The organism is Neochlamydia sp. AcF65, assembly GCF_018342435.1.
Taxonomy (GTDB): Bacteria; Chlamydiota; Chlamydiia; order Chlamydiales; family Parachlamydiaceae; genus Neochlamydia.
In genome coordinates, this window is record NZ_JAEMUE010000068.1 from 1 (window position 1) to 54,680 (window position 54,680).

42 protein-coding genes, 2 tRNA genes, 3 pseudogenes and 1 riboswitch are annotated in these 54,680 nt (G+C 37.8%); of the genes and pseudogenes, 26 read left to right on the forward strand and 21 right to left on the reverse strand.

Translation table 11 applies throughout. The features are described 5' to 3' along the window. Positions 1–413: 413 nt before the first annotated feature. Positions 414–1,342: pseudogene (locus tag NEOC65_RS08195) on the reverse strand (IS982 family transposase). 212 nt (positions 1,343–1,554) lie between these two features. Continuing rightward, the gene (locus NEOC65_RS08200) at positions 1,555–2,457 is read right to left on the reverse strand and encodes a hypothetical protein (protein WP_213156230.1); all 903 of its coding nucleotides are present in this window, start codon (positions 2,455–2,457) and stop codon (positions 1,555–1,557) included. Between the two features lie 667 nt (positions 2,458–3,124). Here NEOC65_RS08200 and NEOC65_RS08205 point away from each other — a divergent pair. From NEOC65_RS08205 to NEOC65_RS08215, 3 genes and pseudogenes are all read left to right on the forward strand, one after another. Further along, positions 3,125–3,950: pseudogene (locus tag NEOC65_RS08205) on the forward strand (IS5 family transposase). Between the two features lie 207 nt (positions 3,951–4,157). Beyond that, positions 4,158–4,352 carry a hypothetical protein gene (locus tag NEOC65_RS08210; protein WP_213156231.1) on the forward strand — a complete coding sequence of 65 codons (195 nt, stop codon included), beginning with the start codon at positions 4,158–4,160 and terminating at the stop codon, positions 4,350–4,352. Between the two features lie 22 nt (positions 4,353–4,374). Beyond that, entirely contained in the window at positions 4,375–4,521 is a 147-nt protein-coding gene (locus NEOC65_RS08215) for a hypothetical protein (RefSeq protein WP_166154499.1), read from the forward strand. Between the two features lie 326 nt (positions 4,522–4,847). Here NEOC65_RS08215 and NEOC65_RS08220 read toward each other — a convergent pair whose 3' ends face one another. Beyond that, positions 4,848–5,870 carry an IS66 family transposase gene (locus NEOC65_RS08220; RefSeq protein WP_213156232.1) on the reverse strand — a complete coding sequence of 341 codons (1,023 nt, stop codon included), beginning with the start codon at positions 5,868–5,870 and terminating at the stop codon, positions 4,848–4,850. Between the two features lie 33 nt (positions 5,871–5,903). Further along, a pseudogene (locus NEOC65_RS08225) lies at positions 5,904–6,197 on the reverse strand (DUF6444 domain-containing protein); the annotation flags it as partial. Positions 6,198–6,590: 393 nt separating this feature from the next. On the opposite strand from NEOC65_RS08225, the gene NEOC65_RS08230 reads away from it, so the two are divergent. Further along, positions 6,591–6,678: transfer RNA gene (locus tag NEOC65_RS08230), tRNA-Ser, on the forward strand. Between the two features lie 56 nt (positions 6,679–6,734). On the opposite strand, the gene NEOC65_RS08235 is transcribed toward NEOC65_RS08230, so the two are convergent. The 3 genes from NEOC65_RS08235 to NEOC65_RS08245 form a co-directional block, all read right to left on the reverse strand. Further along, a complete protein-coding gene (locus NEOC65_RS08235; protein WP_166154507.1) occupies positions 6,735–7,610 on the reverse strand; it encodes a metal ABC transporter permease in 876 nt (291 codons plus the stop codon). Then, complete coding sequence (locus NEOC65_RS08240) at positions 7,607–8,335, reverse strand: metal ABC transporter ATP-binding protein (protein WP_213156233.1); 729 nt, start codon at positions 8,333–8,335, stop codon at positions 7,607–7,609. The genes NEOC65_RS08235 and NEOC65_RS08240 overlap by 4 nt, the downstream gene beginning before the upstream one ends. A 495-nt stretch (positions 8,336–8,830) precedes the next feature. Continuing rightward, complete coding sequence (locus tag NEOC65_RS08245; RefSeq protein ID WP_166154511.1) at positions 8,831–9,607, reverse strand: metal ABC transporter solute-binding protein, Zn/Mn family; 777 nt, start codon at positions 9,605–9,607, stop codon at positions 8,831–8,833. Between the two features lie 345 nt (positions 9,608–9,952). On the opposite strand from NEOC65_RS08245, the gene NEOC65_RS08250 reads away from it, so the two are divergent. Further along, positions 9,953–10,041 (forward strand) — tRNA-Ser (locus NEOC65_RS08250). A gap of 526 nt (positions 10,042–10,567) precedes the next feature. Here NEOC65_RS08250 and NEOC65_RS08255 read toward each other — a convergent pair. The 3 genes from NEOC65_RS08255 to NEOC65_RS08265 all read right to left on the reverse strand — a co-directional run bounded on the left by NEOC65_RS08255 (position 10,568) and on the right by NEOC65_RS08265 (position 12,879). Continuing rightward, entirely contained in the window at positions 10,568–11,083 is a 516-nt protein-coding gene (locus NEOC65_RS08255; RefSeq protein WP_213156234.1) for a GyrI-like domain-containing protein, read from the reverse strand. 307 nt (positions 11,084–11,390) lie between these two features. Beyond that, positions 11,391–11,822 carry a hypothetical protein gene (locus NEOC65_RS08260; RefSeq protein ID WP_166154515.1) on the reverse strand — a complete coding sequence of 144 codons (432 nt, stop codon included), beginning with the start codon at positions 11,820–11,822 and terminating at the stop codon, positions 11,391–11,393. 70 nt (positions 11,823–11,892) lie between these two features. After that, positions 11,893–12,879: a hypothetical protein gene (locus NEOC65_RS08265; protein ID WP_213156235.1), complete on the reverse strand. Its 987-nt coding sequence runs from the start codon at positions 12,877–12,879 to the stop codon at positions 11,893–11,895. Between the two features lie 342 nt (positions 12,880–13,221). Then, a riboswitch (cobalamin riboswitch) is annotated at positions 13,222–13,409 on the forward strand. Positions 13,410–13,591: 182 nt separating this feature from the next. Between NEOC65_RS08265 and NEOC65_RS08270 the strand changes: the two genes are divergently transcribed. The 4 genes from NEOC65_RS08270 to NEOC65_RS08285 all read left to right on the forward strand — a co-directional run bounded on the left by NEOC65_RS08270 (position 13,592) and on the right by NEOC65_RS08285 (position 20,736). Continuing rightward, positions 13,592–14,566 carry a ribonucleoside-diphosphate reductase small subunit gene (locus NEOC65_RS08270; RefSeq protein WP_166154519.1) on the forward strand — a complete coding sequence of 325 codons (975 nt, stop codon included), beginning with the start codon at positions 13,592–13,594 and terminating at the stop codon, positions 14,564–14,566. A gap of 10 nt (positions 14,567–14,576) precedes the next feature. Then, complete coding sequence (locus tag NEOC65_RS08275) at positions 14,577–16,895, forward strand: ribonucleoside-diphosphate reductase subunit alpha (protein WP_213156236.1); 2,319 nt, start codon at positions 14,577–14,579, stop codon at positions 16,893–16,895. 498 nt (positions 16,896–17,393) lie between these two features. Continuing rightward, positions 17,394–18,653, forward strand: a complete 1,260-nt coding sequence (locus NEOC65_RS08280; RefSeq protein ID WP_213156237.1) for a glutamate-5-semialdehyde dehydrogenase — start codon at positions 17,394–17,396, stop codon at positions 18,651–18,653. A 241-nt stretch (positions 18,654–18,894) separates the two neighbouring features. Further along, positions 18,895–20,736 carry a hypothetical protein gene (locus tag NEOC65_RS08285; protein WP_213156238.1) on the forward strand — a complete coding sequence of 614 codons (1,842 nt, stop codon included), beginning with the start codon at positions 18,895–18,897 and terminating at the stop codon, positions 20,734–20,736. A gap of 254 nt (positions 20,737–20,990) precedes the next feature. Here NEOC65_RS08285 and NEOC65_RS08290 read toward each other — a convergent pair whose 3' ends face one another. The 3 genes from NEOC65_RS08290 to NEOC65_RS08300 all read right to left on the reverse strand — a co-directional run bounded on the left by NEOC65_RS08290 (position 20,991) and on the right by NEOC65_RS08300 (position 23,213). Next, complete coding sequence (locus NEOC65_RS08290; protein WP_166154527.1) at positions 20,991–21,218, reverse strand: hypothetical protein; 228 nt, start codon at positions 21,216–21,218, stop codon at positions 20,991–20,993. Positions 21,219–21,249: 31 nt separating this feature from the next. Next, positions 21,250–21,654 carry a DUF1761 domain-containing protein gene (locus NEOC65_RS08295; RefSeq protein WP_166154529.1) on the reverse strand — a complete coding sequence of 135 codons (405 nt, stop codon included), beginning with the start codon at positions 21,652–21,654 and terminating at the stop codon, positions 21,250–21,252. 590 nt (positions 21,655–22,244) lie between these two features. Next, complete coding sequence (locus tag NEOC65_RS08300; protein WP_213156239.1) at positions 22,245–23,213, reverse strand: pyridoxal-phosphate dependent enzyme; 969 nt, start codon at positions 23,211–23,213, stop codon at positions 22,245–22,247. Between the two features lie 468 nt (positions 23,214–23,681). On the opposite strand from NEOC65_RS08300, the gene NEOC65_RS08305 reads away from it, so the two are divergent. Next, positions 23,682–24,926 carry a BaiN/RdsA family NAD(P)/FAD-dependent oxidoreductase gene (locus tag NEOC65_RS08305; protein WP_249299135.1) on the forward strand — a complete coding sequence of 415 codons (1,245 nt, stop codon included), beginning with the start codon at positions 23,682–23,684 and terminating at the stop codon, positions 24,924–24,926. Positions 24,927–25,046: 120 nt separating this feature from the next. Here the strand turns inward: NEOC65_RS08305 and hemF are convergent, their stop codons facing one another. After that, positions 25,047–25,853 carry an oxygen-dependent coproporphyrinogen oxidase gene (hemF, locus tag NEOC65_RS08310; RefSeq protein ID WP_213152101.1) on the reverse strand — a complete coding sequence of 269 codons (807 nt, stop codon included), beginning with the start codon at positions 25,851–25,853 and terminating at the stop codon, positions 25,047–25,049. A 440-nt stretch (positions 25,854–26,293) separates the two neighbouring features. Next, positions 26,294–26,737: a class I SAM-dependent methyltransferase gene (locus NEOC65_RS08315; protein ID WP_166154565.1), complete on the reverse strand. Its 444-nt coding sequence runs from the start codon at positions 26,735–26,737 to the stop codon at positions 26,294–26,296. A gap of 324 nt (positions 26,738–27,061) precedes the next feature. Here NEOC65_RS08315 and NEOC65_RS08320 point away from each other — a divergent pair, with 324 nt between their 5' ends. After that, a complete protein-coding gene (locus tag NEOC65_RS08320) occupies positions 27,062–28,081 on the forward strand; it encodes an LOG family protein (RefSeq protein WP_213156240.1) in 1,020 nt (339 codons plus the stop codon). Positions 28,082–28,147: 66 nt separating this feature from the next. Here NEOC65_RS08320 and NEOC65_RS08325 read toward each other — a convergent pair whose 3' ends face one another. After that, on the reverse strand, positions 28,148–29,680 hold the full coding sequence (locus NEOC65_RS08325; protein WP_213156241.1) for a KGG domain-containing protein: 1,533 nt from the start codon (positions 29,678–29,680) through the stop codon (positions 28,148–28,150). Between the two features lie 1,478 nt (positions 29,681–31,158). Between NEOC65_RS08325 and nrdR the strand changes: the two genes are divergently transcribed. The 7 genes from nrdR to NEOC65_RS08360 all read left to right on the forward strand — a co-directional run bounded on the left by nrdR (position 31,159) and on the right by NEOC65_RS08360 (position 35,831). Continuing rightward, the gene (gene nrdR, locus NEOC65_RS08330; protein WP_213156242.1) at positions 31,159–31,674 is read left to right on the forward strand and encodes a transcriptional regulator NrdR; all 516 of its coding nucleotides are present in this window, start codon (positions 31,159–31,161) and stop codon (positions 31,672–31,674) included. A 27-nt stretch (positions 31,675–31,701) separates the two neighbouring features. Then, positions 31,702–32,067 (forward strand): TraR/DksA family transcriptional regulator, encoded by a 366-nt coding sequence (locus NEOC65_RS08335; RefSeq protein WP_166154541.1) that lies wholly within the window; start codon positions 31,702–31,704, stop codon positions 32,065–32,067. Positions 32,068–32,069: 2 nt separating this feature from the next. Beyond that, entirely contained in the window at positions 32,070–32,603 is a 534-nt protein-coding gene (lspA, locus tag NEOC65_RS08340; protein ID WP_166154543.1) for a signal peptidase II, read from the forward strand. A gap of 4 nt (positions 32,604–32,607) precedes the next feature. Then, positions 32,608–33,309: a hypothetical protein gene (locus NEOC65_RS08345; protein WP_213156243.1), complete on the forward strand. Its 702-nt coding sequence runs from the start codon at positions 32,608–32,610 to the stop codon at positions 33,307–33,309. Between the two features lie 206 nt (positions 33,310–33,515). Continuing rightward, positions 33,516–34,352 carry a class I SAM-dependent methyltransferase gene (locus NEOC65_RS08350; RefSeq protein ID WP_213156244.1) on the forward strand — a complete coding sequence of 279 codons (837 nt, stop codon included), beginning with the start codon at positions 33,516–33,518 and terminating at the stop codon, positions 34,350–34,352. Beyond that, entirely contained in the window at positions 34,342–35,166 is an 825-nt protein-coding gene (locus NEOC65_RS08355; protein WP_166154549.1) for a TrmH family RNA methyltransferase, read from the forward strand. The genes NEOC65_RS08350 and NEOC65_RS08355 overlap by 11 nt, the downstream gene beginning before the upstream one ends. 5 nt (positions 35,167–35,171) lie before the next feature. Continuing rightward, positions 35,172–35,831 carry an RluA family pseudouridine synthase gene (locus NEOC65_RS08360; RefSeq protein ID WP_166154551.1) on the forward strand — a complete coding sequence of 220 codons (660 nt, stop codon included), beginning with the start codon at positions 35,172–35,174 and terminating at the stop codon, positions 35,829–35,831. 85 nt (positions 35,832–35,916) lie between these two features. Here NEOC65_RS08360 and NEOC65_RS08365 read toward each other — a convergent pair whose 3' ends face one another. Next, the gene (locus tag NEOC65_RS08365) at positions 35,917–37,143 is read right to left on the reverse strand and encodes a hypothetical protein (protein WP_213156245.1); all 1,227 of its coding nucleotides are present in this window, start codon (positions 37,141–37,143) and stop codon (positions 35,917–35,919) included. A gap of 885 nt (positions 37,144–38,028) precedes the next feature. Here NEOC65_RS08365 and NEOC65_RS08370 point away from each other — a divergent pair. From NEOC65_RS08370 to lpxK, 3 genes are all read left to right on the forward strand, one after another. Then, positions 38,029–38,454, forward strand: coding sequence for a hypothetical protein (locus tag NEOC65_RS08370; protein WP_213156246.1), 426 nt, complete (start codon positions 38,029–38,031; stop codon positions 38,452–38,454). A gap of 744 nt (positions 38,455–39,198) precedes the next feature. After that, positions 39,199–39,798, forward strand: coding sequence for a D-sedoheptulose-7-phosphate isomerase (locus NEOC65_RS08375; RefSeq protein ID WP_166154557.1), 600 nt, complete (start codon positions 39,199–39,201; stop codon positions 39,796–39,798). A gap of 45 nt (positions 39,799–39,843) precedes the next feature. After that, on the forward strand, positions 39,844–40,956 hold the full coding sequence (gene lpxK, locus NEOC65_RS08380; protein WP_213152110.1) for a tetraacyldisaccharide 4'-kinase: 1,113 nt from the start codon (positions 39,844–39,846) through the stop codon (positions 40,954–40,956). Between the two features lie 472 nt (positions 40,957–41,428). Here lpxK and lepB read toward each other — a convergent pair whose 3' ends face one another. Both lepB and NEOC65_RS08390 read right to left on the reverse strand, forming a co-directional pair. Further along, positions 41,429–43,315, reverse strand: coding sequence for a signal peptidase I (gene lepB, locus NEOC65_RS08385; protein ID WP_213156247.1), 1,887 nt, complete (start codon positions 43,313–43,315; stop codon positions 41,429–41,431). Between the two features lie 378 nt (positions 43,316–43,693). Beyond that, positions 43,694–44,449, reverse strand: coding sequence for a hypothetical protein (locus NEOC65_RS08390; protein ID WP_213156248.1), 756 nt, complete (start codon positions 44,447–44,449; stop codon positions 43,694–43,696). A gap of 133 nt (positions 44,450–44,582) precedes the next feature. On the opposite strand from NEOC65_RS08390, the gene NEOC65_RS08395 reads away from it, so the two are divergent. The 4 genes from NEOC65_RS08395 (at position 44,583) to NEOC65_RS08410 (ending at position 51,577) form a co-directional block, all read left to right on the forward strand. Beyond that, entirely contained in the window at positions 44,583–46,085 is a 1,503-nt protein-coding gene (locus NEOC65_RS08395) for a nicotinate phosphoribosyltransferase (protein ID WP_249299137.1), read from the forward strand. 3 nt (positions 46,086–46,088) lie between these two features. Beyond that, positions 46,089–46,730: a bifunctional nicotinamidase/pyrazinamidase gene (pncA, locus tag NEOC65_RS08400; RefSeq protein WP_213156249.1), complete on the forward strand. Its 642-nt coding sequence runs from the start codon at positions 46,089–46,091 to the stop codon at positions 46,728–46,730. 184 nt (positions 46,731–46,914) lie between these two features. Further along, positions 46,915–49,287 carry a hypothetical protein gene (locus NEOC65_RS08405; protein WP_213156250.1) on the forward strand — a complete coding sequence of 791 codons (2,373 nt, stop codon included), beginning with the start codon at positions 46,915–46,917 and terminating at the stop codon, positions 49,285–49,287. Between the two features lie 775 nt (positions 49,288–50,062). Beyond that, positions 50,063–51,577 carry a S10 family peptidase gene (locus NEOC65_RS08410; protein WP_213156251.1) on the forward strand — a complete coding sequence of 505 codons (1,515 nt, stop codon included), beginning with the start codon at positions 50,063–50,065 and terminating at the stop codon, positions 51,575–51,577. 603 nt (positions 51,578–52,180) lie between these two features. Here the strand turns inward: NEOC65_RS08410 and NEOC65_RS08415 are convergent. Then, positions 52,181–53,263: an F-box/LRR-repeat protein gene (locus tag NEOC65_RS08415; RefSeq protein ID WP_213156252.1), complete on the reverse strand. Its 1,083-nt coding sequence runs from the start codon at positions 53,261–53,263 to the stop codon at positions 52,181–52,183. Positions 53,264–53,397: 134 nt separating this feature from the next. After that, positions 53,398–53,682: a hypothetical protein gene (locus tag NEOC65_RS08420; protein ID WP_166157596.1), complete on the reverse strand. Its 285-nt coding sequence runs from the start codon at positions 53,680–53,682 to the stop codon at positions 53,398–53,400. Positions 53,683–53,918: 236 nt separating this feature from the next. On the opposite strand from NEOC65_RS08420, the gene NEOC65_RS08425 reads away from it, so the two are divergent. Next, a complete protein-coding gene (locus NEOC65_RS08425) occupies positions 53,919–54,386 on the forward strand; it encodes a YybH family protein (protein ID WP_213156253.1) in 468 nt (155 codons plus the stop codon). Positions 54,387–54,680: the final 294 nt, after the last annotated feature.

The window sequence follows — 54,680 nt, forward strand, 5'->3', positions numbered from 1 at the left end:
TGATAGGAGCGTTTGCTTAATTGGGAGCGGTATGAATTGAGAGGTTCCTGTACCGTTCTAAGAGAGGCTTGTGGGGAAGTTCCACAGGTCGACTCACCATATTGACCACTCACATACTAAAGCCTGACACCCTTTAAACCAATAGAATCTGCGAAAGGTTGTACCAGAACATCCAGCATGAATTTTATGCCATAACTTTTAGGAAGAAAGTGTTAAAAATGTTGAAGAATTACAAGAGGAAGTGGATTAATGGATGAATGATTATAATAATGAGAACACATACAGGAAAGTATTGTTTTGGCAAGATGCCTTTACAAGCATTCTTAGATACAAAACATCTTGCGCCAGAAAAGATGTTAGATAACGCGAGTTATCGGATAAGAAAATACTCTAAGACTGCTTCAAACCCTGACTTAAACTGTAAGCCAACTCATTAACTTTTGTTTTTCCGTACACGTAAATTGAATGCAGGGCTTACAGGGTTCATAAGCATAGGCCACTATTCCGCTGATTAAATTGACAAAAAAATTCCAAGGGCTGCGATGGCGATGATGTTCGATTTGACAAGAATTTTTCAATTTATTGTTAAGGCTTTCAATAATGTCCCGTTTCCTTAATAAAATCTTATCTACCAGTGACATTAGCTTGTTTTTCATGTTTTTTCTAAACCTAATAATAATTTCTAAGCCTTTGTCATAGAGCTTGATAAATAACTGGTGTGATATATATCCTTTATCAGCAAACATTTTGCCAAAAATATTTTTAGACAGATCAGGAACAGGAATACGATCATCCACATTTCCTGGCGTTAACATATAAGCAAGTATTTCCCCTTTATCGTTAATCACTAGATGGAGTTTGAATCCATAAAAGTACCCTGTAGAGGTTTTTCCTCTTTTTGCTATTTTTTAAAAACTCTATGGGAGTGGATGCGACGAGTATGGCATACTGTCAATAGAGTAGAATCGACAAACGAAATGCCTGTACATTCTCCTAAGCAAGCCTATGAATAAACAAAAGTAGGAAACAAACATGTTTTCATTAAAGTGATGAATTTATGATAGGAAAGGATATTAGGAAAGTATTTCTTTAGGGAGGGAATAACTTGCCGGATATAGTAATCTTTAAATGTTCTAAAGCTACTTCTATGAAACATGATGACAATAGTCATCGCTTCACTTAATGATAGTTTTGACCCTCTATTTCTTTTGTTGCTCTTTCCAGTCAGTAACTTGGGGTGGCTTTCAGCCAATATTTTATGCCATTCAACCTTAAATTGTTTACAAAAATCATCTACATCGCAAAGAATGGACATTAATAAATGGATATCTTTTTCAATCATTTTGACCTTCCAGCTTTAAGTTTTTTTTAGTACAAAAATACTTTTAAGCCATGTGAAGGTCTTTTTTTCAACTATTTCCTTATCCGATAACTCGCGTTAGATAAGTTACAATTGACAGAAAGAGCATCTACCAGGTAACCCATGCTTGTCAGGTCAAGTGCTCTCTAGGAGAGAAAAATCTGCCTGCAAAGTCCCTAATAATTCTATGCTTTTTATTTATTTTCGACTTGAGTTTTTTTCAAATCCATTAATTGTTCTAGAGTTTCGATCATCAAATTTGCAAGCATGGCTATATCAGTATTATGTAGTTTACCTGTTGCTTGCGCATGTGTTAAAATTTGGCTTTGTTTATTAATAAATTGATCAGAAAGAGAAAGCGTGTCTACTGTTTTAAATTTATTTGCGTTTGTTTTTATTTTATCATGTTCTGATTCCTCTTTACATTTCTTTTTTTCCTTTCTTTGTCTAGAGTGGTGTTTTTCTGCGGGTAAGGGAAAGGCGTCAGAGAGAGGAATAGGTAAAGGGAGGTCATCTTCAGGTAAAGAAGCTTCAATAATAACATAGGGATAGCGTTCTTCAAAAGGATTCGCTGGCGATAACTCCTCCCGTATAATTTGAATGCTTTCTTTAATATAAATATTTTGTTCTAAATGTGGGGATTCCCGAGTACTAAAGTGAAGCCTTCCTGCAATCACAATTACTTTATCGTAGGTATTAAGCCCTTCCTTAATAATTTTTATCATTGTAGTATTTCTGTGTTTGTTTACTTTTAAAGTCATTTCTAACGCTAATAAGTTCAATTCGTTTATGAAATTTTTGCAGGCCAAAACCAACTGTATCTCATGTGAAGCGTAAGCTTTTTTTATATTTGTTATAAATTCGTATCCTTTTAAATTATAAGATAATTTATTTAAAGATGTGTTAATAAATTCTTTAGAAAAAAACTTTTGAATTATAGGTTTCTCAAAGGTCTTCTCAATTAAAGCTTGCACAGCAGCTAAATTTTTATGGAATTCTAGCAAATTTTCTAGGCAAGGATTTTTTAGATAATTTATAAGTGTGTCACTAATGTAAAGATTTGCAGGCCAAACTGCTTTTCCAAAAAAGATATCCAAGGCTTTTGTCGAGGGGTCTTGGTCCCAACAAGCAATCTTTACTTGCTCTCCTAGCTTAGCTAAACTCCAATCCGAGCACCTGGCTTCACTTTCACTCAATAGGAAGAGAGTTGTGCCTCCATGGTTAAAATGATACTCTACGATGCTCCTTACAAGCTCGCTAATTTCGTTCGCCTTACTTTCATGGGTTTCACCAATCATGATTACTCTGGCGAGGCTAATCTTTTTCACCTCTGGTGTGAAATGCGGTTGCTTTAGGGGATTAAGCTCTTCATCTATATTATCTCTCGCAAATTTAAAGTGATACAATCTACTTATTAAGATTTCCTTTCCATCTGTAAAAGGGTTATTTTGCATTATTTTATCCTTAATTACAAAATTTAATCGAATTATAAATTAATTTTATAATAATGATAATTTAATTTAAATATTATAATGTTTATTCTAGTTAATTATATTATAATTTAGTAAATGTCTTGAAAAATTTATTATTTAAATTATTGTTGGAATATAAATAATTTATAAATTTTATTAAATGTTATAGCAAAAAAGAAAAATGCTTTATTCGGCCTATAAAACTATTCCGCTGATTAAATTAGAATTCTTTCGAAACTGTAATAAAATGCAAATTTTAGTAAAATGGTGACTCAATATTTAAAGGAGGCCCATGAAGTTTGATAAGATAGAGAAATTAGATGATGAGCGATTTCGACGTTTGACAGGGGTCAAGTGTACCACCTTTGATAAGATGGTGCAAATTTTACAGCAAGCCGATAAGGCCACGAAGATTAAAGGTGGGCGTAAATATAAACTAAGTCTAGGAAACATGTTGTTGATGGCATTGGAATATATGCGCGAATATAGGACCTATTTTCATATTAGCCAAAGCTATGGAGTTAGTGAAAGCTCAGCTTATAAAGCGGTGAAGTGGATTGAAGATACCTTAATCAAGCATCCAGATTTTGCTTTACCGGGACGTAAAGAACTATTGAAAAGCGATGCGGAATATGAGGTTATCTTAATTGATGCTACAGAAACGCCTATTGAGCGCCCTAAAAAAACAAAAGCGCCATTATGCAGGGAAAAAGAAAAAACACACCCTAAAGACGCAGCTTGTAGTCGATAAAAAAAGCAAGAAAGTGATTTGCACTTCCTATGGTAATGGTAAAAAGCATGATTTTAGGTTATTTAAAGAATCCCAAGTCAAAATCCATCCACAAATAAAAGTGTTAATTGATTCAGGTTATCAAGGATTAAAAAAGCTGCATATTCAAACACAGATGCCTAAGAAAAAGAGTAAGAAATATCCTCTAACTAACGAGGACAAAAAAGCAAATTAAAGCTTATCAAGAGAAAGAGTTGCTAAGGATAATGTAATTGGCCTTCTCAAACGATTTAAAATCATAGCCGATCGATATAGAAATAGACGTAAAAGATTTGCGCTTCGCTTCAACTTAATTGCAGCAATCTATAACTGGGAATTAAATGAGTGAGTTTCGAAAGAGGTCTCTTGAGGAATTTAAACTGGTGAGGCATATTTTTTTAAGAAGGAGAAGACGTATATCAGGAAAATTTGAAAGACTTACAGATACTCAATGGAGAATCTTAAAATCACTATTGCCGCGGAGCTGTCAAAAAAAAATTTAAAGGAAAAACCTCATACTCCCTAGAGAAAGATTTGTAATAGCTTATTTTGGATTTTGATTACCGGCTCATGTGGGTGTGATCTCCCTAAAGGACCGAATTGGGGATCAAGATCTACTACTCATCGGTGGCTAAGTAAATGGCAAAAAGATGGAACTTTAGATAGCTTGCTATCGGCATTAAAAGGATGCGCGGATATGGCGGGAATGATTAATTGGGAAAGACTAGCCATTGATGGTTTTTTCTCATGAGGAAAAGGAGGCTGAGATATTTATGCTAGCTGATAACCATTTTACCACTCTTCCGGCAGAGAGAGGGCGTTTATTTCATTCGCACTATCTTTCTTTAAACGATAACCAGCTCACCTCTCTTCCTTCAGAAATAGAGCATTCACATAAATGGTTATACCTTGGATACTAGGAAATCCGCTGAAGAATCTCATAGAAAAGATATCTTGGCTATAATAATTATTTTTTAGGCCGGAGCTGAAAAAAGTTTGTATCTTCATTGTCTAGTTCGTCAGAGTAAAAAGTTATAGAGGCGCAAAAGATGTCGTAATTATAGAATTTAAGGCAAAACGCAAAAAAAGCGGGATTTTCTTAAAGTAGTAAAAAAATTATAGCCTTTACCTTAAATTGCATACCTTTTTATTACCTCTTCATAGAATGGCTAATCACCATAAAAAGTTGCAGATTATCCAGAAAAAAGAGTGCTACAGTAAGCGGTCACGGGATATAAAAGGTTTCTTAGATAACAGAAGGGATAGGTTGCTTGGTACGAGCTGCATAGATAGCATCTGCTAGAAAATCTAGAATAGATTTTCCTTGTCGATAAAGAGTTTCTATACAGCTATGCACCACTTCCCTCCACCTTTTGCCATAGATAGATTGGCTACCTAGACATAACTTACGTACAATGACTAGATTTCTTAAAGATTCTTCGGCAGCATTATTGGTCATAGGAATAGCAGGATCTTTCAAGTAAGCACGGAAATGTTCGATCTGCTTTAAAAGCTTGTGGCAAAACTTCCGCAACTTCTTGGTGCTACTCCAGCACTGCAGTTCTTGCAATTCTTCTTGTATATAACGCCAGTTAAGATATCCATACTGCTGCCAAGTAGATTGGCTGATTTGTCCTTTTTCTAGGCGATGCTTATCTTTAAAAAGCTCTTGCAAGGTATCATATAGGTGTCCTAAGCGCTGTGTATCCTCTAAAGATATATTGGGCTGTTCTGCTTGTCCTTGTATGTTACGGAGCAGATGAGCTAGACAATACTGTTTGATCTTTACCTTAATTTGATGGATAGCTAAACCTCGATCGCTGACTAAGCAATGAATCTCCTGGCCGGCTAGTGCCTTTAGAGTAGCGCCATTTTGATAGGGTCTTAATGCATAAGCAATCACATTTCCTACACGTAGTACTAGCAAATGCTCGTTAGTAGCGGCATGACGCCAGCTTGTCGCATCTAGATGCAAGGGCTGCTTTGTAGTAATAGCTGCTTTAACGAGTGTTTCATAAGACGAAAAAAGCAAAGCAGCGGTGCGAGCTTTAACTTTAGAAATAAAACCTTGGCTTAAAACCACGCTAGGCAATAAAGCACTAATCATGGTACGCACAGCTCTGTGCCCTTGCCGATATTGCCCCATCAGCAGATTAATAAAGCCTTCCAGCCTAGGACCGAGCAAGAATTGCTCATTTTCTTTAAGTTCAGGCCGTGTTTCTAGATGGCAGCAAGGGCATCTGCTCGTCACTAAATCGATTTGATGCACCAAAGGTTTAATTTCAGGAAGCTCGATCTGCTGTCATGAAAAAAGCTTATCAGTGGCATGCATAGCAGAGTGGCAGTGTAGGCAACTTTTTACACTACGAACTTCATGCGAGGTAACTACACTAGCAGGTAGCAGTTGACGGCTAGCACCAGGATGATAAGGTCGATTTCCTGCTTTAGGTAATGATGAACGATTAGCTTTTTGATCTGTCGATGGTGGCTTGGAGCTATTCTTAGAATTTTGATTGAGCTGCTCTTCCAACTGAGCCATGCGCGCTTCAAGCTTGGTAATTACCTTTTCTAATTTATTTACCAACGCTTTTAACTGCGCATTTTCAGCTCGAAGCTAGGCATTTTCAGCTCTTAGCTGGATAATCTCAGCCCTTAGCTCTGCATTCTCTTTAAATAGTTGCTCGTATGAGGGTTGCATACTACTCAATATATGATTAAGTAAATATAAACTCTAGAAATTATTTTATTTATCACAAAGTAATTGATAGCCCCCGTGACCGCTTACGTGCTATCGGATTATTCTTAAAAGCTTTAAGGTTTTCTTTACTTTTTATTTCATAATATTTGAAATATACAGAGAAATCACAAAATTTAGGAATATTGGAGGGTCTTAAATCAGTTTTCTTCTTAAAAACTTCTCTTTTTCTATATAAAGGGTTGCGTAAAAACAGTCTGCACGCTAGGATATCTGTTTAATCAGCGTATTTATGGAAAGATGGCTGAGTGGCCGAAAGCACGTCCCTGCTAAGGACGCATACCTCTCAAGGGTATCGAGGGTTCGAATCCCTCTCTTTCCGTAGTTAACTTAAGGCTATGCAAGCTAACGAGGCTTGTGATAGATCTTACTCTTATTTTATTTATCGGAAGAGATAGTTAAGCTAGTCTTCCGAGCTCTTTTCATCCCATATTTTCCTAGTAAGGTGAGCACGTAAGTTAAGCCTGCCACTAGCGCAATCGTCGCTCCGCCGGGCCAATCCATATAAAAAGCTGCTTGCATTCCGAAAAAGCAAAATCCTATGCTGATACAAATCGCAATGGCCATCATTCGAGAAAGCCTAGTTGTGAATAGATTGGCAATCGCAGCGGGGATTGTAAGCATGGTCATCACTAAAATAATACCCACCACTTGAATCAAAAGGACAATGGAAACAGCCGTTAACACAAGTAATAAAAGATAAAGTGAATTAACAGAGATACCTTGGAGCTGAGCTTGTTCTTCATCAAAACAAATGGCTAAAAAGCGTTTATGTAGGCAAAGCACTGTTAAAAAAATGACGATATCTAAAATAAGCAAGATTTTTAGATCAGTAGGGGTGACCCATAAGATATTTCCAATGAGAAAATTGGTGAGCTCAACATTAAAACCAGGGGTTTGGGAAATAAATAGAATCCCTACCGCCATCCCTATCGACCAAATGGCAGCAATGACAGTGTCCTCACGTTGGCGATAATGAAGATGAATCCATCCGATGAGCAAAGAAGAAGCTATGGCTGCAATAAGAGCACCTAGCAAAGGCGAGGCCCCTACCACGCCTTTAGCCCTTTCTAACCATAAGCAAATACCTATCCCACTAAGAACTGCATGCGAGATGCTGCCACAAATAAAAATAATTCTTTTTACTACCACGTAAGAGCCTATAATTCCGCTCACAAATGAAGCTGCTATCCCAGCTAATATAGCTGCTAGTAAAAGCGGATTGGTATGTAAGGCGTCAAAAAAAGAGGTCATTGAATTTCTCGCTTTAACTGAATCAAAGGTGAATGGTAAAGACCCATAGCAAAATGTTCACAAACTTCTTCTGGCTTTAACAATAAAGCTGTGTTTTGGACGAGAAGAACCTGTTTTACTTGTTCGATCGCAGTGTTTAAATCATGGGTTACCATAAGAATAGTCATTTTTTGGCGAAGGCTGTCTAAAATATCATAAATATCAGCTTCTGCTTGTGAATCCACATGAGCTGTCGGTTCGTCTAACAGCAGGAGCTGCGGATCTGAGATCAAAGCTCTAGCAATCAATACTCGCTGAGCTTGCCCACCAGATAATGTACCAAAAGGTTTGTTATGAAAGTTGGGCAACTTTACGCGATTTAAAGCTTCTTTAGCAGCTTCTTTATCAGCTGAAGAGAACTTTCCATACCAGGGGAGCCTAGAGAGGCGCCCAGCTAAAACCACTTCTAAAACAGAAATGGGAAACTCGCGATCATAACGATGTGTTTGAGGGACATAGGCAATTTGATGGCGAGAGGATTGAGGCGGTGATCCTAAAATTTCTATTTTACCAGAAGAGGGTTTTAAAAATCCCATCAACAGCTTAAGAAGAGTGGTTTTACCCCCGCCGTTAGGTCCTATAATACCAATGAAATCATTCGACTCAATAGTTAAATGGATGTCAGTAAGCACGGGCGTTTCGGCGTAGGCGAAATTGAGATGATCTATATGGATAACAGGAGGCATCAAGAAAAGCCTTTAGACTAAATTTAATGGTTTTTTATATTAAAGTCTTTAGAATTAATTTGTCCATCTATCTCTGAAGCCCTGAAAATTAGCTAATATTCTTGAGCCTTCCTGATAAGAAGATTAGACGATTTCTATCAATTTTAAGTGCTAGGTTTTTTGATTGATTGTTAAAAGGGTTTTTTTAGAGGTGCCTCTGCTCACAACAAATTTTAAGAAGGAAAAAGGTACAGGATAAGGAACAAAAATTCCTCAGCAAATTAGGTGCATACACCCAGCTTTGGGTGAGCAGGCAAAATTTCAGTTAGGTGGTCAATTGTAGGGCGGGAAAAGTTGATCTACTTTCTTCTTGTAGGTTATTCGATAGGGAATAAAGAAAACATGGTAAAAGCTTAAGCTACTCATACATTCAAGAAAGACATGAGGTAAGCTTTAAGATAAAGAATATTTGCCAAAGCTTCTCTTAAGCATAAGAAAAAATGGGGCAAATTTCTTTTAAGAGGCCCCAAAAGCTTTAGCAATATCTCGCATGCTCTCAAAGTAATTTTCAGCATAAGGATTTAGATTAACTAGGCGAGCACCTAATTGGGCAGCGATCAATTTGGCCCCTTTACTACTGTATTGAACTTGCACGAAAATAGTTTTTATATGATGGCTTTGAGCCTCTTTAATCAATCGAGTAAGCTGTTGAGGGGTAGGATCTTTCCCTTCAAACTCAATGGAGAGCTGTCGGCAATTATATTCGCGACAAAAATAAGCATAAGCTGGGTGAGAGACCATTAGCACAGGATTATGAGGCTTACTTAAAAGAGTATGAATCTCCTGATGGAGGTGATCGAGCTCTTGATGAAAGTGAGCTAAATTGTCTTGATATAGCGAGGCATTCTCTGGATAGGTTTTGATTAAGGCTTTTGCAATAGTGCTAGCTTGAATTTTAGCTTGAATGGGGCTTAGCCAATAATGAAGATCATAGCTATTTTCTTGAGAGTGACAGCAACGGTGAGGATGTTTGCTCTCATAAGAAATAAGATCAAGATTTTGCCTTAAATCGATCAATTGCATGCGTGGATTATAGCTTTTTAAGGCTGACTTAACTTTTGGCTCAAATCCTTCTCCTACGTAAAACCAAAGATCAGCTTTAGTAGCCTCTAGCATCTGTTTAGGCGTCGGCTCATAAGTATGAGCGCTAGCGCCCGCAGGCACCATAACTCCTACTTGAAGAGTAGGCCCAGCAAGCTTTTCTACAAAAAATTTGTGAGGAGCTACACTCACTAGCACATAATGAGAGCGCGCTGAATTTTCACTAGAAAACATCGGATGGGATAGCGAAAAAAAAGAGAGGAAAATAGTGAAAAATATTAAATGTTTTTTAAAGCTTATCATCATAAATAATAGTTATAAGATAAATAATTTACCTCTACTATGCTGAGAATTAAGAATTAAAGCAAGTAATTAAAATATAAATAAAGATTTTAAAAAAAAGTTTATAAACGTTTTCTCATGTAGCAATGAATGCAATTTGCTAATGAAAAAAAACGAAAGATCAAACGATTAAAGTTTTTTATTCTTGCAACTTATTTTAAAGATGGATTAATCTACTGCAGATTCCTTAATCTTGGAGAGGTGTCCGAGTGGCTTAAGGAGCACGCTTGGAAAGCGTGTGTACGCTTTTAAACGTACCGTGGGTTCGAATCCCACCCTCTCCGTCCTATTTACTGAGTAAATTTTTCTTTTTTACTTCAGCAAAAGGCAGATAAAGCTTTAAAGCGTTGCATTTGGCGGGCTTTTCAGAAGAAGACATGAATTTTAGACTCCTCCATCTGCTTTGCTTTCTCTTTATATTTGGCTTAAGCTTTTTTCACACTTTGTCCTTCTTTCACCTTCAACGAAGGCGTGGTAAAATGCATTAATTTTTTGAGCTTATCCAACTTAAAATTTCATACGTTTTTAAGAATGCAAAACGCTATTCTAGACAAACCTTTTTTCATCATATAAGAGCTATCCTAATAATCATAAGGCCTGCCCAATGCACTTGGACCTTGCCTCAAGAGAAATACAATCTTGCTTTAAGTTTAAATAGGGGAGGATTTGCTAATTCTGATAGACAAACCCAATAAAGCAGCTTCTATGGGTATTCGCAGGATCTTTCTAGCTCCTTACCTGGGGTAAGGGGCTATGGTTTATAATAGGAAAACCTGGGAGAAAAATCGCCACTTTTTAAACCTTACTCCTTTAGGTGCAAGAAGGCCTTTGATTTTCGCTTTTAATGCCAATGTAAATATCGAGTATTGCATTCTGATGATTGCTTGCACGATCATCGTAAATTTCAAAATCAGCCAAATATTCTCTTTCCCCACCCAAATCCTGAGCGGACATCGACCAAATTTCTTGCCACATATTAATGCATAGGGAAGGTAGGGTACCTGGATTGCTTGTAAATTTTACGTAATTTCGAGCAGGTATAACAAGGGCGGAAAATCCTTCAGCCATTTCAGCGAATTTGCTGACTTCTTCACCAATAAAATAAGTATAGTCTCCTTTAAGATCAGATTCATAATCGGTATAAACGCAATAGGTTATACCTGGTTTTGCGCGATAAAGAATTTTTTCTGAGCATGCACCTTGGAAGTAGGTTTGGATTGTTGAGCTAATTTTAGCAGAGGATGGGTCCTTCTCCAATGAATTGTTAGTGCGGCTTGTAATGCCCACCAGTTTAATTTCTGGTAATTGTATTATCGTTTTGAGCATGAGCTAAATTCCTTTAAGATCACCAAAGTTTTAGTTAAGCCCTCTAGATTTTTGAGGCAGTAAATATTGAAATGCCTCTTTTCCTAGCTAAGCTAAAGGGGTCAATTTATTATTTTTCTCTTCACACTTTAGCTAGGAGATTTAAATGTAGAAAATATTATATAGAAACTCTCTCACGAAGAATAGAAAAAAAGCTTCCCTACTCTTTTCTATTTTTTCAAAGCTTGTGAATCTTTTAGCTTAATCCCTTATAGCTAAGCTTTTATCCTAGGGATCCTTTATTTTTCTTTGGAAATTGACCTTAATTTTAATGCAATTGGTTTAAAGCATGCATAACAGCTTCTCTTGTTGTATCTATTTGATGGTTAATCTGTGAGACACTATTATGGTTTGTAGCTAAGTTTTTCCAATGCACACTCCATATTTTAGCTAGCTGTTTAAGATTTTCTGGGACAGGGGAGGGGAGAAGGATAACAATGTCACTCATCATGGCAATATAATTCCATCCTTCAATAGCCTCTATTTTTGAATGCGTTTCTTTATATAAAGTGGTGTTAACAACAGCTTGCAGTCCTCCTAAGTTTTTGAGCATTTCAAAGCCTGCTTGGCGGGTGTTTCTATTTTTTTCTGTTTGCTCTAATCGCCAGGTGTTTACAGCTAAAGCAATGACGGCCACTATTAAGCTAATGATAGCTACCGCGTTGTTATATAATTGATGACGAAAGGTGGGCGATTTCATTTCTATCCTCAGCTTATTTTTAGTTTTTCATGCTATTGAATAAGTACACTAAACGCTTGCCTTAATCAAGCTATTTATTTATTAAAAGAAAAACATAAGTAGGTTGATAAGAGGAGCTAATATTTCTTTTGTGGAAATGAAAACCACTTTGGAGGATTTTTTTACAGATTGCATAGAGGGGAAGATGATGCTCAACCGGAGCATGAATGCTGGCGAAAACTTCTTGAAACTTTTTATAATAATTATTTTCTTCTTCCGAGAGCAAATTTTCATGCGATTTTGCTCTTTGGGGAATGCTCAGAGTTTCTTTAAAAATTAGGGCTCCTCCTACTTTTAAAAGAGCCTTAAGCTCTGGCAGCTTATCTAAAGAGAGATTAGTATAAATAATGTCAAATGTGCCCACATGACGTTCATACTTTTTTTGCAAGTTTATGTTTTGAAAAAGATTAGACTCACTAAAGCCACTAATGGTAATGTTTTTTTTCCCTTTGGATTTTAAAAGAGCCTCAATACTTAAATTTAGAAATTCTTTTTGCTCAGCTGCATACCCCAGGCCATATAATTGAACTTTCTCTGCAGGAAATTGAGGGGCTAATCTATTAAAATTAATCATCAGGATAGGTAGCAAAGCTGTAGCTGTGAGGCCTCCTATTTTAATTTCTTGAAAGCCCGAAGAATTTAGCGTTTTTAAGAGATGAGCAATTGTCAATATAACTGCCTCGAAACCCATTTCTTTAATTGCTTCCTTAGAAAAAAAATTAATTTTCTCACTTTTGGCGTGCTCAGAAGAAAGTACAGAGGCTTTAAAGGATAAGCTAGAAGAAGAAAGGTTTTTTCTAGGAGACTTAAAGTCATGCCATTCTCCACGGGATGGTGTCCCTTTAATTTTATAAGAAGAGAGAGGATTGTCCAAATCTCCCCGTCTTTGCATAAGGCCAAGGATAACCTCTGGGGAAAATCTCTGTAAACTCTCCCTGGGAAAGCGTGCAGCTTTTTCTTGACTAAGGGAAGAGACACTGGAAGGAGATCTCTCTGAAGAAATCGTAAGGGAACTCATTGCTAATCCTTAAAATAAAATGAATGATTGTTAAAGAGCTCTTTAATAAATATTAAAGCTATCGGCTTGCTTTCTTATTCTTCAAGAAATTTAGTGGGAAGCGGACTTTCCTGGTGCACTCTCTTAAAAAGCATTAAGATTAACTGCTTGCAAATAGATACACATTTTTCTTTTTTCTCTCCAGCAATATAAGCTTGGCTATCTAACTAAAATAGGGATTGCCAGTTTATATCCTTCTAAGAGAGCTTTTAATGGCATAAAAAATTTAAGAAAACTGTGCAGATTCTTTATTCCTATTGACAAAATCTTGGCAACGTATATATTTACTGGCACAATGAGAAATACATTGGATTTAAGATAAGTGCTTTTAGTTAAGGCTAGAAGAGAATAGGGAAACAGGTGTAAATCCTGTGCGGTAACGCCGCTGTAATGAGTGACGAAAGCTAAAATGCCACTGCTTTTATTAGTGGGAAGGCTGGCAAGTAGGATGATCTCAGAGTCAGAAGACCTGCTTATCTTTGCTCATCGCATCTTTTTTATAAAAGGTGAACTGTCTCGTTAAAGACAGGATGGGGAAAATAAAGAGTAATATTCTTTCTCTTTTTGGCCAATCTGCTCGGTCTATTTTCTCCCTTTCTTTAATTATTAAATCATGGGCTTATCATTCTAGATAGGATGGTAGACCTTAAGCTTATTTTTTTGGGAGTTTCCTATGCAGGCCTTGCATGAACCAATTTTATTAGAAAACAAAGAACGCTTTGTTTTATTTCCTATCAATCACCAAGATATTTGGCAGATGTATAAAAAAGCTGAAGCTAGCTTTTGGACTGCTGAAGAGATCGATCTGTCTACAGATGTACAGCACTGGGAGAAAAAACTTAATGAAAATGAAAGGCACTTTATCAAGCATATACTAGCTTTTTTTGCTGCTAGTGATGGAATTGTAAATGAAAACCTGGCCGTGAATTTTCTTAATGAAGTTCAATATCCTGAAGCAAGATGTTTTTATGGATTTCAAATCATGATCGAAAATATCCATTCTGAAACTTATTCTTTATTAATTGAAACCTATATTAAGGATTCGCAAGAGAAAAGCATGCTTTTTCATGCCTTAGATACCCTTCCTTGCGTAGCTAAAAAAGGAGAATGGGCCTTAAGGTGGATTTCTAAAGGGGGATTTGCTGAACGTTTAGTAGCTTTTGCTGCCGTCGAAGGTATCTTCTTTTCAGGAAGCTTTTGCTCAATTTTTTGGCTTAAAAAACGGGGTCTCATGCCAGGCTTAAGTTTTGCCAACGAATTAATTTCTAGAGACGAAGGCTTGCATTGCGATTTTGCTTGTTTAATCTATTCGCAACTTGCTCATAAACTATCCGAAGAACTTGTTAAAGAGATTATTGGAGATGCAGTTAAGATTGAAAAGGAATTTGTCATGGAGGCGTTACCTGTCAAACTGATTGGCATGAACGGAGATTTGATGTGCCAATATATCGAATTTGTAGCCGATCGATTATTAAATGCGCTGGGGTATTCTAAATTATATCACGTGAATAATCCTTTTGATTTCATGGAACTTATATCTCTGCAGGGTAAAACTAATTTCTTTGAAAAAAGGGTTTCTGAATATCAGAAACCAGGTGTGATGTCGACTCAAAGAAATCATGAGTTTACTCTAAATGAAGAATTTTAAAGGGGGTGGTATGTTTGTAATTAAGCGCGATGGAAGAAAAGAGGCTATGAAGTTTGACAAAATTACAGCTCGGCTTCAAAAGTTATGCTATGCCCTAGATGCTAAGCATATTAATCCTGTGCTGGTAGCTAGACGTGTCATCGAAGGTGTTTTTGATGGTGTAACTACCAGTGAACTAGATAATCTAGCTGCTGAAGTGGCGGCAACGTTAACGGCTAACCACCCTGATTATGCGATTTTAGCGGCTAGAATCTCGATTTCTAATTTGCATAAAAATACCAGCAAATCGTTTTCTGAGACTATTAAAGCCCTCTATTTGTATGTAGATCCCAAAAGTGGTAAACATGCCCCTCTCATTGCCGAAGATGTCTATGAGATTATCCAACAGCATGCAGAGCTCTTAGACTCTACTCTCATCTATGATCGAGATTTTTTGTACGATTACTTTGGATTTAAAACTTTAGAAAAAGCTTATTTACTAAAAATGCAAGGTAAAGTAGTGGAAAGACCTCAGCATATGTTAATGCGGGTAGCAATAGGCATTCATAAAGGAGATATTGAGGCTGCTATGGAAACCTATCATCTGATGAGCGATCGATGGTTCACTCAGGCAACCCCAACCCTTTTCAATGCTGGTACACCAGCTCCCCAGCTCTCTTCTTGTTTTCTACTACAAATGAAAGAAGATAGTATTGACGGGATTTTCGATACCCTTAAACAGTGTGCTAAAATCTCTCGAGCTGCAGGAGGCATAGGCTTAAGCATCCATGGTATACGCGCGACAGGCTCTTACATCCGTGGAACAGGGGGTATCTCCAATGGTGTCATTCCGATGCTTAAAGTGTTTAATGATGCTGCTCGCTATGTAGATCAAGGAGGAGGAAAGCGTAAAGGCTCTTTTGCCGTTTATCTAGAACCTTGGCACGCTGATATTTTTGAATTCTTAGATTTAAGGAAAAATCAAGGGAAGGAAGAAATGCGGGCGCGGGATCTCTTTACAGCGCTTTGGATTCCCGACCTTTTTATGCAGCGCGTGGAGGCTAACCAAGCTTGGTCTTTGTTTTGTCCTAATGAAGCAGCAGGTTTAGATGCCTGCTGGGGAGAGGAGTTTGAAAAACTTTATAAAAAGTATGAAAAAGAAGGGCGTGCCCGTAGAGTAATTAAAGCTCAAGAGCTCTGGTTTAAAATTCTGGAGGCACAAATTGAGACAGGCAGTCCTTACATGGTTTATAAGGATGCTTGTAATAGAAAATCGAATCAGCAACATCTAGGGACTATTCAATCGAGTAACCTATGTACCGAAATTGTAGAGTACACAGCTCCAGACGAGGTAGCCGTGTGTAATCTGGCTTCTTTAGCTTTGCCACGTTTCATCAAAGACGGACAGTTTGATTACCCTAAGCTATTTGAAGTTACCCAAGTGGTCACGCGGAATCTAAACAAAATTATTGATGTCAACTATTATCCTGTAGCGGAAGCTGAGTATTCTAACCTCCGTCACCGCCCCATTGGTATTGGGGTACAGGGCTTGGCAGATGTGTTTTTAATATTAAAAATACCTTTTGAGTCTCAGGAGGCTAAGCAATTAAATCGCGAGATTTTTGAGACCATCTATTTTGCTGCCTTAACAGCCTCAAAAGACCTGGCTAAAATTCATGGGGCTTATTCAACTTATGAAGGCTCTCCTATGTCTAAAGGAATCTTTCAATATGATATGTGGAATGTGGTTCCAGGAAAACGTTGGGATTGGCCCTCTCTTAAAGCTGAAGTGGCATTATATGGAGTAAGAAATTCACTTTTAGTAGCCCCTATGCCCACAGCTTCTACTTCGCAGATCCTTGGGAATAATGAATGCTTTGAACCCTATACTTCCAATTTGTATACACGCCGTGTGCTATCGGGAGAATTTATCGTGGTGAACAAACATCTATTAAAAGATTTGATCCATCTAGGTTTATGGAGTGAAGAGCTTAAAAATCAGCTGATCGCTGCTAATGGTTCTGTACAAGGTATTAAAGAAATTCCTGAAAATATTAAGGAGCTTTATAAGACAGCTTGGGAGATCAAGCAAAAAACATTAGTAGAAATGGCGGCAGAGCGTGGACCCTTTATTTGCCAATCTCAGTCGCTAAACTTATTTGTACAGAATCCTACCTTTGCCAAACTGACCTCTATGCATTTTTATGGATGGAAATGTGGCTTAAAGACAGGCATGTACTATTTAAGAACTCAAGCGGCTGTGGATGCAATTAAATTTACTTTAGAAGCCAAGCCTTTTGCGGCTTGTAGTGCAAATAACAAAGAAGAATGCCTATCTTGCAGTGCTTAAGTTAAATAAGGATTAAGATGCTTAAATAAGGCTCGCTTGATGTTGAAAAGAAGGGCTAAAGAATCTTGTATTGGCATTTCTTTTTTGTGAAATTTAAAAAAGCGGAGTTTCCTGACAATCCTCTAAGAATTTTAGCTTTGATCTTGCGGATCTTTTTCTCTTGGAAATAGCTAGCTTTTAAGCTATTTCCAAGGAAAAACTTATAAAAATTAAGAAAAAATTCTGACGACTATCAAAATTTTAAGTTACAAGCTTTTGCATGAAACTAGGTATCCTTTTAAAAAAAGGCAAAAAGTTTAAAAATTATGCCAGATATTTTAACTATGCAATGAGCTTGTAAGTTAAACAAACGCAGGGCCATATAGAGCTGACTGCTCATCTCTTTTGCTCGCTTATTTCCCAAGCGGAAAAAGTGTTGCTCCTTAAAGGCTTTTTTACTTGACAGGTCACCTTTTCACTTAATAGCATGCAAATTTATGCTTAAGGAGAAGAGAACTTATGGATAGGATGATGGCGGATTTAGATAAAAAAACAAATAAAGCCAAAAACACCGCTTTAATACTTTCTAATGCCTCCGAAAGCCAAAAAAACCTGGCTTTAAGTGAAATATCCAAAGCTTTATCTGCTTACCTAGAAGAAATAAAGCAGGCTAATCTACAGGATCTTTCTCAGTCAGGTGAGGATAAAAAGAAATTTAGTGAACTTGGCTGCTTAGATCAGATGATAGAATGTATATCTGATATTAGAAGAATGCCTGATCTGAATGGAGAAATTTTTGATGATCAAACACTTTCCAATGGTTTGAAATTAGCAAAATATCGTGTTCCTATAGGTGTTTTAGGATATGTGTTAGATATTAACCCTGCTGCGATTATGAGGGTGGCAGCTCTAACTATCAAATCAGGAAATTCTTTAATCATTTGGGCGGGAAAAGAGATCAATAATACTTGCTGTTTTCTAGTTAAGATCATTCAAATGGGGTTGGAGGCTGCTGATTTACCTATCGAGAGCGTCCAACTCCTTCCATCTCATGATGAAGAGCAATTAAAAGATTTTATTCAATGTAAAAAAAGTGTAGATCTCGTTCTTTTAGCAGGGAGTGCCTCCCTTACATCTTTTTGCCAAAAAAATAGCCTTATTCCTCTTGTTTATGAGAATAAAAATGTGGGCCATCTTTATATTGATCTATTTCTCAATAGTGAGAAAGCACTTGACGTTATCACTAATGCTAAAATGCAAGAGGTAGAGGCTACCTATTCCCTCAGCACTTTGCTTGTCCATGAAGCTTTAGCAGATTCTTTTCTTCCTGCTCTTTTTAAAACCTTACTTGATAAAAACATTTCTCTGCGTTTAGATGGTAGATGTTGGAATCTGTGGGTCTCTTGTTCTTTAAATCCTGAAAATGCTCAGTTAGCAGTATCACAAGATTGGGATACAGCCTGGCATTCCAATGCTTTAAATATTAAGTTGGTTAAAGGCATGGAAGAGGCTATCGAACATATCCATTTGCATGGATCAGGAAGCTGTGATGGTATTCTTTCTGATCACCCCGTACATGCCATGCAATTTTCCTCTTTAGTAAGTTCTGAAGTTATTATGATTAATTCCTCTCTTCGTTTTTTAGATGAAACCCTAATGGGTGAAGAGCCAGAAACCTTAAATAATCTGCATAAGCTCCGCCTCCCAGGTCCTATTACCTTAAAAGAATTGATGAGCTATAAAAGGCTTGTCCAAGGTAATTATCATGTTTGTCAATAAGAATAAATGCTCTCTTCTAACCAGCAAATAAGCTTTTTCAATAATTTTCTATAATTTTTCTTACTAAAATATTTGTTTATTATAGGAAAAGCGTTAATATACAAGTAGAATTACCCCCAGGCATGGCCTGTAAATAAATAATTTCTCTTTTCCTAATAGGGAAAGAAAAATACAAGCTCTAAACTAGGCTAAGCATTAAGAGATTTGGTGACAAAAGCCTAATAAACATTTTGAGGAAACCATGAAAATTATCAATCGTCTTACAGTTTCTATAGTTGCCATTTTTGCTCTTCTCTATGTAGGCCATTGGTTCTACCGTGCCCAGCAAGCAAAAGAATTTGTTCTGGCTCATCTTAAAAACTATGAAAAACAATCATCGGGCTTCTATCGTTTAGAAACCGGGGATGTGTCCGTGCAAGGATTTCCTTTCAGCTACGAGGTCAAATTAAATAAACCTCGCTATATTTTACTTCAAGAAGGAAAAAAATCCCTGTCATCCCCAACTTTGGGTATCGACGGAACTTTGAAAATAGGAACGGATATATTAGGAAAATCTTACTGGCTAAAACAGGAAGGCGATCTGAAATATATAGCTCCAACTTCTAGTCAGACAAGTGCCAAAGAATACATATGTAAGGGCAATAGAGAAATAAAGTTAGAGACAGTTCATCCCCACTATTCTCATGCTTTTATCCATCCCTTTGCAGAGCTACCCAAAGGCTTTAATGCAGAAAATTTTTCTATTTACGAGATTTTAAGAGAATCGAAAAGGGTAAGCTATGAAGATCACGATTTTGTTTTATATGAAAAAAAGGGGGATGTTCAAACACAATGGCTAAGCTTTTCCAAAGGGGGGCTTCGCTGGAAGCAGCATCCAAATAAAAATAAAGAAAATAAATTTTTATTTAGCTTGGACATAGAAGATGCCGAGGCGGCAAATCAAGGTAAAGCTTTGCTAGAACATTTCAAGAAATTTATGGTGCTTAATACAGATGGGTTAGATATTCCTTCCTTTCTAAGCTCTGGAAAAAATACGTTTAATTTAGAGTTTGAGGCTAGCCTACCTCTTCATCTGGCTTTATGGAATTTTTTAAGTGCTGAGAATTTTGACATCACCCTTAATAAGTTGAATATAAAAAATCCATATGGCCAGCTTTTGGTCACTTCCAAGATCGCTCATACTCAGGAAGAGCATGATCATAGAAATCTTCATCTTGAATTTCGTACAGACTCTATCTTAACCCCCCAAGGCATAGAAGCTATACACCGGCAATTTATGGAAGGACTTAAGTTAAAGGCCTCTGAGACGGCCTCCTCTGCTTCAAAGCGAGAGAGCCAACTATTAGATGAGCTATTAAAATGCTGTAAGGATAGGTTAGAAGATATTATACCTGATTATGCCAAACTGGGTAAAAAGAGTTTTATCTTTGATGTGGATGTGAAGATTAGAGATGTTGTAAAGAAACCTTTTCTTCATCAAATAATTATCCATAACTTTGATTTAGATACCCAGCCCTATGGAATTAAATCTCATGGTCAAGCAGAGTTTATTGAAAGCCACCCTCAAGGTAAGTATGAGTTTGAATGGAAAAATTACAAACAAATGATTCACGACCTGGTCGCTTATTTTAATCGCATTCATCCTGTCTTGGAAAAAATCGCTGAATTTAACAAGCAACCTTTATCCTTAAGCATCATTGATGAGGATAAGGAAGCAAAAATTATAGATTTTTTTCGGAGCCTAGCAAATGAAGCTTCACAGGAAAGTGCAACTTTATCAGTGACTGTTAATTTTATGGAAAAAGACCATGTTAAAATTGGAAGTAGTTCGTTAGAGCAAGTGAAAGAGGCATGGGAAAAACTTAAGAAAAGCTTACAGAAACCTGAAGCTCCTGCTGCGGAGGAAGAACTTCCTTCTTCTATTATTATACCGCCTATTACGGAAGAGAACGCCCCTTCAATTATTCCCCAGCAGCCATCCTCTTCCTTAGAAAGTAAAGAAGAAGAAAATGCTTTATTCAATCATGAAAATCAGCCGTCTTTGCCTAATTTAGAACCCGAGGCTGCTGTACCTGAAAGGTAATTTTTTTGCCAAAGTGCCCTCCTCTGAAAGGGGGCCTTTTTTTCTATGGGCCATGCGTGTTTAAGAAAAAGTTCTTAAAACTGCATATAAATTTAAAAGTGAAAAAGCGTTTTTATCAACGATAATCTTTTACATTAATATAGATAAAAAAGCTTTTTAGATTAACTTTAAAAAGCTTTTTTATCTCATAGAAGAGAGTTTTTTTAAACTTCTCGCTCTTATAATTAAGCTAGCTATTGCTATGGCCAAGTCCGCTATACTTTAGAGTTCGGGATAGATTCCTTTTGAGGTTTAGCTCCCTGATTCTCTTCTTTTTTCTCTTTTAAGTAATCGTCATACCAATAGTAATTGTTTTCAGGATGAGCTGCATTATACTCCCGAACTTTTTCACATTTACGACAAACTGCTTCTTCACTGTGTGCATCTATAGGCCCACAAATAGCTATTATTCCTAGGATTAAAGTAAGTGTTTTATTTTCCACAATCAACCTCATGCATTTTTAATTTGCTAAATTACTGCCAGGTACCCATGATTGCACCAATCAAAATCAAATTCAAGAGTAAATATCCGGAATCTATCAAATAAGCCTTAAAAGGTTTCTTAGCCCATATGACGCCAGAGAAATGCGTCGTGGCAATAAATCCTAGCCAGATGAGAAAGCCTACAGCCATGCCATTTCCCATGCCTTTGATAGCAAAATTATGGAAGAACATATTCAAGACAAAGCATAAGGTAAAAGCTACCAGAAAAGCGCCTATAAAATGCCAAGGAGCTGGTTTTAAAAGCTCTGCATCAAAACCATGTTCTTTGGCCCAAGCATCTCCTAAAACTTTACGCGAATACCAAACAGAGGCTAAAAAGTTGTTAATCATCGTACATACCAGCACGACCCAAATATTTACGTTAGTAGGTTCCATAAAATTGTGCTCCTTTGGAATAAAATTTAAGTAATCATTGCTTCAATATTGTATAATGATATTTTATTTTTCAAATCTTTTTTAAAAGCTTAAACATAGAAAGATAAAAGAGCTAGGGGAAAGAGAGATGGTAATTCCTGCTGCTACAAAGGCATTTGATTATCCTCGTTGCCTAATCCTGCTACAACCCTATTACTTTTAAAGCCATCTACTTAATAGAGGGGGAGAGGAATATGGATTGATAAGCCAATCTAAATGTATATCAGTTTACTCCACCTATCCTTGCTCTCGAGAAGAAAAATCTGTTATCAGCAAAGCAATTTTTTCCTTGAGTTTCTTCCTTTTTACTACTTTCTTGCCATTCATGTGATTAGGTGAGGCTATGGAGAGTGATTTCTATGCTTCTAGCAATTTGATTATATGCTAATCATAAAGAATGCTTATTAATTTAAAGAAAAAGATGGGCAGGAGAGAAGCAGCAGGGACGCATAATTTTAGGGGAAATTCTAAATCTGCCCTTTTAACATAGCTAAAATAATGGATAAGAAAAATTTTAAAGTAAAAAGCTTAATCTCCTTTAATTTTAAAAATTATAAAAAGCCTAGTAAAGAGAGGGTGCCGCCTGACTGTATCACCAAAGCTTTTCCTTGTAAGGTTTTTTGTTGAATGATCCGTTGGGCTTCCTTAAAAAGTTTGGCATTATAGATAGGATCACACAGTACTCCTTCTGCTCGAGCTATTTCATGAATGTCTTTAAAGGTTTTTGCCGAGGTCGCCCCAAAAGATTTTGCTTGTTGGGGGCGACATAAAGAGAAATGCGTAGGCATCCGACAGGGTGATTTAACAAGTTTTTCAAAATATAGGTGATAACGTTTTAAATTATCTAAAAATTCATTTTCCTTGCCCGCCATTAAAACCACATGCACATGTGCTGAATGCTGTAAAAAAGCCAGGCCTACTATTAAGGCAATTGCAGTAAGGCCTGTTCCGCTATCCACAAAGATATGCTCGAAATGGATCTGTTCTTTAGCTTCATTATAAAGAATGTCTATAGGAAGTGTAAGCGCTCCTGGAAAAGATTCTGGCATGCATCCTCCTTCAGGAATGATGTAGATGCTTTGATGGCCCTGCAGATCTGCAAAGTGCAAAGCAGCTTTATAGACCTTTGGCCAATCTTGCCTTTCTATCCAATGAATTTGATCGTTAGGCACAAGTAGTTGGGTGAGAAGAGCATTACCTTTTAGCTTCTGTTGATAGCTTCTGCATAGAAAAAGAAATGGCTGTATTTGATTTTCAATCAAGAGCTGAGAAATACCTAATACATGATTTGAGTTAATCCCTCCAATGACAATGGCTGCCTTGGCTTTTTGATGAATCAAAAAGGTCATTAATGAGCTAAATTTTCTTGTTTTAGATCCCATGAGCCCAAGCTCGTCGTCTCGCTTAATATAACATTGAAGGTGGGAAGAGCTATAGCTTTTAAGTTTATGGATCCTTGAGTGCAAAGGAAAATCGAGCTTGATATATTGCTGTACCGTTTTTTCTAAAGTAAAGAGCATGAAGGGGGCCTTGTGAAATGTTTTTTAAGTTTAATTAGTGTAAGAAAAAAACTTAAATGTTATCAATATCGGATAACTGTTCATTTTTAAAAACATAACAAGTAAAAGTTTTTTAACCCATAGGAATGTTTATCTTCTTTTAATTACCTCTGCTCTTTTATCCCTCGCATTTCTTTTAGCTTAAAAAGCTTTTTCTTGGTTAGCTGCTCAAGCTCATATTTTACAATTAAAGGTTAACAAGAATTTTTCCTAAATTTTAGGCTTTCTTGAAAAACAAATGAATGCTCGTGTAAACTGGTCGGTCATAAGTAAGTTTCAACCTTGGAGCAGGGTGCAGGCAATAACTTCCTTTATAAAAAATTGCCTTTGCTGGCTAAGTTGTAAATGGCATTTTCTAGCATGTAGGTTAGGCTTATATCTTTTTTCAAATTGTTCATATAAATATGCCTATAATAATAAGCTTTTCAAATGCCTAAAGATTTAAATGCCAATCCTATGAAAGATTATCTCGTGGTAGTAGGTGGAGGAGCAGCAGGCTTTTTCGGAGCCATTGCCTGCGCTCAAGCTTGCATAGCCAAAAAAGTGATTCTTTTAGAAAAGAATAGACAGCTTTTATCTAAAGTGCGCATTTCAGGGGGTGGGCGCTGTAATGTCACGCATGCATGCTTTGACCCAGTAGCTTTAGTAAAAAATTATCCACGCGGAAGCCAAGCTTTGCTAGGTCCTTTCACTCGTTTTCAACCTCGAGATACTATTCAGTGGTTTAAAGACCGTCACGTGGAGTTAAAAGTAGAAGAGGATGGGCGCTTATTTCCTCTTACTGATGATTCTGCTACCATTATTGATTGTTTAATGCGTGCTGCCAAAGCTGCCCATGTAGAGGTTCGTACAGAGAGTGGGGTTGAAAAAATTGAGGTCCAAGCGGCAGGGTTTGTTATTCACCTTACGAATGGCTCATGGGTAGAGTGTAAAAAGTTATTGTTGGCTCCAGGCAGTAGCCCTAAAATGTATGAATTATTAACCGCTTTAGGACATCAGATTGTGCCTCCTGTGCCCTCATTATTTACTTTTAATGTTCCTACTTCTCCCTTGCTAGACCTTGCCGGCATGTCGATTTCTAATGTAGGCTTACGTATTCAGCAGACAGATCTTAAGCAAACAGGTCCTCTCTTGCTTACCCATTGGGGATTTAGTGGGCCAGCAGTATTAAAGCTGTCAGCTTGGGGGGCAAGAATCTTGCATGGTATGAATTATCAAGCTACCTTAGTAGCCAACTGGCTGCCAGAGATGAATAAAGAGGCCCTAGCAGCATGTTTAAGTAATTATAAAGTGAAAAATCCTGCCAAATTAATTTCTTCAGACAGTCCGGTAGCTCTTCCAAAAAATCTATGGAAAAAGCTTACTATTATGGCTGGAATCCCGTGTGACATGCGTTGTTCTTATCTATCAAAAGTTCATTTAAATGCATTGCTGGAATTGTTACAAAACTCTACTTTTAACATTCAAGGGAAAACAATTTTTAAAGAGGAGTTTGTGACTTGCGGGGGAGTGAATCTCGATGAAGTTAATTTCAAAACGATGGAAAGTAAAAAATGCCCTGGCTTATTCTTTGCGGGCGAAGTGCTAGATATTGACGGAATCACAGGGGGCTTTAACTTTCAGAATGCTTGGACAACGGGTTGGATTGCTGGCCAGGCGATGGCAAAAGATTAAATTTTTTGCATATTCTTCTTTATCTTGCAACTTAAGCTTTTTTATCGATCTCTAAGTCTCTTAAGGAAAAAAATACCTGCCATGGCTAAAAAGAAATAGGCTTAAGGGGTGGCAACGAAGCTACCACTTGGCTAAAGGGGGAAGCGAGCATAAAATAGCCTCAGGATTGCCTCCCGATTGAAATCCGAATTTTGTTCCTCGGTCATACATTAAATTAAATTCCACATAATGAGCGCGAGCTTCTAGCTGCTTTTCTTTTTCTTCAACAGAATAAGGAAGAGATACGCGTTTTATGTAGATAGGAAGGATAGCTGCTAAAAATTGTTTGCCTACCGTTTGCCATAGGTGTAAATCTTTCTCGTAATCGCCGCTGTTATAATGGTCAAAAAAAATGCCTCCCACTCCACGTTCTTTATGACGATGGGGAATATAAAAGTACTCGCGAGCATTTTGCGAAAAAAGAGGATATAGACTAGGATCGATAGAGTTTAGAAACTCTTGAGTTGTTTGATGAAAATGCCCCGTATCCTCAGCATAGCTAAAGCCCATGGGCGTTAAATCAAAGCCTCCTCCAAACCATGATTTTTCTTGCGTTTCGATGTAGCGAATGTTCATATGGACAGTAGGTGCATGCGGGTTGACCATGTGAGTAATCAAGCTTACTCCTGTAGCAAAGAAAGGCCCCGAGCTTTCGCTCATAGGAAAATGAGGTCCATAGACTCCCGACCAGTTAACGGCTGCTTTTTCAAAAACTTCTCCTCGTAAAATAGAGATTTCGCCCCCTCCTCCTGTGGGATGTTGCCATGGTTTCCTTGTAAAACGCTTACTGTTTTCCAATTTTTCAAAAGCGATAATGATCTCATCTCTCAAGTGTTTAAGAAAATGGATTAAAGAGGAGTGTCTATTGCTGGAGGATTCATTATGCATATAAATTCATAGGTTTTTTGATTAGCCTTTAAAAAAGAGCTTGGTATTTTTTACATACATTACGGCAAAAGAGTGCTTTTTGCCTACAATAATAGGAAATGTTTGCAAAGTAATAGAGAAACAAGAGAGGTGTTTTTATTTTTAAGAACAGAAATTGGCAAGAGCTGAAAGTTTATACTCTCCTAAAAAACTCCCGGCTCCTCACTCAGCGGAGGCTTATTTTAGTTAAGGAGCCGCCGGAGTTAATCTAAATGCTTTAGAAGTCCCGACCGCTAGGTATTTATTTTGTGAAGAGCATAGGCTACTTGTATCTATTATAAATAGCTGGCTATCAAAAGAATGGCCTGTTTATTTAAGGTAAATAGAAGTATCTCTGAAGATTTATCTTCAGCGTGCTCTAAAAAGTTTTTTTGTTAGGCTAGAGAAACGAGCAAAATGAATCAAGGCCGCCTATAAATATAGATTTTAGTAGAATAAAGATCGGCAACCTCTATAATTTGTTCAGCCTTCCAAGAAGGAACAGCGAAGGTATGGGTGACTACCCATGCCCCTTGAGGTAATTCTTTTTCAAATTTACTTTTTAATTTTTGCATGGCTAGAGGATATAGATAGCAGATAATCATCTTAGCATCCATAAGGTTAGCTTTAAAAAAATCATGATAGCGAAGATGTAAATGAGGTGAGCGCGAAAAGAAATGGCGCATTAGGCAAAAGAAATAAGGGATAGGAGAGCTTTCGTAAGCTAGAACCGTACATTGAGGATATTTGTGAGCAAGCGGGAATGCTAAAGTTCCCCATCCTGCGCCTAGTTCATAAATAAGGCCTTTTTCCTGCAATGGCAGATTGTCCATCAAGATCTGTTTTACAGGAGGAGAGGTAGGCATAGGACCGATACCATTTTTTATTGACCAGCCAATAATTAAAATGAAAAGAAGGAGTAGCAAAGGTAGTAAGAAAATCATAAAACATTTTATCGAGCGTTTAATTATCTATAGTGCTTAAGTAGGGAAGAAAAAGCAAGCAGCTAGCTGTAAAATAGGCAAATATTTTTCCTGCTTCTTTAGCAGATTGCCATATTTGCTGTAGATTCATAAATGCTTATTTTGCTATGCATGGCTATTTTCTTTTACGGCTATTAGCTTGATATTGGATGGGCTTTCTGCTCAAAAAAGAATAGGTTTGTCACTCAAAAAAAAGGAGTGAGGTTTATGATAGAGCTTAAGGGTGAGAAGGCTCAGCTGGCGATTAAAAATCTTATAGAAATGTGTGGAAAATCTTCTGATACGTTCGAAGCAGAGCTTGTCACGCAGATGATTGAAACGAGCCTTAAGCTACTTATCGAGAATAATGATACCGGGCAATTAAAACTTATTAATCGCTCCTTAAAGGAGATGCGGTATGCTTATCGCATCTTTAGTAAATTTAAGCAGTCGCGTTGTATCAGTATTTTTGGATCAGCACGCACCCCCGAAAATCATCCTGATTATTTTGCAGCCAAAAGCTTTAGCAATCAAATTGCAGAACTAGGCTGGATGTGCATTACAGGAGGAGCTGATGGAATTATGAAAGCAGGCTTAGAAGGTTCTCAGAAAAAGTCAAGCTTTGGTCTTTCTATTCGCCTGCCTTTTGAGGCACCCACTAATACTGTTATTGCAGGCGATCCTAAATTAATCGTTTTTCGTTATTTCTTCATACGCAAATTAATGTTCCTAACTCATTCAGATGCAGTAGCTGTTTTTCCTGGGGGATTTGGGACAATGGACGAATTGTTTGAATTGCTAACGCTTATGCAAACAGGAAAAGCAAATTTAATGCCTTTAGTCCTAGTTGAAAGTAAAAATGGAGTCTATTGGCCCCATTGGAAAATGAATATCGATAAGCATTTGTTAGCTAATGGCTGGATTAGCCCTGAAGATCTTAATCTTTTTTACATTGCTCGCTCGGTTGAAGATGCCGTTTTACATGTTCAACAGTTTTACCGTCATTATCATTCTTGTCGTTATGTAGGTTCACAGCTTGTCATACGTCTAAATAGGGAGCTAACAGATCGGCAAGTAGAGCATCTAAATAAGCATTATCAAGTTCTGGTGGCCGAAGGCAAGATGGAGAAAAGCGGGCCATTACCCCAGGAAATAGATCACTTAAGTTTACCGCGTCTGGTTTTTCAGCATACCCATCGCGATTTTGGAATCTTGCGAGCAATGATCGATACACTCAATACTTTCTAAAGGAAAAGAGAAGGGGTTGTTAAACACAACCCCTTCTGCGGCTTTTTGAGAAAGTAAATAGTTTTATTATCTATTTTCTCGGCGAGCTAGGCCGCCTTTACGGCCCATTTCCCTATACTCTTCGCGAGAACGATGAGAGGCTGTAGCTAAGCCGCCTTTACGACCGGCTTCCTGGCGGCTCATCTTGCCACTACCTTGGTGGCTATACTCTTCCTCGCCTTCCTCTTCATCACTTTCGTCGTGATGCGCTTCAGCACCTTGGTGCTGACCTCTTTGGCTATAGCCATGGCTTGCACCCCTTTGGCTTCTATAACCTTCATCTTCCTCTTCGTAATCCTCATCGGATTCATAGCCTGGATGAGATTCCTCGCCGTGATGGCCACTTTGATAGCGACCATGGCTTTCACCACCGTGGCCTCTATAGCCTTCATCTTCGTCTTCATAATCCTCATCGGTTTCATAGCCTTGATGAGATTCCTCGCCGTGAGAGCCAGCTCTTTGATAGCGACCATGGCTTTCACCTCGGTGGCCTCTATAACCTTCATCCTCCTCTTCATAATCTTCATCAGATTCATGGCCTTCCTCATAGCCCCCACGTGCATGGCCTCCTTTGCTGCCAATTTCACGATAATATTCAGGACCATATTTAGAAGAGACGGCACGACCACCTTTTCGGCCAATTTCGCGATAAAAGTCAGGGCCATACTCTTCGGCGACCCTTTGTCCGCCTTTATGACCAATATCATGATAGAATTCAGGTCCACGTTCGGAGGCTACCTTTTCTCCTCCTTTGTGGCCAATTTCACGATAAAAGTCAGGACCATATTTAGAAGAGACGGCACGGCCGCCTTTTCGGCCAATTTCGCGATAAAAATCAGGGCCATACTCTTCAGCGACCCTTTGTCCGCCTTTATGACCAATATCTTGATAGAATTCATGTCCACGTTCGGAAGCTACTTTTTCTCCTCCTTTGTGGCCAATTTCACGATAAAAGTCAGGACCATATTTAGAAGCGACGGCACGGCCACCTTTTCGGCCAATTTCGCGATAAAAGTCAGGGCCATACTCTTCGGCGACCCTCTGTCCGCCTTTATGACCAATATCTTGATAGAATTCATGTCTACGTTCGGAAGCTACTTTTTCTCCTCCTTTGTGGCCAATTTCACGATAAAAGTCAGGACCGTATTTGGAAGCGACGGCACGGCCACCTTTTCGGCCAATGTCGCGATAAAAGTCAGGACCATACTCTTCGGCGACCCTTTGTCCGCCTCGATGACCAATATCTTGATAGAACTCATGTCCACGTTCGGAAGCTACCTTTTCTCCTCCTCTGTGGCCAATGTCGCGATAAAAGTCAGGGCCGTATTTGGAAGCTACAGCTTGGCCACCTTTATGTCCAATTTCTTGGTAAAACTCTGGCCCATATTTTTCCGAGACAGCTCTGCCGCCTCTTTGGCCTGCTTCTTGGCGGCTCATAGGCTCTTGATGGCTACGGCCACCGCGTCCACCACGATCAGAAGAACTTCTACCTGAACGAGCTTCAGCTCCTTTTTGGCCTGCTTCTTGGCGAGTCGCTCCAGACGATTTTCTAGTAGGCATAATAACCTCCTTCATATGTTAGTAAAAGGACACTGACAGGTGATAAGAGATGTTGAGTGCTTGCTAGAACGCTTGCTAATTTGAAAGTTCGATTGTGAGGGTTTCCAGGTGTAATTTTCAGTTCTCATATTCGTTATAATAGAATAGAGCTTGTAGTATCACCTTATGACTTGGATTATGAAAAGATAAGAATTTGATGACAAGCAGGAATTTCATCTTCGCGAAGCAAAAAGCCAAAAAAAGAAAAAATTAGAGTGTTAAACACTTAAAGTTAAGGACTTAAGTTTAAACAAAAAAAAGTGATTTTTTTTACAGACGTTAAAATTTGCTTGTTTAAATATGCATATAAGCCTGCTTTTTAAGCGAGCCTAGAGCCAAAAAATATGATAAGCATGGATTAAACGGTCTTAAATATTATACTTCTGCCTCTGTACCCTTTTCTCATTAGCTTCTTAAGCCATTTATAAATAAAAAAAAACAGAGAATTAAATTAATTTTTTACTCTTTTAGACTAGCTTATTCAGCTTTGTAGATTCCTTCTCTAGCAGGTTATAAGATTACAGATATACTCATTTCTCTTCCTGGCTTGCAAGGGAGCTTGTGGTAGCTTCTGAAGGTCAAAGCTTAGTTTGCACGAAAAGCCAAAGCAAGTCCAAAGAAGAGAGGATAGCTTTCTATAAGCTTAGCCATACTCTTTCATGCTCTTTATCAGGTTTTTTAGTTATTGTTAAAAAATCAAAGGTGGCGGCAAGCCTCAATGAATGCTATTGCATCCAAATTTATTGCATGCTTTTTAAGCTCATCTTTTAAGAAGTATTGAAAGGGACGCCCAGCAAATGGAGGAACAGCTTGGAGGAGTAATCATCTAATAAGTAACAGGTTTTTAGATAAATTGGGAAGCCTTATGGCTATAAAGTTTCTTATCTTAAATGGCTCTTGCTTGGCTGCTGGCTTCTGATGATAAATTAAGAGTTTGGAAGGATGGTTTTTTTTAAGTTGTAGCTGTGTTTAAATCTTTTTCGGCTTTATTAAGTCTTCCATCTTATAAACCCTTGCTTTTATCTTAAATATTTATAAAGTAAAGATGATTAGAAGAGCGAAATGAAGGGGAAGACTCTTACCAAGGAAGTTACCTGGCTTAACATATCCTACAAATGGCTCTTTCTCAAAACTTTTAAAATTTAATTCATTTTTTAAACTTTTGGAAAGCAGTCTTATTAATTCTTTCATGAGCAAATCAAAAGATAAATGTAGGGCGGTTGAGAGACAGAAAAAGGATATAGAATAAATGTAAGGAAGGATTGAATAAAAATGTATACTTATACTCTAAAAGTTGAGTAAAATGTGTGTTTTTTAAAGACCCTTAAGACGGTCGGTAAATACAGATTAAAATTTGCTTCAACATATACTATTTTATGCTTGCAATGTGAGTTAAAAAACTTGTATATGAACGCTCAACTGTAACAAAAGAGTGTTTAATGAAATGTCCTTTTTGCCATCATCGTGAGCTTAAGGTTATCGATTCGCGCGATGCTGCTGAACTAAATGCTATTCGGCGTAGAAGGGAATGCTTAGGATGCTTAAGAAGGTTTACTACTTTTGAGACAGTAGAACTCACGGTACAAGTGCATAAACGTGATGGGCATTACGAAGATTTTCAACAGCAAAAACTCGTGAATGGTTTAGAGGCGGCATGCCGTCATACCACTATTAGTCATGATCATGTCATTGCTTTGGCTGCTGAAATTAGTGAGGAACTCTCGCAACGTCAGGTGCATGTCGTGAGTACTAAGGAACTTGGCGAAATAGCCATGAAGCATTTACAAGCATTAGATGAGATTGCTTATATTCGATTTGCTTGTGTATATAAGCGATTTAAAGATATTGAAGAACTTATGCAAGCAATTAAAACCATTCAACCTAAAGAAAGTTTAAATAAAAGTTCCCAGGCTTGTTCGGCGAGAAAGCCTTTAACGGAAATTCTAAAAAATTAAATAGTTATATTTTAAAAGGAGGTCCCTATGGGATTAAAGAAAAATGATGTCGCCCATTTCAAAAAGAAGCTAGAGGAGATGCGCGCTCAGCTAACCCATATCTTGAAAGGTTCGACTGCTGAGGTTAAAACTCCTGATGAAGCTACAGGTTATTCTCAGCATCAAGCAGATCAAGGTACGGATGATTTTGACAGAACCATTAGCCTTGAAGTAACTAGCCGAGAATACCATATTCTTCGACAAATCGAAAGAGCATTGGAAAAAATTGATGAAAACACTTATGGAATTTGCGATCTTACTGGCGAAGAGATACCGTTAGCTCGTCTAGAAGCGGTTCCTTATGCTACTATGACTGTAAAAGCGCAGGAGCAGCTGGAGAAAGGTTTAATTTGAGCATGATTAAGTATTTTACCATTTGTTTATCATGGCAGATGCTAGCTTTCATTGGATGTAGTGCTTTGATGGTAGACATCGTTACAAAATACCTTACTTATTACTACTTACCTATTTCCAATCATTTGTTGCTATGGTATCCTTATGGAGGAATAGGACTATTTAAAGACTTCCTAGGAATTGAATTTTCTATCACTCATGCCATTAACCATGGCGCTGCCTGGGGAATGTTTGCTGAGCTAAAAGACTTTTTGCTAGTCTTGCGCCTCTTCATGATTGGGGGATTGATAGGTTATTCTCTTTTTTATAATCGAAATAAAAGCTGGCGGCTACCTCTTCTATTAATTGTCGTAGGGGCGGCAGGAAATGTTATCGATACCTTTGTCTATGGGCATGTGATAGATATGTTTCATTTCGTTTTCTGGGGGTATGATTTTCCTGTCTTTAACGTAGCCGACTCCTGCATTACAGTAGGCGTAGCCTGGCTATTAATTAGCTCACTTTTTGAAAGAGAAAAAATCCACCCTATAACCTGATGCTATGCTTAGTGTAAAATCTAGTCCTGAGCCTTATCAAGCCTCTAAATGGCTTTCTGTAGCTATGCTGATTGAGGAAGCTGAAATACAGGCTCTTTTTCAAGCTCTAGGAGATTTTAAAATTTTTTCCATAGGAAGGGTAGAAGAAAGTGGAGAAGGACAAATTTCTCATGAAGTTTTTCTGTCTAATTATAATCATTACCTTCACTTACTTAAAAGTAGGCAAACTCATGAAATGGAGCACTTTCGTTCCTTCTTTACTTCTGTGCTGACTTTTTCTGCAGATTATTTATATGCTTTGTCAATAGGCAACGATCGCCAGCTCATACGCATTGCAAAGCCAGTCGTGCAGCTGCAGCTGCATACCCTCGATTATTCGGTAGCTGATAATAAATTCCGTTCGATGGTGTTAGGAAAAGAGCCGGTTTCATGGGGGCTGCAGTTTTCATATCCCCAACTTTATCAAGATCCTCAAACACATGCCATCTATAAAGTAGGAGAGGCTTATACTAATACAGCTTTGTTTCGATTGATTCAACAATGGCAAAGAAAATATACGGTCCCCACCCCTTTCTTAGTTAAAGAAAAATTGATAAACGTGCCTATGCGCATAGGAAAAGAATGTTTTTCCTGGATCAATCAACATCCCCAGCTAGAAAGCAGAGGTTTGCAGGTCCAACTTCCTTCCCCTACGAAAATCCCCTGAATAAAAAAGCCGGATAAAAGCCAGCTTTTTAAAGGCTAGGCTGAGAAGGTCTTTTGCTAAATAGCCAGCGCTTAAAATAAGCTTTCTTAAGCTGGCAGAGGGGTAACGATCAATGAAAAAAGAAGCTTTTTAAACCGATAAAAAGTAGAGGCTACTATAGATAATTTATTGCTTGATAGTGTATATTAGCACCTATGAAAAATTGCATGAATACTTATTATTTAATAGATAGTGGAAACGGTTACAAATTAGAACAATTTGGTCCTTATACAATATCAAGGCCATGCTCACAAGCAGTATGGGAGCCACGTCTTTCTCAAGAAAGCTGGGATAATGCCCATGCTTTTTTTTCTCGAGAAGGACAAAACAAATGGACTTTTCGGAAAGAAAAGCTCCCAGATGTGTGGCAGATCAAAGTGGCAGATATAGTTTTCAAAATCTCTCCAACAGATTTTGGCCATCTAGGGATTTTTCCTGAGCAAAAAGCTTTTTGGAAGTGGATTCAAAGCAGGGGTATTAAAGGTAAGCGTGTGTTAAATTTATTTGCCTACTCAGGTGGCTCAACTCTTGCAGCTGCGCAGGCTGGAGCAGAAGTGTGCCATTTAGATGCTTCCAAAGGAATGGTAGCCTGGGCCCGTGAAAATGCTGCTTTAAATCAACTTGAAAAGACTCCTATTCGTTGGATTATTGATGATGTTTTCAAGTTTTTGGGACGGGAATTAAGACGCGGGTCCCGCTATGATGCCATTATTCTCGATCCTCCTAGCTTCGGCAGAGGGGCTAATGGAGAGGTTTTTAAAATTGAGGAGGAAATCAACAAGCTCTTAAGAAGTTGCCGAGAGCTGCTCACCCCCAAACCCTTGTTCATCTTGTTCTCTTGCCATACTCCCGGCTTTTCTCCTTTAGTTATGAAGCATCTTCTCCATCAAAACTTAGAAGGACTTTCCGGAACGATTGATGAAGGAGAGATGTTATTAGAAGGCTGTGCCGAAACCTTTCCTATTCCTAGTGGAACTTTTGCAAGGTGGCAATATGCAGAGTAAAGTCCTTACGTTAACCAGCTTACAAAACGCTCGTGTTAAGCAAGTGATTGGCCTTCGTGAGCGCCGGGTACGTGATAAGTCCGCGCAATTCATTATTGAGGGATATCGAGAAATTTTACGTGCTCATGAAGCGGGATATAAAATTGATAGTCTTTTTTATTGCCAGGAACTGTTTTTAGGAGAAAATGAAAAGCCTTTGATCGACTCTTTAAGTAGTAAAGGAGCTCAGCTTTTTCATTGCTGGGAAAATATTTTTCGGAAAATGTCGTATCGTGATCGTCCCGACGGATTAATTGCTATCGCTGCTCAACAGCGGCGAGGGCTAGATCAGTTATCAAGCTTGATTAAAAAAAATGCTCATTCTCCTCTTTTAGTGGTGGCAGAAGCTATTGAAAAGCCTGGTAATCTAGGTACCATTTTACGTTCATCCGATGCTGTTCATCTCGATGCCTTGATTGTTTGCGATAAATGTACAGATATTTATAATCCTAATGTAGTACGTGCTAGCGTAGGGACTTTGTTTACTGTCCCCGTGATAGAAAGCAAAGGCCATGAAACCATTCATTGGTTAAAAAAGCATAACATCTCTATTGTTGCTGCTACTCCTAGCGCTAAGTTAGAATATACACAAGCCGACTTAAAACAACCGGTAGCTATTGCTGTTGGCACCGAGCAGCTAGGTCTATCAGAGGCGTGGATGCAGCAGGCTAATATCCAGGTAAAAATTCCTATGCTTGGGGTAGCCGATTCTCTGAATGTAGCTATGGCCACTACCTTACTTTTATATGAAGCTTTACGTCAACGACAAGGGTAAGTCATATGGACCCCCAAATTCTTTATGAAGATAATCATCTTTTTGTTGTTTGCAAGCCTGCAGGAATTTTAACGCAACCTAGTGGTACTCAGCAAAAAAATTTAGAAGACATTTGTAAAGTCTGGCTTAAAAAAACTTATAATAAGCCGGGCAATATATTTTTAGAAGCTGTCCATCGTTTAGATAAATCTGTAAGCGGCATTGTAGTTTTTGCACGCACGAGTAAAGCTCTTAGCCGCTTAAATGCTGCACTACGCCAGCAACAATTTCGCAAAGTATATTTGGCAATTGTCGAAGGCCTTCCTGAAAAGCCGGTAGATACTTTAGAGCATTACCTTTTGCATGATGACTATCAAAGTCTAGTAGTTTCGAGCAATAGACTTGGTGCAAAATTATGTCGCTTACATTATCAAGTTCTTAAGCATACTAACCAGGCTTCTTTAGTGGAGGTTGTTTTGGAGACGGGCCGCTACCATCAAATTCGTGCTCAGCTAGCTGCCATCGGAAAACCTATTGTAGGGGATGCTAAGTATGGAAGTCAAAAGCCTTGTTTTTCTCCAGGTATTGCTTTACATCACGCGGAGTTAATGTTTCCTCATCCTACTTTAGGAAGGTCTATTACCCTACATGCAACCTTGCCCGAAGAGATGCTTAAGCTTTTGTAACCAAGCAGCATAATCAGCTTTAAGAAGAAAAAACTATAGATTGCAGACAAGATGGGCGGAAGGGTACCTAGATAAACCTAAAATCTTAAATTTTACTTTTCTCTTCTGAAATGTCTGGAAGTGGCGGAATGGTTTTCATGACGAGCTCTAATGCTTCATATTCTCCTAACACGCGGTCAATGTTTTTTATAATAAGAGAGGTATCTTGGTGGGTGGCTACTTTAGGATTTTTAAATAAATCTTTCAAATCTTGAAAAGGCTGCATAAGAATCTTCACGTTAATGCTTTTATCTTGAAGGAAAGTAGATTGAGTAATTTCTTCCAATCCATTGATAAGGCTAAAAAAGGGATCTTTTAAATCCAAAGAGGTGTATTCAATCTCTTCTAAGATAGTCCTACTTATTTCTAGAAGGGTCAGGCTGGCTCTAACACCAATATCAGGTAAGCCCTGGTTTATCGCTGCCTTCGCATGGCAGCTTAGAAGGCGGAGAGGATAGCTGGCCAAGGTTAAATCAAATCTTGCACAATGAAGAATTATTTTTCCCCATACTGTTACTAAGGTAGCAGCTACTTGCTCAAGCTTTTTTGCCAAAACTTTTTCATTAATAAGTGAGATACGTTCAAAGATATAATACAATATATAGCTAGTTTTATCGTGCATATCTGAATTTTTCTCCCGACTATCGGTAGCCATATGTGCTATCCTTTTAGAGGAAGATAGGAAGTTTCTTATAATGTTTGGCATGGCTTGTAAAGCATGGTTGCAAACAGTTGCATTCATTTTATGAGTAGATATTAAAGCTGTTTCGGTAAGTGCCTCCACAGCTTCGCAAAGCTCTGATTTTCTATCATTTTGGATGCTTTCTTTGGCTATTTGGGTGAATAAAACCACCTGTTCCAAAGGATTTAAATAAGTGATGAGTCTTTTTAAAAGCGTATAATAAATATCTAGGGTGATTCCTAAGCTAAAAACCCAGAGAGCTAATCGGTGGCTCTTTTGCAGATAGTTTAGCCAGAGGGTATCTAAGGCAAGCATGTAGCTTAACAGAGCGAAGAGCACTATCCAGCTATAAATACCTAAAAGGTATTTATCTTTCTTAAATAAGCTTAATAAATAGGGGGTGGAATTTTGCCCAGCTTCTTGCAGAGGTATTAAACTGCCTGCCATTGTCAAACAAAAGAGGACAAAGAAAGCCGTTCCTATGATCAATAAGAGGCAGCCTAGTAAATTTTCATTTGGCAGGCTAACTGGCGTAAAAGGAGCAAAAAGTATAAAGAGGGCGGCGAGTGCAGAAAAAAAAATTCCGATCATTGGATACCTTTGTGAATTTAAGCGAAGGTTATCATAAACCTAATTTTTGTGTATCTATTCTCAAAAAAATGGATGAATAGCTTTTTCTTTTTAGCATGCTTTTATTTTCGAATAGCATTTTATAGCCAGCCATTTCCACAACTAAATTAATTGATTGCCTTTTTAGCATGAATAGTGGCCTTTGGACAAGCTCTTACGGTGATATCATTCACATTAACTTACAAAGGCATCTTCTTTTACAACATATAATCTAGGGATTTACAAGGAGGTTAATGGAAAAAAAGCAATTGTAGAGGAAGGATGGGAGGGGGAGAGCCTATCTTCTCTTCTGCGTTAGAGCCCCCTACAGAGGATAAAACACAGGTGCTAGCACTAATACATCTTTAAGAGATTTTAATAAATATTTTGTTTGGCTTGAAAATTAAATTGCTGGCTATTATTATTTGTGGTAGATATAGTTATTATTTATTCAATAAGGTTAACTAAGGTAATTAAATGTCAATTTTCTCAACACAACCGATATTTCAAACGTTACCAATAACAGAGCCAATGGCTCAAACATTAGCAAATAGGCCCCTAGTATTTCAAACGTTTCCAAAGGCAGAATTGATATCCCAAAGCTTACCGAATGCAGAGCTAATATCCCAACTGTTAACAGAGACAGCATCAATAGCTCAACCCTTGCCGAAGGTACAGCTGATATCTTCATTGTTACAAGAGACAGAGCCGATAGTGAATGCAGAGCTAATATCCCAACTGTTAACAAAGACAGCATCAATAACTCAATCCTTGCCGAAGGTAGAGCTAATATCTTCATTGTTACCAAAGACAGAGCCAATAGTGAAGACAGAGCTAATATCCCCACTGTTCTCCGAGATAAAACCCATGCCTTTAATGTCAGAAATGGAGTGTCCGTTTGCTTGGAAATCCGAAAGCTACTCCTTAATCAAGCTGATCCAGTTGTTACCTTCGGGCGCTAAGCTTCCAATGAGTTTTACTACTAAACGATCCTCTAAAGTTTTAGGCTATATCCCTATTATTGGGACTGCTATGGGGATTTTTCGAGTTTATAAAGGGATCCAAGAGTATCGTTTTTTTAATACTATACACTTACATTCGCTAACTATCCGAAGCTTTAAATGGATTGCAAGAGGAGTTTGTGAAAGTATTCCTATCCTTGGAGGTTTAATTTGCCTAATTATGGACGTTATATCTACGATATTGAGCAAAAATAGTTCGCATATCCTTTTAAACTTTAAAGATGAAACGCCTTGTGGATATTGCCATGCATGTGGTTATTGCAATTGCTAAAGCTATCTTATGATTATTTTATCTTAAATAGTGTTAATGAAAGTGCAATCCTACCGACCAAGAAGCCTTATTTACATGTTTTTAAGCTGCTTCTTATGTAATCCCATCCTTTACTTTATAGTGTCACTTTGTAAGTAGAGCGGGGCAGGTTTTAGAGGAGCCGGTATACAAACTTAAGATTTTTGAGCCAAGGATGTCTCCCTATTTGCTGATACCATGGCATGGTTCAATAGAGGTTAATTTGGTCGAATGATTTTCTTTTTCGATCCCGATCCTTCAAATAAAGGCCTCCCTAGGATCTTAAAATAGCCCAAGGAAATTTATCTTAAAAAAAAATAACAAGTCTTGCGTGTGGAAGCTAAAATCTTCATTCGGTGGGGTGTTAAACCTTTTCTTTATTCAATTTAGCTCTTCTAAAAAATGCTTCGTGAAATTTTTTGCCACCTTTCTTGTTCCCTAATTTGTCGATAGCATATATACACGGCTAATAACTTCTGAGGCTTATTGATATAAAAATTTTAAAATGAAAGTTAACCCGCTGATTTTACAGGTGTGATTTAATATAAAAACAATAGGCAGCAACAAGCGTCGAGAAAACCTTTGCTTAAGAATCAACTCTCCTCAGATTGTTATGATATTAAAATTTTCATTTACAGCAGCTGCAGAGCTACTTTTTCCTTTCTTGATTTGAAATAGGCAAGCTTGCTAGCATTTGATGAATGTTATTAAAAATTGAGAAAAATAATGTCTAATTCTAAGGTCCTTACGGCCATCCGGCAAAGCATCCAGGCAGTTGAAAAGCTTTTATTACCTCATAATCAAGCTTTCCTGCAGCAGGCAGCTTCTTTAATTGCCGAGTGCTTTAGTCGGGGAAATAAACTGATTATTGCCGGAAATGGTGGTAGTTTATGTGATGCCGCACATTTTGCAGAGGAGCTTACAGGAGTTTTTCGGCAGACACGACCTGCTTTGCCAGCTCTTGTTTTGTCAGAGCCTGGTCATCTTACTTGCGTGGGAAATGATTTAGGTTATGAAAATATTTTTTCTCGGGGGATAGAGGCGTTGGGAAAGCCTGGCGATATATTTGTTGGCTTGACCACTAGCGGAAATTCTTTGAATATTGTTAAAGCTTTTGAAGCAGCTCGCCTCTATCAAATGCAAATAATCGCCTTCTTAGGAAAGACCGGCGGGCGGTTAAAAGGTATTGCAGATTTAGAAATAATTATTGATGGATTTGAAACCTCTGATAGAATTCAAGAGGCACACATGGCAGCTATCCATATCATCATTGAATTGGTAGAAAATAGGCTTTTTTATTCTTCAGCATCCGCTTTAGGTAAATAAAAGTATTGGCTCTTCATAACCCTATAATTTATGATTTAAACTTGTATGTTAAAAAAGCTAGAGCGCTATTTGGTTGATCTTATTCAAGGTAAAAAGCAAGGGGCTTTGGCTTTTATAGCTAAAACTTTACTTAGATTTCTTAGCTGGATTTACCAACTGATCATAGCTGGCCGCAATTGGGCGTTTGATCAAGGTTGTTGTAAGCAGTATCATGCTCCTGTGCCCGTGGTAATTAGCATTGGCAATATTGTGGTGGGAGGGACTGGTAAGACCCCCGTTACCTTGATGGTGGCACAAGCTTTTTCCAATGATTTTACTATTGCTATTTTATCGCGAGGTTATCGTTCTAAAGCCGAGCATCTTCCTTTACCTGTGATTTTAAGTTATGGCAACGGACCTGTACATCCTGCAGCTTATTGTGGGGATGAACCTTACCTTTTAGCTCAGAATTTACCAAAAGCTCATATCATTGTTGGTAAAAACCGTCAGCAATCCTCCAGAATGGCGGTTAGGGCAGGAGCCCAGCTAATTCTACTAGATGATGGTATGCAGCATCGTAAATTAGCTCGCGATTATGAGATTGTAGTCATTAATGCTTTAGATCCTTTTGGCCAGGGGTACTTTCTACCCCGTGGCTTCCTGCGCGAAGCTGTTTCTTCTCTTTCCCGTGCAGATTTGATTGTTCTTAATCATCTACAAGATAAAGAGCAGTTTCAGTTAATAGCAAAAGAGATTCGTAAGTTCTCAGAAGCTCCTTTAATAGCCACGAAAATGGAAGTTGCAGAGGTATTGGATTTACAGGGACAGCCATTAGCGGAGCTAGTAGGAAAAAAGGTCGGAATCTTTTGTGCAATCGCTCATCCTGATTATTTTTATCAAACTGTGAAGCAATTAGGAGCAGAGCCTGTGGATACCGAATTTATGCTAGATCATTTAACTTTTACTACTGAAAGCTTAATCCAATTTTGTGAAAGAGCTAAGGCAAAGGGAGCGGAGTGGATCTTATGCACGGAGAAAGATAGGGTAAAACTTGATGAATTAGCTCTAGCTGGCCAGCCAATCGGTTGGTTAAAGATGACTTTAAGAATTGTTGAAGGAAAAATTCATTGGGAGGGTTTTATAGAAAAAACCAAACACTACATTAAGCGCAGGATATAAATTTGAATCTTTAGCTTTCCTAAACCCTAGCTTAATGGATATTCATTAAATCCTAGGCTTTATTTAAAAAGATCAAGAAATATCGGTTGCTTTTTAAGCTAGCTGGAGAGCTTGCTAAATTAAAAAACCAATATGCATTTTTTGGCTGTTTAAAGGATATTTGCATCTTATCTTTTAAATTTTTCGTTTCGAGGGTAGTCCATAAGTAGCTCTAATATGCATAGGCAGCCAGAAGCGGCAAGAAGCTCTTCTAATTATATGCTTTTAAGCTACTTCTTATGCAATCCCCTACTTTATAAAGCCTTTATCGTTAAGTAGAAAGACAGCTTCCAGAGGGTTAATAGGTCGATTAAGTTTTTTAAGCATATTACATCGTTTAAAAATAATGTGCTTGCGAGCAACTCTTTATGTAATCATATACCTGATAAAAGGTGGTTCAAGAACGTATTATTAAAAAACAGCTTAATTTTTTTCATAATCTTTTAAAGAGAGATCTCTTCAAGCGATAGGAGCGTAGCATATACCATATGATACTAATTAGGCTAAGAACTGTCCACACGATCAAACGAGGAGTATTGAACCAAGGATAGGGCTTTTGAGGAGGGGTACCCCACCGAGGCCCTGGCGGCCATATAATCCAATCAGGAGCGCCTTGTAAATTAGCTTCTGGTACAAAGCCAAAAACGCGGCTATCGGCGCTCATGGCATGATTGTCTCCTAAAGTTAGATAGTATCCTTCAGGAATTTTTAGGCCAAAAGTTTCAATAAAATCTTTATCTAAGGAGCCATCTTCTTTTAAAGGAGCTCCATGATCCTTGAAAGCAATATAGGGTGCAGCTTTTGAAGCTCTTTGTTCGCGCACTTTCTCATTTTTGTTAAAGGCAAGAAGGTAAGGATCTTCTGGCATAAAAATGGGCGCCCCTAAGGTGCATAATGCTCCGTCCCTAAAATAGGCATAACGGGCAGGATATAAAAATGGGTTAGCAGCTGTAGGTTCATAATGAGTGCTCATTTCCATGCCAAGATTGTATAGTAGCTGAACATGAGCAGGATCACGACTGTAAATAGGGTGGTTTCTAGGAAGTTCCCAAGCCAGGCTTGCAAGGCCTATTTGATAGGCAATACCATTGTAGAACTCATAAGTGCCGTTAGGGATTGTCGGCATTAAAGGGCTATCCTTAGCTAAGCTAGAAGAATTGTAGCTATAGCGTGTAGCGCGTCCTTCCCGCACGACAAAACGAGCCGTATACATAGTGTTCATTAAGACATCGATATGTTTTTGAGATAAAGGAATGATTGTTGTAAAAGCACCAACCAGTGGCTTAATACCCAAGCGACTTTGTTGGAAAAGCGTTTCCGGGTAATTAAGGCAAGGCGTATGCCGCATTTCTAAATAAAGGAGACCTTGGCTAACTTCATCTTTATTAAACAACTTGTGATCCGTTAGCTGCTGCTGATTTAGAAGACGAGAGAGCGCAAAATTGCGAAATCCCCAAAAATCACTATAGGTCTTGATCTCCTGATGAGGGATTCCTGAAGCAAGGGGCTCATCTTTAATCCATTCTTTGCCATTGTATATTTCGCCAATTACCTGATTGGAAGGGACGATAGTCATACGACCGATGGATTGGTGCATTTGATTAAAAACAAACTGATTTTTTTTCGGACGCGTCACTAAACCTTCTAAGTAAAAAAAAGGAATATAGCTTAAATCTTTTATCCAAGGGCTATTACGTAGCTCTACCTGATCTGTTTTATTCTTATCCATTCCGTAAATCTTACCGCCATAAAAATAAACCGTATCTCCAGGCTTAGCCATACAGCGTTTAATATAGCGTTTTTTATAAGGAAAAAGCCATAGGTAGTGAGAGTCAGTGTCCGGCAAATCAATATTATCCCCTGAAAAAATTACGATCCCGGTTCTTTGTACAAGAGAAGGATCAAAATAGAGATGACCTGTCGTAAAAGGGGTGTTAATACCAAAACTTGTTTTGCTAACTAACACGTTATCTTGTTCTCGAAAAGTAGGTCGCATCGAACCTGTGGGTATTTCATAGGCTTCAAATACTAGCTGGCGTAAAAGGGTGGCCATCAATAAGGCGACGAGGATAACTACACTAAATTCTCGGAGGTATTCAAATAGGGATTTTTTTAAAGTTACTTGGTTATACGTTTCTAGGATATGTGCCAGCTTACTAGCTTCTTCTTTATTTTTTTGAAGAAGGGCTTGATCCAAATTCTCTAAAAGGTTTTCTAGGGTAGCTTTTTGCTCTAACGATAAGACCTTATGTTTTCTTTTGTAGCTTTTACAGCCGGCTACAAGAATGGAGCGGGATTTGCTAAGAGTATAAATTTTCATGGAATCCCTAATTTTTTAAAGATTAGCATCGTAAATAAAATGCTCACCAAAAGCAAATATAAAAATAAGAAGGCTTCTAAATTTTGCGAGCAGCGCCTAAACTTCTTTTTTTTGTATGCTTTTTGTACGCTTTATGCCCTAAAAATAGAGAGCTAGGAGGACTAATTCTGTGGAAATTTTGTTTAAAAGGTGTGTGTAAAAAGTTTCTTATAACGAAAATTGCAACAAAATTTTGGAAAAAATGTCAGACTAAAAAATACAAGAAAAGATAAATAAGCGTTTGATTATAAATGAAATAAGAAGAAGTGCGGGTAGATTGTCGGCAAGAAAAAAATTCTAAAAATAAAAAGTGGAAAATGCTTGGTTTTTGTTGATAACTTAGCCAGCTTTCCTTAGCGGCCTCTCTTTGGCAGGAGCTCCTCTACCATGCACTCCTTTACCGCTGTCAATAATGTGAATTTTGGCTTTCCCGATAATTCCGCTGACTTGTAACCAATAAGGAAAATAAGAAGGATAAATACCCGCTACTTGGGGTAAATAAATTTCAATGATTTTGCCCGATAGTTCACTACCATCTTTCGGCCAAAAAGCGCGCCATGCTTCAAAACTTATCCCTGGGATGATCTTTCCTTCGAAAATTAATTTAGGTTGCCAGTAAGGTCTCCTATCGCTAGCTTGAGAAGGAGGAGGCGGCCCTACTTTCCTCCGTTCTTTAAGGGGAATATTATAAAGTTTTAAATTTAATAAAGTGGATAAAAAATTTTCTCCCTCCTGGAAGGTATACCATCCGTTTTTTGTATAAGAAAAATATTCAGATATATGCCCCGAAGTAGTATCAATCACATATCGCACCCAGGATGTATGCCCAGGAGCATTTTGTTCAGCCCACTTTTTCCATGAAAATCCTTCTAATTGAATGCTTTGGCTAGGAACCGTAATCTCTTCTAAAGAAATTTCATGGGAGGCAAAAGTGTCGATAAGTAAAAAAGTATAAGTTTTATTTTGCAAAGTAACAATATAATCCCCAGAGTTTGCTTTTCTCAATTTATCTTTTAAATAAAGCTCTTGCCCATTTAACTGAAAAAAATAGCTGCAAAAGAGGAAGATTAAAAAACTGTAAAAATTTTTATGCATACTTTTCCTAATTAATCAACTTATCCTAGAATATCTTATCTTGCTTTAATTTTTAACGGTAGAATAAAACATCTTAAAATTTGTATGCTAAAATTGTTTATTTGAAAGCCCATTAAATGGAGGAAAAATAGGTTTGCAACCGTATAATCAATCTGTTGGCTTATTCACAGATCTATATCAGCTATCTATGTCTTATGGATATTGGAAAGCTGGCCTGGAGCGCAAAGAGGCCGTATTTCAACTGTTTTTTCGCCGTGCTCCATTTCAGGGGGGATTTACTGTTACAGCAGGGCTTGAAGCCGCCATAAATTTTATAGAAAATTTTCATTTTGATTCTAGCGATCTCAGCTATTTAGCAAGCTTAGAAAATCCTGAGGGAGCACCTGCTTTTCCAAGTGACTTTCTAGAATATTTATCTAAGATGAGGTTTTCTTGCCATTTAGATGCAATACCTGAAGGTACTCTTGTTTTTCCCTATGAGCCTTTATTGCGCATTCAAGGCCCCTTAATTCAATGTCAAATTTTAGAAAGTCCCTTACTAAATTTAATTAATTTTCCTACTTTAGTAGCAACTAAGGCCGCTCGAATGCGTGTTGCCGCGCATAATGACCCAATATTAGAATTTGGCTTAAGGCGAGCTCAAGGCTTCGATGGCAGTCTTACAGCTAGCCGAGCAGCTTATATAGGGGGATGTGATGCAACCTCAAATGTTTTAGCAGGAAAATTATTTGGCATACCGGTTAAGGGCACTCATTCGCATAGCTGGGTAATGGTATTTGATGATGAATTAGAAGCTTTTAAGACTCTTGCCCAAAGTATGCCCGCTAATAGCCTCTTTCTTGTAGATACTTATGATAGCCTTGAAGGAGTAAAAAAAGCTATACAAGTAGGCCAGTGGCTAAAAAGCCAAGGTAAAACCTTCCATGGTATACGCCTAGATTCAGGAGATTTAGCTTATTTAAGTCATACGAGCCGAAAGATGTTAGATGAAGCCGGTTTTTCTCAGGCAGTCATTGTAGCAAGTAATGAATTAGATGAAACCCAAATTAGTGAACTTAAATATCAAAAGGCGCCAATAGGGGTATGGGGAGTAGGCACCCAATTAGTTACTTCTTACGATTACCCAGCGCTAGATGGTGTTTACAAGCTGTCGGCTTTGCGCGATCCTGAGGGGCCTTGGAAATATAAATTAAAATTATCCGAACAGATGATAAAAATTTCTAATCCTGGGATTTTGCAAGTGCGCCGTTTTCGCAATACTAGTTCTTCTCCTATTGCTGACATGATTTATGATATTAATATGCCCGTGAGCCCTGAACCTTGTCTTATTAACCTTAAGGATTCGACTGAACAAATTGCTCTAAAAAAAGGATTGCAAAGCGAAGAACTGCTAGTGCCTATTTTCCGCCAAGGAAAATGTGTATATCAATTGCCTAAGCTAGCGAAAATTCGTGAAAGCACTCTTCAAGAACTGGAAAAGTTTCCTAAACATTCTAAGCTTTTAAAACACCCTTGCCCTTACCTGGTGGGCATGGAGAAATCTTTATATGCATACAAAAGTCAAGTAGTTAATCACATACGCCACCAAATTTGTCAGGACTCTCTCTTTACTAAAAAAGGTATAAAAGAGGAATAATTTATGACAGCTTTGCTGATTATCGATGTTCAGAACGATTTTTTTCCGCATGGAGCTTTAGCTGTCAAAGAGGCTGAAAAAATTCTCCCTAATCTTAATAGAATTATACGCTATCCTTTTGAGGTAATTGTAGCTACAAAAGATTGGCATCCTCTCGATCATGTGAGCTTTGCCTCTTCTCATGGAAAAGAGGTAGAAGAGGTGATCAATATAGGTGGTTTAGAGCAAGTTTTATGGCCTGTACATTGTGTGCAAAATTCGGTAGGAGCGCAATTTTCTGCAGGCTGGGATGATCATCGAGTACAAAAAGTGATTTATAAGGGCACGGATAAAAGAATGGATAGCTATAGCGCTTTTTTTGATAATGGAAGAAGCAAAGCTACAGAATTACATAAATTTTTACAAAGCAAAGGAATTAAAAAAGTTTTTTTAGTAGGGTTGGCTACCGACTATTGTGTGAAATACTCTGCTCTTGATGCTTTAAATTTAAATTATCAAGTGTATGTAATTATTGATGCATGCAAACCTGTTAATTCATTGCCGGCAGCTGAAGAAAAACACTTAAATGAAATTCGGCAAGCGGGTGGCTCTCTTATTTATGCAAAAGATGTTGTTAAAATATTAGCTTTGAGCTCGCAGCAATAGCAATAAAACATTAATTAAAGGCTGCAAAGCATCCTTGATTAAAGCTGAAAAAGAACAATTACTAATATTTTATAAAGCATTTCATCTATCGATTGATTTTTTTTTAATAATTAAATATATTAGATTTCGTTATTAAAGGTTTCTGCTTAAATTTATAGGTTGAAGAAGTATGACTAGAGGAAATATGACAGTGTCTACATTTTGCAGTTGGCTTCATTCTAATCCTCTCAATAGCCTTATGAATAAAATCTCTAAATGGGAGGAGAATGGGGCAGCTGGACGAGCGCGCGCTGCTAATTTGGGGGTGCTTGCGCTGGATCTTCAAGGAGTCTTTTTTAATACCTTACGTTCCCCCTTACTAGCTCTCATTGTGCCTGCCTCCTCTATGTTATCAGGGGGAGCCTCTCTTGCGCGGAGAGCAATACCTTTAACAGGATTAGATCGCCCAGCTGCTACTTTTCGACGCAAATGTATACGAGTTTTACCTATTGTTGTTTCTCATTGCCCCAATGCTAGAGACCTAGGAAGAAGCATTCTAAAGGTAGTTAACTACAGCCTTGGCTTTTTTTCTTCTCTGATTGTAGGCTTTGTTTCGGTTAAGACTAATTTATGGATCCATCATCAGTTAGGCTTGATTTGTGATCCAGAGCTTGCTAAGCAAAAGCGCAAGAATAAAGTTATCATGCATCTAAAAAAGGTGGAATGTACAAAACCTTATAGAGAAAAAATCAGGAAGAGGATTGATAAGCATACGGAAGAGAAGCTAAGAGAGTATCTGTTAGCCTCTTCATCTGCTATCAAAGAGGGGATAGTAGGTAAAAATCGGCTGTGCTTAGCTATCGAGGAAGCTACAAAGAAGAAACGTGAAGAAGCTAAAATTGATTACGAAAAGCAACGAGGTCGAGCTTTAAGTTCAGCTGAATTGGATTTAATAAAAGCTAAATATTGGAAGAATTTAAACGCTCCGTTCATATTTAAGGAAGAATTAGCGTCAGATTTTTACCCATTTTTAACTTACTATTTTAATTGGAGAAGTGATGGGAGGGTAAAAGATCAACCTTTCGCTTTTAAGTCCCTTAGTCTTTATCATGCTTATATGGCTGGCTATTATCGCTGGAATCTTACTCCTGAAGAAGTTAGTCAGACTATAAGCTCAATTATTTCAATTCGAGAGATGAAAAAGGCTAGGGTAGAAGCTACCCGAGACACTTACTATACCTTATATTTTCATACTATCTTGAAAGAGCAGAAGTGTATCGATTATGATCGAAAAATTGAGAGAGCTTTACAAGCAAAAGCAGAAGAGCTAGGCAAAAATTTATCTGCAGACGAAATTGAGGCAATCGATCAAGAAATAAAAGCATTTATTAAAACACAAGAGACGCTTCTAGAGGCGGCTCGCCGTACTAACCAGAATTTATCAATTGCTTATATTCGCCACATTATCGAGAATCAAGATTATGAGTTTAATGAGGCTGCACGCCAAGAATTGGAAGATTTTGCTTTGCAGGCAAGCCATCATCTTAAGCAAAGAATGACTGCTGCAACCGCAGAAGTAGTAAAGCGTCTTAGAAGGGCAAAAGATCGAAAAGATTTTTCTTCCATTGAGCATTTTTCTAAATTAAAAGATATAGTTACCAGGCAATTGAAACGTCGATTTATCAGCCCTTCTTCTAAAAACTCAGCATATGACCTAAAGAATGATGAAACAATCGACCAGGCGATTATGGAGTCAGCAAAAAATGCTGTAGAGTGCCAGGTTGAAAGTAGATTAGCTCAAAGTAATACCCAGTCACTGTCTAGTAAGGATAAAGAGATATTAAAAAAACATCATGAGGAAATTGAAGTTCCTAGGCTATATGAGCAGCTATGGTTAAGGAAGTCTAATAACTTTTCCCTCTTAGAAAATATACGCGAGCAAGCTTTTCATAAAATGATGAAAAAGATGTATGAAAGGTCAGATGGTAAAAGGGTACTATTTAAACAGTGGATAAAAAGAGCAGACTTGCCCAAAGGCCATGAAAACAATTTGTCTATAGATAATAAAGCTATTCTCTCTGATAAAAACTATGCCGATATCACTATTATTTTATCTAATAACGACGATATAAATTCTGCTCAAATAATCTTTAAGGGTCATGAGCGCATAAGGAATGCTAATGCTGAGTATATGGATGGACCTCTTTCAACCATAGAGTTTACATTTAAAGAGCTAGAAAAAGAATTAAGGCAAAACAAAAAAGTCTTTAAAAAGGTAGCTGCTAGATATAGGTCTAATAAGACGCGCATTCGAGAGACATACCTTGGAGTAAATGGGATTAATTATCAAGAAGAGCGCTATCAAGCTCTGCATCTTAAGCAGCAGTGTGAGGAGCATAAGCTTTGGGAGGTTTTTGGTACTTTAATTGACAAAGAGGCTGAAAGAGAAAGAGAAGTTGAGACGTTGAAAACACTCTTGAAAGAAGCCGAGCGAGAAGTTAATAAGTATAAAGGAGAGCATACTGATGTTGCTAGCCAAAATGATAGGCATCAAATTCAAACTAATTTGAATGAGTAGAGGCTTATCACTTATTTAATAGAAAAGAGGGCTAAAAAAGAAAAACTGTCAGAAATTGTAAGCGATCACGGGTAAGCCTAGCTTTAAATGTGATTATGCGGGTATTTACAAAGTCAAAAATGCTTGTAAATAGCTATTCTCTATTTATTGCACTTTCTGCCTTACATTATCTTCTGTGGATTAAGATTTTAAGCAGCTTTGTCTCCTGTGATCGCTTACCAAAAATTGCTAAAGTAAAATAATGGTGTTTAAACAAACTCCCTTTGCCCAATCTAAAAAAGAATTACCTTTTAGAACATATTTCTTTTATCAAAACATGAATTTTATTGAGCATATGTTTGCATAAAGAATGGCTCAGCAGCATATAAATTAGCTCGCAAATCTTGCAGAGAGCAAAAGGAAGATCTGTTTTTTTAGCTTCTACAGCACGGCCGTCCCATGGCTAGAGATCAGATTGCTCTACCAATTTGCAGAGAAGTAATTTCGCAAGATAAAAAGTGTAATATAATTTATGGGCTCTTGAGGATAGAGAATCCATGCGGTTGAGATGCCTAGAAGAAAAGGATAATCTACCTTATTCCTATTAAGCACTTTTATTATGGCAGAAAATTGATTCCAAAAAGCCTACAGCTCTTTTATAGAATATAGGGCCTCCTGTTAAGCTGTTATTTTTAGCTTTACCTTTCAATTGTTCATTCCTTTCTTGTTTTTATTAGAACTTGCCCTTCATTTTTTTCCATGCTATAAAATGCTTAATAAAAACGGAAAGGCGAGTATGTATAAAATTTTTTTATGGGCACTGATTGGAATAATATTGGGCACGGCTCATCTTCCTCTTTTTGCAGAAGAAAAGGCAGATAAAAAAGAGGAAGAACTTATAACCTCTTCTCTTAAAGAAACAATTTCTGAAACTAAACATCAAATAACAATTAATAATATAGCAATCCCTTACAAAGCAATCGCTGGAAACATCCTGCTTAGGAATGATCACTCGAAGCCGAAAGCTACTATTTTTTATATTGCTTATTTTAAAGAAGAGGTTTTAGAACCAGCTAAACGTCCTCTTATTTTTTGTTTTAATGGAGGCCCAGGGTCTTCGTCTATATGGTTACATGTAGGTGTTTTTGGACCTCGCCGGGTCCTTCTAAGCGATGAAGGAGAGGGCCTTTTTCCTTATCAAGTGATTGATAATCCTCATTCTCTCTTAGATGTAGCGGATTTGGTATTTATCGATCCGATCTCTACAGGCTATAGCCGTGTGACCTCTGGAGAAGATGCCAAACAATTTCATGGAGTGGACGAAGATATTGAGTCACTGGGTGAGTTCATTCGTCAATTTATTACGCAATACGAAAGATGGAATTCTCCTAAGCTATTAGCAGGCGAAAGCTATGGAACGACGCGTGCAGCAGGATTAGCAGGTTATTTGCATGACGAGCTAAATATTTATCTAAATGGGATGATTCTTATCTCGTCTGTATTAAACTTTCAAACGCTCAATGATTATAATGAAGGGAATGATCTTCCTTACCCCCTTTATTTACCTACTTATACAGCTACTGCATGGTATCATAAAAAGCTAGGGGAAAACTTACAAAGAGACTTAGATAAAACATTGGAAATGGTTAAAGACTTTGCTTTAACAGATTATACCTCGGCTTTAATGAAAGGAGATAGTTTAAGTGCCCATGAGCATGCTAAGATTGTAGCTCAATTGGCTGATTATACAGGATTATCGCCTGAATTTATCAAAAAGGCTAATTTGCGGATTAGCCCGCAACGCTTTTCCAAAGAATTATTAAGAGCTCATGGTTTGATTGTAGGGCGTTTTGATTCTCGCTTTAAAGGAGAAGCCTTAAATCCATGTAACGATTATCCTAGCTATGATCCGAGCTTTGATGCAATTGCAGGAACTTTTACAGCTGCCTTCAATCAGTACATTAGAAAAGAGCTTAAGATAAAAAATGATCAAGAATATAAGATCTTAGCAAATATTCATTCTACTTGGAATTATAGTAAATATACCAATCAATTTTTAAATATGTCAGCTGCGTTGCGTAACGTAATGACCCAAAATAAAGCTTTAAAAGTATTTGTAGGAAGCGGCTACTATGACTTAGCTACCCCTTTTTTTGCTACTGACTATACTTTTAATCATCTACGGCATGCCTCAGACTTACAGAGTCGGGCCAGTATGCATTATTACCCGGCTGGGCATATGATGTATGTTCAAAAATTTTCTTTGATTAAAATGAAGGAGGATATAAGCCAATGGATGAAAAAACTATAGCGTTATCACAAAAACTAGGGGAAGCATGATTATTTTATTACCATCTTGCATAAGTATTTCATCTAACTCATAAGAGGAAAAAGCTTTTTTATTTTAGGGTGTTAGAGCTTTTTCTATGCTAGTTTAGGAGCTTTATTGCCGAGATTACCTTCGTAAGAGTTTTTATATCTTACTTTTACTTTAAGATAAAGCAGCTTCCTCAATTACAAGTGTCTAGTTTAAAAAACAACTAGCTTACTTCCCTTCCTTCAGAAATGAGGCAATTTCCTGAAAGGTTAAATCTCCTCTTAGAAGAAATTCTTCTATGTTGGTTGTATCCTAAGGAAAATCTATTAAGCTGAAAAATTTGCCCTATCTCCAGGAAATATTGGTAAGATGGTTATTATCTGAGTTAAGGCATTGCAGCTTCGATAGCTGTCCAATCTCTGGAGGAAGGGAGGTAAGCTGATTGTTCTAGAAGAGCAATTGCAGTCGCGATAGCTGTCTCATCTCTATAGGAATAATGGTAAGCTAGCTGCTGTTTAAATGAAGATGTTTAACCTGAGATAACTGACCTATCTCTATAGGAAGGGTGGTAAGGAGGTTGCCACTTAAGTGGAGCTTTTACAGCTTGGATAGCTGCCCGATTTCTGCAGGCAGACTGGTGAGCTGGTTATGATTTAAGCAAAGCTTTTGCAGCTGAGACAGTTGCCCGATTTCTGCAGGAAGGCTGGTGAGCTGATTTTGATTTAAGTAAAACTCTTCCAGCTGAGATAGTTGCCCGACTTCTGTAGGCAGAGCGGTGAGCTGGTTTTGATCTAAGTAAAGCCCTTTCAGCTTGGATAGCTGCCCGATTTCTGCAGGAAGGCTGGTAAGCTGGTTTTGATTTAAGCAAAGCTTTTGCAGCTGAGTCAGTTGCCCGATTTCAGTAGGCAGGGGGGTGAGCTGGTTTTGATTTAAGTAAAGCTTTTGCAGCTGAGTCAGTTGCCCGATTTCTGCAGGCAGGGCGGTGAGCTGGTTTTGATCTAAGTAAAGCGTTTGCAGCTGAGATAGCTGCCCGATTTCTGCAGGCAGAGCGGTAAGATGGTTTCGGCTTAAGTAAAGGATTTGCAGCTGAGATAACTGGAATATTTCTGGAGGTATAAAAGTCAAGCCTACGCTAGATAAGCCTGCGCTAGATAAATATAAAGTCGTGGTATTTTTACAATTTTCCTCAATCCAATCTCTAAGTAGCTCTCCTTTTTTCTCTAGAGGCAAGTGCTTAATTTCTGCTCGGCTCAAGTATTCTCTCCCACCAGGAAGTTTTTTCCAAAGTAAAAGGCGATTAATATTTACAAGATAGTAAGAGTAATTAGCCAGCGTTAAGCCTTTTTTTTCTTCTGTTTTCTCTTTAGATTCTAAAGGAGAAATAGATTTAGATAAGGTAAAAACTTGTTTAAAAGATAGATAGACTTTTTCAGTAGAGGTAGGTACATGATTGAGTTGATAAACTTTAGCTAACATAAGAGTTTGCTGGGTAGTAGCATCTCCCCTTGGGAAATGAAGCTGTGCTATTTTTTTATAAAGAGAAGGCATGAATTCAGTAGCTAGCAGATGATGCCATCTCTTACAGACACTAAATAAGGAAGGAACTGCGCAAGCCTCTAAGATAGGGAGTAGCAATTCATTGGGTAAGCTTTCAATAGAGGCTGAAGAGATATGATGCATTTTATTTCCTGGGGTAGTAATAACTTTTTCAGTATTTTTATTTTTTAAAGACAATATAAAAAAATTAAAAAGCAAGTCAAATCAATTCGAATCCTTATCACCCGGGGGGGGGGGGCTGTTAAGCAAAGAGCAAGCTACTGTGCTTTGTAGGCGATAGCTAGATATAGAAGGTTGTTGCTTAGCATATATTTAAGTTTTTTTACAAACTTATCTAATTGGCGTTTAGCATCGCTTGGACATGAAAACTCTTGCTGTAGGAGCTTAATAAAGGCTTTGGCTTCTTTTTCACTATCCTTGTTGTAGGGCTTCTTGCCTTGTAACCCATGTAAAAAATTTCTGATGAAAATGTAGTGTAGCGATGGGTAGAAAATGCTTACTGGCAATATTTTGTGGATATGACTTTTGGCACCAGGCGCCACCTATCCTACTTTTTTGGTTAACATGAGGTATGGGATAAGGAAATAGTTGGAAAAATGACCTTTAACTCGCAAATATAAAAGTGGGTGACTATTAAAGTTGCATGTGACTTAGGCTTAATTATCCCCTGCAAGGAAGGAGACTAAAATAGCTAAAGTAATAAAAAATTTATTATCCACACCTTTCTGATTGCGAATATAAATTTTAAAATATAAGGTAAACAAAAAGGGAGGAACTGATGGCACGCTTTATATTTAGCTTATTCCTATGGGCGAGTACCTCTTTATTTGCTCAGAATGAATTGCCTCTTGCTTCTACGGAGATTAACAATTTTTTACATTCTTTTGATGTTGCTTGGAATACGCATAACACAAAAGCTTTAATGTCTTTATGGAGTACCCAAGGAGATTTTATGACTCCCCAGGGACGCTGGATCATGAATCCTACCCAACTTGAGAAGCACTTTGAATCTGGAAAGCTTGGTTTTTACGGAAAAAGTACGATTAGTCAATCGCTAGATGCGGCTCGTTTATTAAATCTTGAGCTTGTAATAGTCGATAGCACAGTCAGATTGAATAAAGGGGATAAAAATGATCCTCTTAACTCGGTTTTGCAGCATGCTGTGTATATTTTAATAAAGAATAAAGAGCAATGGAAAATTTTAAGCCTTAGAATGTATCAATTTCAGCCTCAGTCTGTCGAATGATTATAAAACCTCTTGCATTAGAGCATCAACCTCTTCTTTCGCCGATTTGGCGAGATCTTTGCGTAACCTATGACTTGCGTTTTGCCGAGTATAGCTTCGCCAATGCTTTTTTATACGCTTTTAAATTACTCCTTACACAATTAGGCATACGATACAGCACATAAACTTTTCATTCTTTTTTCTTGCAGACATACTTTTCTCCAAGAAGCTATTGCCATCTTTTCTAGTTCTTTATAACCCCGATAAATACGATTAGACCAAAAATGGCTACGCAAGTAATGCCATAAGTTTTCA

Coding starts and splice junctions, on each gene's coding strand:
- NEOC65_RS08390 (WP_213156248.1), bottom strand. CDS start 44,449: ATGCATAAAAATTTTTACAGTTTTTTAATCTTCCTCTTTTGCAGCTAT.
- lpxK (WP_213152110.1), top strand. CDS start 39,844: ATGTTAAAAAAGCTAGAGCGCTATTTGGTTGATCTTATTCAAGGTAAA.
- NEOC65_RS08425 (WP_213156253.1), top strand. CDS start 53,919: ATGGCACGCTTTATATTTAGCTTATTCCTATGGGCGAGTACCTCTTTA.
- NEOC65_RS08240 (WP_213156233.1), bottom strand. CDS start 8,335: ATGCCTCCTGTTATCCATATAGATCATCTCAATTTCGCCTACGCCGAA.
- NEOC65_RS08305 (WP_249299135.1), top strand. CDS start 23,682: ATGCCTAAAGATTTAAATGCCAATCCTATGAAAGATTATCTCGTGGTA.
- NEOC65_RS08415 (WP_213156252.1), bottom strand. CDS start 53,263: ATGCATCATATCTCTTCAGCCTCTATTGAAAGCTTACCCAATGAATTG.
- lspA (WP_166154543.1), top strand. CDS start 32,070: ATGATTAAGTATTTTACCATTTGTTTATCATGGCAGATGCTAGCTTTC.
- NEOC65_RS08355 (WP_166154549.1), top strand. CDS start 34,342: ATGCAGAGTAAAGTCCTTACGTTAACCAGCTTACAAAACGCTCGTGTT.
- NEOC65_RS08320 (WP_213156240.1), top strand. CDS start 27,062: ATGATAGAGCTTAAGGGTGAGAAGGCTCAGCTGGCGATTAAAAATCTT.
- NEOC65_RS08235 (WP_166154507.1), bottom strand. CDS start 7,610: ATGACCTCTTTTTTTGACGCCTTACATACCAATCCGCTTTTACTAGCA.
- hemF (WP_213152101.1), bottom strand. CDS start 25,853: ATGCATAATGAATCCTCCAGCAATAGACACTCCTCTTTAATCCATTTT.
- lepB (WP_213156247.1), bottom strand. CDS start 43,315: ATGAAAATTTATACTCTTAGCAAATCCCGCTCCATTCTTGTAGCCGGC.
- NEOC65_RS08295 (WP_166154529.1), bottom strand. CDS start 21,654: ATGGAACCTACTAACGTAAATATTTGGGTCGTGCTGGTATGTACGATG.
- NEOC65_RS08275 (WP_213156236.1), top strand. CDS start 14,577: ATGTTTGTAATTAAGCGCGATGGAAGAAAAGAGGCTATGAAGTTTGAC.
- NEOC65_RS08375 (WP_166154557.1), top strand. CDS start 39,199: ATGTCTAATTCTAAGGTCCTTACGGCCATCCGGCAAAGCATCCAGGCA.
- NEOC65_RS08270 (WP_166154519.1), top strand. CDS start 13,592: ATGCAGGCCTTGCATGAACCAATTTTATTAGAAAACAAAGAACGCTTT.
- NEOC65_RS08285 (WP_213156238.1), top strand. CDS start 18,895: ATGAAAATTATCAATCGTCTTACAGTTTCTATAGTTGCCATTTTTGCT.
- pncA (WP_213156249.1), top strand. CDS start 46,089: ATGACAGCTTTGCTGATTATCGATGTTCAGAACGATTTTTTTCCGCAT.
- NEOC65_RS08335 (WP_166154541.1), top strand. CDS start 31,702: ATGGGATTAAAGAAAAATGATGTCGCCCATTTCAAAAAGAAGCTAGAG.
- NEOC65_RS08280 (WP_213156237.1), top strand. CDS start 17,394: ATGGATAGGATGATGGCGGATTTAGATAAAAAAACAAATAAAGCCAAA.
- nrdR (WP_213156242.1), top strand. CDS start 31,159: ATGAAATGTCCTTTTTGCCATCATCGTGAGCTTAAGGTTATCGATTCG.
- NEOC65_RS08325 (WP_213156241.1), bottom strand. CDS start 29,680: ATGCCTACTAGAAAATCGTCTGGAGCGACTCGCCAAGAAGCAGGCCAA.
- NEOC65_RS08410 (WP_213156251.1), top strand. CDS start 50,063: ATGTATAAAATTTTTTTATGGGCACTGATTGGAATAATATTGGGCACG.
- NEOC65_RS08265 (WP_213156235.1), bottom strand. CDS start 12,879: ATGAGTTCCCTTACGATTTCTTCAGAGAGATCTCCTTCCAGTGTCTCT.
- NEOC65_RS08315 (WP_166154565.1), bottom strand. CDS start 26,737: ATGCCTACCTCTCCTCCTGTAAAACAGATCTTGATGGACAATCTGCCA.
- NEOC65_RS08360 (WP_166154551.1), top strand. CDS start 35,172: ATGGACCCCCAAATTCTTTATGAAGATAATCATCTTTTTGTTGTTTGC.
- NEOC65_RS08300 (WP_213156239.1), bottom strand. CDS start 23,213: ATGCTCTTTACTTTAGAAAAAACGGTACAGCAATATATCAAGCTCGAT.
- NEOC65_RS08365 (WP_213156245.1), bottom strand. CDS start 37,143: ATGATCGGAATTTTTTTTTCTGCACTCGCCGCCCTCTTTATACTTTTT.
- NEOC65_RS08350 (WP_213156244.1), top strand. CDS start 33,516: ATGAATACTTATTATTTAATAGATAGTGGAAACGGTTACAAATTAGAA.
- NEOC65_RS08405 (WP_213156250.1), top strand. CDS start 46,915: ATGACAGTGTCTACATTTTGCAGTTGGCTTCATTCTAATCCTCTCAAT.
- NEOC65_RS08215 (WP_166154499.1), top strand. CDS start 4,375: ATGCTAGCTGATAACCATTTTACCACTCTTCCGGCAGAGAGAGGGCGT.
- NEOC65_RS08345 (WP_213156243.1), top strand. CDS start 32,608: ATGCTTAGTGTAAAATCTAGTCCTGAGCCTTATCAAGCCTCTAAATGG.
- NEOC65_RS08255 (WP_213156234.1), bottom strand. CDS start 11,083: ATGCTCAAAACGATAATACAATTACCAGAAATTAAACTGGTGGGCATT.
- NEOC65_RS08370 (WP_213156246.1), top strand. CDS start 38,029: ATGCCTTTAATGTCAGAAATGGAGTGTCCGTTTGCTTGGAAATCCGAA.
- NEOC65_RS08260 (WP_166154515.1), bottom strand. CDS start 11,822: ATGAAATCGCCCACCTTTCGTCATCAATTATATAACAACGCGGTAGCT.